Annotated in this window: 59 protein-coding genes, 1 other RNA gene and 1 other annotated feature (2 of these 61 running past the window's edge); of the genes, 11 read left to right on the forward strand and 49 right to left on the reverse strand. The window is 44.6% G+C overall.

What is annotated here, in order from left to right:
- On the reverse strand, nucleotides 1–230 hold the 5' portion of the coding sequence (locus tag ACZ07B_RS04825) for a Na-translocating system protein MpsC family protein (protein ID WP_004398508.1). It extends 139 nt beyond the left edge of the window; only the first 230 of its 369 coding nucleotides appear in the window; the start codon lies at nucleotides 228–230; its stop codon lies off the left edge, out of view.
- 315 nt (nucleotides 231–545) lie between these two features.
- On the opposite strand from ACZ07B_RS04825, the gene fdhF reads away from it, so the two are divergent.
- Together fdhF and ACZ07B_RS04835 are read left to right on the forward strand one after the other, a co-directional pair.
- A complete protein-coding gene (gene fdhF, locus ACZ07B_RS04830; protein WP_464877040.1) occupies nucleotides 546–3488 on the forward strand; it encodes a formate dehydrogenase subunit alpha in 2943 nt (980 codons plus the stop codon).
- A gap of 18 nt (nucleotides 3489–3506) precedes the next feature.
- Nucleotides 3507–3989 carry a helical membrane plugin domain-containing protein gene (locus ACZ07B_RS04835; RefSeq protein WP_014477490.1) on the forward strand — a complete coding sequence of 161 codons (483 nt, stop codon included), beginning with the start codon at nucleotides 3507–3509 and terminating at the stop codon, nucleotides 3987–3989.
- A gap of 35 nt (nucleotides 3990–4024) precedes the next feature.
- Here ACZ07B_RS04835 and ACZ07B_RS04840 read toward each other — a convergent pair whose 3' ends face one another.
- From ACZ07B_RS04840 to ACZ07B_RS04860, 5 genes are all read right to left on the reverse strand, one after another.
- Nucleotides 4025–4255, reverse strand: coding sequence for a YrhC family protein (locus ACZ07B_RS04840; RefSeq protein ID WP_003237358.1), 231 nt, complete (start codon nucleotides 4253–4255; stop codon nucleotides 4025–4027).
- Between the two features lie 82 nt (nucleotides 4256–4337).
- The gene (locus ACZ07B_RS04845; RefSeq protein ID WP_042976677.1) at nucleotides 4338–5477 is read right to left on the reverse strand and encodes a bifunctional cystathionine gamma-lyase/homocysteine desulfhydrase; all 1140 of its coding nucleotides are present in this window, start codon (nucleotides 5475–5477) and stop codon (nucleotides 4338–4340) included.
- A 1-nt stretch (nucleotide 5478) separates the two neighbouring features.
- Entirely contained in the window at nucleotides 5479–6402 is a 924-nt protein-coding gene (locus ACZ07B_RS04850; RefSeq protein WP_042976679.1) for an O-acetylserine dependent cystathionine beta-synthase, read from the reverse strand.
- Nucleotides 6403–6465: 63 nt separating this feature from the next.
- Nucleotides 6466–7161, reverse strand: a complete 696-nt coding sequence (gene mtnN / locus ACZ07B_RS04855; protein ID WP_009967881.1) for a 5'-methylthioadenosine/S-adenosylhomocysteine nucleosidase — start codon at nucleotides 7159–7161, stop codon at nucleotides 6466–6468.
- A gap of 20 nt (nucleotides 7162–7181) precedes the next feature.
- Nucleotides 7182–7823 carry a class I SAM-dependent DNA methyltransferase gene (locus tag ACZ07B_RS04860; protein ID WP_213385713.1) on the reverse strand — a complete coding sequence of 214 codons (642 nt, stop codon included), beginning with the start codon at nucleotides 7821–7823 and terminating at the stop codon, nucleotides 7182–7184.
- A gap of 192 nt (nucleotides 7824–8015) precedes the next feature.
- Between ACZ07B_RS04860 and ACZ07B_RS04865 the strand changes: the two genes are divergently transcribed.
- Complete coding sequence (locus ACZ07B_RS04865; protein WP_014477495.1) at nucleotides 8016–8219, forward strand: YrzA family protein; 204 nt, start codon at nucleotides 8016–8018, stop codon at nucleotides 8217–8219.
- 36 nt (nucleotides 8220–8255) lie between these two features.
- Here the strand turns inward: ACZ07B_RS04865 and ACZ07B_RS04870 are convergent, their stop codons facing one another.
- The 13 genes from ACZ07B_RS04870 to ACZ07B_RS04930 form a co-directional block, all read right to left on the reverse strand.
- Nucleotides 8256–8957 carry a YrrS family protein gene (locus tag ACZ07B_RS04870; RefSeq protein WP_003246156.1) on the reverse strand — a complete coding sequence of 234 codons (702 nt, stop codon included), beginning with the start codon at nucleotides 8955–8957 and terminating at the stop codon, nucleotides 8256–8258.
- A 64-nt stretch (nucleotides 8958–9021) separates the two neighbouring features.
- Nucleotides 9022–10776 carry a peptidoglycan D,D-transpeptidase FtsI family protein gene (locus ACZ07B_RS04875; RefSeq protein ID WP_464876970.1) on the reverse strand — a complete coding sequence of 585 codons (1755 nt, stop codon included), beginning with the start codon at nucleotides 10774–10776 and terminating at the stop codon, nucleotides 9022–9024.
- A 53-nt stretch (nucleotides 10777–10829) separates the two neighbouring features.
- Complete coding sequence (greA, locus tag ACZ07B_RS04880) at nucleotides 10830–11303, reverse strand: transcription elongation factor GreA (RefSeq protein WP_004399078.1); 474 nt, start codon at nucleotides 11301–11303, stop codon at nucleotides 10830–10832.
- A 250-nt stretch (nucleotides 11304–11553) separates the two neighbouring features.
- Nucleotides 11554–12189 carry a uridine kinase gene (udk, locus tag ACZ07B_RS04885; RefSeq protein WP_003225916.1) on the reverse strand — a complete coding sequence of 212 codons (636 nt, stop codon included), beginning with the start codon at nucleotides 12187–12189 and terminating at the stop codon, nucleotides 11554–11556.
- 6 nt (nucleotides 12190–12195) lie between these two features.
- On the reverse strand, nucleotides 12196–13464 hold the full coding sequence (locus ACZ07B_RS04890) for a peptidase U32 family protein (protein WP_003229802.1): 1269 nt from the start codon (nucleotides 13462–13464) through the stop codon (nucleotides 12196–12198).
- Between the two features lie 18 nt (nucleotides 13465–13482).
- On the reverse strand, nucleotides 13483–14412 hold the full coding sequence (locus tag ACZ07B_RS04895; RefSeq protein WP_014480415.1) for a peptidase U32 family protein: 930 nt from the start codon (nucleotides 14410–14412) through the stop codon (nucleotides 13483–13485).
- Nucleotides 14413–14417: 5 nt separating this feature from the next.
- A complete protein-coding gene (locus ACZ07B_RS04900; protein ID WP_128738075.1) occupies nucleotides 14418–15071 on the reverse strand; it encodes an O-methyltransferase in 654 nt (217 codons plus the stop codon).
- A 151-nt stretch (nucleotides 15072–15222) separates the two neighbouring features.
- Entirely contained in the window at nucleotides 15223–16305 is a 1083-nt protein-coding gene (gene mltG, locus ACZ07B_RS04905; RefSeq protein WP_014477501.1) for an endolytic transglycosylase MltG, read from the reverse strand.
- Between the two features lie 129 nt (nucleotides 16306–16434).
- Nucleotides 16435–16716, reverse strand: a complete 282-nt coding sequence (locus ACZ07B_RS04910) for a DUF1292 domain-containing protein (protein WP_003246199.1) — start codon at nucleotides 16714–16716, stop codon at nucleotides 16435–16437.
- Nucleotides 16717–16733: 17 nt separating this feature from the next.
- Nucleotides 16734–17150, reverse strand: coding sequence for a Holliday junction resolvase RuvX (gene ruvX / locus ACZ07B_RS04915; RefSeq protein WP_464876971.1), 417 nt, complete (start codon nucleotides 17148–17150; stop codon nucleotides 16734–16736).
- 7 nt (nucleotides 17151–17157) lie between these two features.
- A complete protein-coding gene (locus ACZ07B_RS04920) occupies nucleotides 17158–17424 on the reverse strand; it encodes an IreB family regulatory phosphoprotein (protein WP_003225903.1) in 267 nt (88 codons plus the stop codon).
- An 84-nt stretch (nucleotides 17425–17508) separates the two neighbouring features.
- Nucleotides 17509–20145 carry an alanine--tRNA ligase gene (gene alaS / locus ACZ07B_RS04925; protein ID WP_464876972.1) on the reverse strand — a complete coding sequence of 879 codons (2637 nt, stop codon included), beginning with the start codon at nucleotides 20143–20145 and terminating at the stop codon, nucleotides 17509–17511.
- 330 nt (nucleotides 20146–20475) lie between these two features.
- Nucleotides 20476–21537: an AI-2E family transporter gene (locus ACZ07B_RS04930; RefSeq protein WP_270580925.1), complete on the reverse strand. Its 1062-nt coding sequence runs from the start codon at nucleotides 21535–21537 to the stop codon at nucleotides 20476–20478.
- Between the two features lie 154 nt (nucleotides 21538–21691).
- On the opposite strand from ACZ07B_RS04930, the gene ACZ07B_RS04935 reads away from it, so the two are divergent.
- From ACZ07B_RS04935 to ACZ07B_RS04950, 4 genes are read left to right on the forward strand one after another with little or no spacing between them, the layout of a single operon-like run.
- Complete coding sequence (locus ACZ07B_RS04935; protein WP_464876973.1) at nucleotides 21692–22420, forward strand: amino acid ABC transporter ATP-binding protein; 729 nt, start codon at nucleotides 21692–21694, stop codon at nucleotides 22418–22420.
- Between the two features lie 21 nt (nucleotides 22421–22441).
- Nucleotides 22442–23263 carry a glutamine ABC transporter substrate-binding protein GlnH gene (gene glnH, locus ACZ07B_RS04940; protein ID WP_024572806.1) on the forward strand — a complete coding sequence of 274 codons (822 nt, stop codon included), beginning with the start codon at nucleotides 22442–22444 and terminating at the stop codon, nucleotides 23261–23263.
- Between the two features lie 60 nt (nucleotides 23264–23323).
- Entirely contained in the window at nucleotides 23324–23974 is a 651-nt protein-coding gene (locus ACZ07B_RS04945) for an amino acid ABC transporter permease (RefSeq protein ID WP_086344138.1), read from the forward strand.
- 16 nt (nucleotides 23975–23990) lie between these two features.
- The gene (locus ACZ07B_RS04950; RefSeq protein WP_003229784.1) at nucleotides 23991–24647 is read left to right on the forward strand and encodes an amino acid ABC transporter permease; all 657 of its coding nucleotides are present in this window, start codon (nucleotides 23991–23993) and stop codon (nucleotides 24645–24647) included.
- Nucleotides 24648–24681: 34 nt separating this feature from the next.
- On the opposite strand, the gene ACZ07B_RS04955 is transcribed toward ACZ07B_RS04950, so the two are convergent.
- The 8 genes from ACZ07B_RS04955 to cymR form a co-directional block, all read right to left on the reverse strand.
- On the reverse strand, nucleotides 24682–24813 hold the full coding sequence (locus tag ACZ07B_RS04955; RefSeq protein WP_003229780.1) for a YrzQ family protein: 132 nt from the start codon (nucleotides 24811–24813) through the stop codon (nucleotides 24682–24684).
- A gap of 21 nt (nucleotides 24814–24834) precedes the next feature.
- A complete protein-coding gene (locus ACZ07B_RS04960) occupies nucleotides 24835–25026 on the reverse strand; it encodes a hypothetical protein (RefSeq protein ID WP_003225893.1) in 192 nt (63 codons plus the stop codon).
- A gap of 11 nt (nucleotides 25027–25037) precedes the next feature.
- Entirely contained in the window at nucleotides 25038–25562 is a 525-nt protein-coding gene (locus tag ACZ07B_RS04965; protein ID WP_080262650.1) for a PRC-barrel domain-containing protein, read from the reverse strand.
- Between the two features lie 56 nt (nucleotides 25563–25618).
- On the reverse strand, nucleotides 25619–28015 hold the full coding sequence (recD2, locus tag ACZ07B_RS04970) for an SF1B family DNA helicase RecD2 (RefSeq protein WP_464876974.1): 2397 nt from the start codon (nucleotides 28013–28015) through the stop codon (nucleotides 25619–25621).
- A gap of 24 nt (nucleotides 28016–28039) precedes the next feature.
- Nucleotides 28040–28660 carry a tetratricopeptide repeat protein gene (locus tag ACZ07B_RS04975; protein WP_202926392.1) on the reverse strand — a complete coding sequence of 207 codons (621 nt, stop codon included), beginning with the start codon at nucleotides 28658–28660 and terminating at the stop codon, nucleotides 28040–28042.
- 85 nt (nucleotides 28661–28745) lie between these two features.
- The gene (gene mnmA, locus ACZ07B_RS04980; protein ID WP_464876975.1) at nucleotides 28746–29861 is read right to left on the reverse strand and encodes a tRNA 2-thiouridine(34) synthase MnmA; all 1116 of its coding nucleotides are present in this window, start codon (nucleotides 29859–29861) and stop codon (nucleotides 28746–28748) included.
- A gap of 27 nt (nucleotides 29862–29888) precedes the next feature.
- Nucleotides 29889–31031, reverse strand: a complete 1143-nt coding sequence (locus ACZ07B_RS04985; protein WP_014477512.1) for a cysteine desulfurase family protein — start codon at nucleotides 31029–31031, stop codon at nucleotides 29889–29891.
- An 18-nt stretch (nucleotides 31032–31049) separates the two neighbouring features.
- The gene (gene cymR / locus ACZ07B_RS04990) at nucleotides 31050–31466 is read right to left on the reverse strand and encodes a cysteine metabolism transcriptional regulator CymR (protein ID WP_003225879.1); all 417 of its coding nucleotides are present in this window, start codon (nucleotides 31464–31466) and stop codon (nucleotides 31050–31052) included.
- Between the two features lie 202 nt (nucleotides 31467–31668).
- Between cymR and ACZ07B_RS04995 the strand changes: the two genes are divergently transcribed.
- Nucleotides 31669–32934 (forward strand): replication-associated recombination protein A, encoded by a 1266-nt coding sequence (locus ACZ07B_RS04995; RefSeq protein ID WP_063335522.1) that lies wholly within the window; start codon nucleotides 31669–31671, stop codon nucleotides 32932–32934.
- A gap of 39 nt (nucleotides 32935–32973) precedes the next feature.
- Here ACZ07B_RS04995 and ACZ07B_RS05000 read toward each other — a convergent pair whose 3' ends face one another.
- The 5 genes from ACZ07B_RS05000 to ACZ07B_RS05020 form a co-directional block, all read right to left on the reverse strand.
- The gene (locus ACZ07B_RS05000; protein ID WP_014477514.1) at nucleotides 32974–33738 is read right to left on the reverse strand and encodes a tRNA threonylcarbamoyladenosine dehydratase; all 765 of its coding nucleotides are present in this window, start codon (nucleotides 33736–33738) and stop codon (nucleotides 32974–32976) included.
- 81 nt (nucleotides 33739–33819) lie between these two features.
- A non-coding RNA gene (ssrS, locus tag ACZ07B_RS05005) (6S RNA) lies at nucleotides 33820–34012 on the reverse strand.
- 60 nt (nucleotides 34013–34072) lie between these two features.
- A complete protein-coding gene (gene aspS, locus ACZ07B_RS05010) occupies nucleotides 34073–35851 on the reverse strand; it encodes an aspartate--tRNA ligase (protein WP_015384241.1) in 1779 nt (592 codons plus the stop codon).
- 13 nt (nucleotides 35852–35864) lie between these two features.
- Nucleotides 35865–37139 carry a histidine--tRNA ligase gene (gene hisS, locus ACZ07B_RS05015; protein ID WP_047182959.1) on the reverse strand — a complete coding sequence of 425 codons (1275 nt, stop codon included), beginning with the start codon at nucleotides 37137–37139 and terminating at the stop codon, nucleotides 35865–35867.
- Nucleotides 37140–37228: 89 nt separating this feature from the next.
- Nucleotides 37229–37461, reverse strand: a binding site (T-box leader).
- A gap of 59 nt (nucleotides 37462–37520) precedes the next feature.
- Nucleotides 37521–37691 (reverse strand): YrzK family protein, encoded by a 171-nt coding sequence (locus ACZ07B_RS05020; protein ID WP_004399157.1) that lies wholly within the window; start codon nucleotides 37689–37691, stop codon nucleotides 37521–37523.
- A gap of 132 nt (nucleotides 37692–37823) precedes the next feature.
- On the opposite strand from ACZ07B_RS05020, the gene ACZ07B_RS05025 reads away from it, so the two are divergent.
- Nucleotides 37824–39380 (forward strand): SH3 domain-containing protein, encoded by a 1557-nt coding sequence (locus ACZ07B_RS05025; protein ID WP_464876976.1) that lies wholly within the window; start codon nucleotides 37824–37826, stop codon nucleotides 39378–39380.
- A gap of 26 nt (nucleotides 39381–39406) precedes the next feature.
- Here ACZ07B_RS05025 and dtd read toward each other — a convergent pair whose 3' ends face one another.
- The 8 genes from dtd to comN form a co-directional block, all read right to left on the reverse strand.
- Nucleotides 39407–39847, reverse strand: coding sequence for a D-aminoacyl-tRNA deacylase (dtd, locus tag ACZ07B_RS05030; protein ID WP_004398689.1), 441 nt, complete (start codon nucleotides 39845–39847; stop codon nucleotides 39407–39409).
- Between the two features lie 12 nt (nucleotides 39848–39859).
- Nucleotides 39860–42064 (reverse strand): GTP diphosphokinase, encoded by a 2205-nt coding sequence (gene relA, locus ACZ07B_RS05035; RefSeq protein ID WP_015483507.1) that lies wholly within the window; start codon nucleotides 42062–42064, stop codon nucleotides 39860–39862.
- 167 nt (nucleotides 42065–42231) lie between these two features.
- Entirely contained in the window at nucleotides 42232–42744 is a 513-nt protein-coding gene (locus ACZ07B_RS05040; RefSeq protein ID WP_015384246.1) for an adenine phosphoribosyltransferase, read from the reverse strand.
- 5 nt (nucleotides 42745–42749) lie between these two features.
- Nucleotides 42750–45110 carry a single-stranded-DNA-specific exonuclease RecJ gene (gene recJ / locus ACZ07B_RS05045; protein WP_464876977.1) on the reverse strand — a complete coding sequence of 787 codons (2361 nt, stop codon included), beginning with the start codon at nucleotides 45108–45110 and terminating at the stop codon, nucleotides 42750–42752.
- Nucleotides 45111–45176: 66 nt separating this feature from the next.
- Nucleotides 45177–45500: a LapA family protein gene (locus ACZ07B_RS05050; protein WP_003229740.1), complete on the reverse strand. Its 324-nt coding sequence runs from the start codon at nucleotides 45498–45500 to the stop codon at nucleotides 45177–45179.
- 76 nt (nucleotides 45501–45576) lie between these two features.
- Nucleotides 45577–46074, reverse strand: coding sequence for a cation:proton antiporter regulatory subunit (locus ACZ07B_RS05055; RefSeq protein ID WP_217019438.1), 498 nt, complete (start codon nucleotides 46072–46074; stop codon nucleotides 45577–45579).
- Nucleotides 46075–46231: 157 nt separating this feature from the next.
- A complete protein-coding gene (secDF, locus tag ACZ07B_RS05060; RefSeq protein WP_015714442.1) occupies nucleotides 46232–48445 on the reverse strand; it encodes a protein translocase subunit SecDF in 2214 nt (737 codons plus the stop codon).
- Nucleotides 48446–48483: 38 nt separating this feature from the next.
- Nucleotides 48484–48780, reverse strand: a complete 297-nt coding sequence (comN, locus tag ACZ07B_RS05065; RefSeq protein ID WP_003229735.1) for a post-transcriptional regulator ComN — start codon at nucleotides 48778–48780, stop codon at nucleotides 48484–48486.
- A 115-nt stretch (nucleotides 48781–48895) separates the two neighbouring features.
- Between comN and spoVB the strand changes: the two genes are divergently transcribed.
- Nucleotides 48896–50452, forward strand: coding sequence for a stage V sporulation protein B (gene spoVB / locus ACZ07B_RS05070; RefSeq protein WP_217019437.1), 1557 nt, complete (start codon nucleotides 48896–48898; stop codon nucleotides 50450–50452).
- A gap of 3 nt (nucleotides 50453–50455) precedes the next feature.
- Here the strand turns inward: spoVB and ACZ07B_RS05075 are convergent, their stop codons facing one another.
- Nucleotides 50456–51112, reverse strand: a complete 657-nt coding sequence (locus ACZ07B_RS05075) for a DUF421 domain-containing protein (RefSeq protein WP_464876978.1) — start codon at nucleotides 51110–51112, stop codon at nucleotides 50456–50458.
- Between the two features lie 197 nt (nucleotides 51113–51309).
- On the opposite strand from ACZ07B_RS05075, the gene ACZ07B_RS05080 reads away from it, so the two are divergent.
- Nucleotides 51310–51699 (forward strand): TIGR04086 family membrane protein, encoded by a 390-nt coding sequence (locus tag ACZ07B_RS05080; RefSeq protein ID WP_031315243.1) that lies wholly within the window; start codon nucleotides 51310–51312, stop codon nucleotides 51697–51699.
- A 215-nt stretch (nucleotides 51700–51914) separates the two neighbouring features.
- On the opposite strand, the gene yajC is transcribed toward ACZ07B_RS05080, so the two are convergent.
- The 8 genes from yajC to ACZ07B_RS05120 all read right to left on the reverse strand — a co-directional run.
- Complete coding sequence (gene yajC, locus ACZ07B_RS05085; RefSeq protein ID WP_004398708.1) at nucleotides 51915–52181, reverse strand: preprotein translocase subunit YajC; 267 nt, start codon at nucleotides 52179–52181, stop codon at nucleotides 51915–51917.
- 36 nt (nucleotides 52182–52217) lie between these two features.
- Nucleotides 52218–53363 (reverse strand): tRNA guanosine(34) transglycosylase Tgt, encoded by a 1146-nt coding sequence (tgt, locus tag ACZ07B_RS05090; protein ID WP_003229725.1) that lies wholly within the window; start codon nucleotides 53361–53363, stop codon nucleotides 52218–52220.
- A 26-nt stretch (nucleotides 53364–53389) separates the two neighbouring features.
- Entirely contained in the window at nucleotides 53390–54418 is a 1029-nt protein-coding gene (gene queA / locus ACZ07B_RS05095) for a tRNA preQ1(34) S-adenosylmethionine ribosyltransferase-isomerase QueA (protein ID WP_003229723.1), read from the reverse strand.
- Between the two features lie 29 nt (nucleotides 54419–54447).
- Entirely contained in the window at nucleotides 54448–54648 is a 201-nt protein-coding gene (locus ACZ07B_RS05100; RefSeq protein ID WP_130572643.1) for a DUF2905 domain-containing protein, read from the reverse strand.
- Nucleotides 54641–55645, reverse strand: a complete 1005-nt coding sequence (gene ruvB / locus ACZ07B_RS05105) for a Holliday junction branch migration DNA helicase RuvB (RefSeq protein ID WP_003229718.1) — start codon at nucleotides 55643–55645, stop codon at nucleotides 54641–54643. Before ruvB ends, ACZ07B_RS05100 begins: the two co-directional genes overlap by 8 nt.
- 10 nt (nucleotides 55646–55655) lie before the next feature.
- Nucleotides 55656–56261 (reverse strand): Holliday junction branch migration protein RuvA, encoded by a 606-nt coding sequence (gene ruvA / locus ACZ07B_RS05110; protein WP_003229717.1) that lies wholly within the window; start codon nucleotides 56259–56261, stop codon nucleotides 55656–55658.
- Nucleotides 56262–56399: 138 nt separating this feature from the next.
- The gene (bofC, locus tag ACZ07B_RS05115; RefSeq protein WP_003229715.1) at nucleotides 56400–56912 is read right to left on the reverse strand and encodes a sporulation cell-cell signaling protein BofC; all 513 of its coding nucleotides are present in this window, start codon (nucleotides 56910–56912) and stop codon (nucleotides 56400–56402) included.
- A 47-nt stretch (nucleotides 56913–56959) separates the two neighbouring features.
- Nucleotides 56960–57090 carry the final stretch of an MFS transporter gene (locus tag ACZ07B_RS05120; RefSeq protein ID WP_017696346.1) on the reverse strand. 1177 nt of this gene lie beyond the right edge of the window, so the window shows 131 of its 1308 coding nt (coding positions 1178–1308); the start codon falls outside the window, past its right edge — the gene reads right to left on this strand; the stop codon is at nucleotides 56960–56962.

Consider the following 57090-nt stretch of genomic DNA (forward strand, 5'->3'; position numbering starts at 1 on the left):
GTTTGTTTGGAATAAAGGTCTTGAATTAGGCTTGTCCGGGCCGCATGTACCATCTCTCTTCCTTCAGGCGTGCGGGCGATAAACTGCTCGCTTGCACTCAGATTTCCGTATAGTGTTGAAACTGCCATGTTTTCTACAAATACAGTATGAATTCTCTCAGGCCCTTTTCCGAACAATTCTTTGCGAAGTTTTCGAATGATATCATTGAATTCATGAATTTTTTTAGACATGCTGATTACCCCTTCCGATATTGCCTTATAAAGGCTTTTCCCGGTTCCCCTCAGGACATTTCACTTGGTTAAAATTTTCCTGCCATATTGTATTATAATAAATATCACATTATAATAAAAGCAGTGTTGATGGATTTGTAATAGGATCTTGTTATGAGTCTATCGTTTTATAAAAATCAAGGATTGGTCTGTTAGTAAGACTTGCTAGTGAACTATTCCGCCATGTGTGTTTACACCTTCTTAGAATTAAGGGCAGGTGTATCTATACATGGCTTTTTTTGACTTCTTGAAAGAAAGATGGAGGGGAATATGAATATGATGGACGTTAAGTCGATCAGTGTCCGTGTAGACGGAACAGAAATTCAAGCACGAGCAGGGGCCACAATTTTAGATATTTTAAATGAAAACGGAATTGAGTACCCGCAGATTTGCCACGTACCAGAGGTTGACCCGATTCAAACTTGTGATACTTGCATAGTAGAGGCAAACGGCAAGCTGGTTCGTTCATGCGCGACGGTTGCAGAAAACGGGATGTCTATTGATCTATCAGGAAATCGAGTGAAAGAAGCGCAAACCGAAGCGATGGACCGCCTTCTTGAAAATCATTTGCTGTATTGTACAGTTTGCGATAACAACAATGGAAACTGTACGCTGCATAATACAGCGGAAATGATGGGGATCGAGCATCAAAAATACCCATACACGCCAAAAGAAGATCCTTCTTGCGCGGTTGATATGTCTCATCCTTTTTACCGCTATGATCCAAACCAATGTATTGCCTGCGGCCAGTGTGTTGAGGTCTGTCAAAACCTTCAGGTAAATGAAACACTCTCAATCGACTGGGAACGCGAACGCCCTCGCGTCATTTGGGATGAGGGAGTTCCGATCAATGAATCTTCCTGTGTCAGCTGCGGTCAGTGTGTAACAGTATGTCCATGTAATGCACTGATGGAAAAATCAATGCTCGGGCAGGCTGGCTTTATGACAGGCATTAAAGAGGACGTCATGGAACCGATGATTGATCTCGTGAAAAATGTTGAACCGGGGTATAGCAGCATTTTTGCCATTTCTGAAGTCGAAGCGGCAATGCGTGAAACGAGAACGAAAAAAACGAAAACTGTATGTACGTTCTGCGGTGTCGGGTGTTCATTTGAAGTATGGACAAAAGGACGGGATATTTTAAAGATCCAGCCTGTTTCTGATGCTCCGGTTAACGCGATTTCCACATGTGTCAAAGGGAAATTCGGCTGGGATTTTGTCAATTCAAAAGAGCGGATCACAAAGCCTTTAATCCGTAAAAACGGAGCCTTTGTGGAATCTTCTTGGGAAGAGGCCCTCGATCTTGTCGCAAGCAGATTAGGATCAATTAAAGAGCAGTACGGTAAAGGCTCTGTCGGGTTTATTTCTTCTTCTAAAATTACGAATGAAGAAAACTACGTCATTCAAAAGCTAGCGCGTCAGGTATTTGAAACAAATAACGTCGATAACTGCTCACGCTATTGCCAGTCTCCTGCTACAGACGGATTGTTCCGCACTGTCGGCATGGGCGGTGACGCCGGCACGATTAAAGATATTGCCAAAGCCGGTCTCGTCATCATTGTCGGTGCCAATCCGGCGGAAGGACACCCAGTGCTCGCAACACGCGTCAAACGGGCACACAAGCTCCACGGTCAAAAACTGATTGTTGCCGACCTGCGTAAAAATGAGATGGCTGAGCGATCTGATCTGTTCATCAGCCCTAAACAAGGCACAGACCAAGTTTGGCTGATGGCTGTTACGAAATATATGATCGACCAAGGCTGGCACGATCAGGCGTTTATTGATGAGAACGTCAATTACTTTGAAGATTATAAAGAAACCCTTAAAACGTATACGCTTGATTATGCAGAACGCATCACTGGCCTTTCAAAAGAAAACATCATTCAAATTGCAGAAATGATTCGTGATGCTGACGGCACTTGTGTCCTTTGGGGAATGGGTGTCACACAAAATACAGGCGGTTCTGATACATCAGCAGCCATTTCAAACCTGCTTCTCGCTACGGGCAACTATCGCCGTCCAGGTGCCGGCGCTTATCCTCTGCGCGGACACAATAACGTGCAAGGCGCATGTGATATGGGAACATTGCCAGGCTGGCTGCCGGGATATCAGCATATTACAGATGACAAAGCCCGCGCTAAATTTGAAGAGGCATATGGTGTCGAGATTGATGGAAAGCCTGGTTTAGATAATATTCAAATGCTTCATGCCATTGAAGAAGGAAAAATGAAAGCTATGTATCTTGTCGGTGAGGATATGGCACTGGTCGATTCAAACGCGAACCATGTGCATGATATTTTATCAAGCCTTGATTTCTTCGTGGTACAGGACATCTTCCTGTCAAGAACAGCTCAATATGCTGATGTCGTCTTGCCGGCCACTCCTTCACTTGAAAAAGACGGAACATTTACCAACACAGAACGCCGTGTCCAGCGATTGTATCAGGCGCTTCCGACGCTTGGTGACGCAAAACCGGACTGGTGGATTATTCAAGAGGTGGCAAACCGTTTAGGAGCGAATTGGAATTACAGCCATCCAAGTGACATTTTCTCTGAAATGGCGAGCCTTTCTCCTCTGTTTGCCAAAGCAAGCTATGAGGTGCTTGAAGGCTGGAACAGCTTCCTATGGGGCAGCTTCACAGGTGAAAGCACACCGCTTCTGTATGAAGACGGATTTAATTTCCCTGACAAAAAAGCCCGCTTTGCCCTTTCTGATTGGACCGAGCCAGCGGCATTTCCGGAGGAATATGACCTTCATATCAATAACGGCCGTATGCTGGAGCATTTCCACGAAGGAAACATGACAAATAAATCGAAAGGCATCCAAGCGAAAGTGCCGAATGTATTCGTTGAGATCTCACCTGAGCTTGCACAAGAGCGAGGTGTTTGTGACGGTTCGCTTGTACGGCTCGTTTCTCCGTTCGGAGCAGTCAAATTGAACGCGCTGATCACAGACCGGGTACGGAAAAATGAACTCTATCTGCCAATGAACTCGACAGACAAGGAGTCAGCGATTAACTTCTTGACGGGCCCTGCAGCTGATAAACGGACGAACACGCCTGCTTATAAACAGACAAAAGTCCGCATGGAAGTGCTTGGCGGCTGTGAAACAGCGCCGCTTCCAAAAACAAATCCGCGCAACAAAAAACGGCATCCGCAAAACGGAGTCGAAGCAGAAAGAAAATGGAACCGTCCTGGCTATGTCCATCTGACTGATTAAACGATAGGAGGAAAACGAATGGCCACTCCGATTACGACGATCAAAAAAGAAACAAAAACAGCTGAGCAAATTAAGCTTGAAAAAATAGAAGAACTGAAAGAGCTGCTGGCGGAAAATGAGGACGCCGTCTCTAAAACGATGACATTAATGAATGAACTCAATGATCTTGGAATTTTTGACGCGGCAACAAGCATGCTCAGAGCGAAGGAAGACATTGCCAAGATTGCGCTTGGCCAAGTTTCCCGCGAGCCTGTCACCAACCTCATCAACACGATGATGGCCGCCGGAGGCGCATTGACAAAAGCCGATCCTGAGTTTACAGCAAAGCTTTTAGAAAGCGTAATGGCTGGGACTGAACAGGCACAAAGCTTTTTAAAAGAAGACAAGAAAGTCGGGATTCTCGACCTGTTAAAAGCAATGAACGATCCTGACATCAACAGAGCCGTCGGCTTCGGTCTTCAGTTTTTAAAAGGCATGGGAAAAGAACTTCGAGAAAAATAACAAAAAACAGCCATCTCTTGATGATGGCTGTTTTTTTATTCGTCGGCTTCTTCCAAACGCTTCTTGTAAATAAGTGAACGGTCAGCGCAAAAGAAGGCACCGGCTAAAAATACGCAATCCGCTAAAAACATAGTCGATTTCTGGCCTAATGTTAAGCCTTGATCAGGGAGAACTGCGCCTATATATAAAAAAGTGCTGACTGCAAGCAATGTAAAAGCAAAATGCTTGTAATCTTCTTTTAAAGATTTCATTCTATTTTTGTTCAAAAGAATCACCTGCCAGATTCATAGTATACGACTATTATAATATAATCCGGCGGCTTACAGAGAAAGTAATTCTATCCATTTGTTATATATTTTCAAGCGCTTGGCCGATATCTTCCAACAAGTCTTCCGCATCTTCAATTCCTACAGAAATTCTGATCAAGCCGTCCGTAATGCCGAGCTCAAGCCGGCGTTCTCTCGGAATAGAGGCATGTGTCATTCTTGCAGGAACAGAAATTAAGCTTTCAACCGCCCCCAGGCTTTCAGCAATGGTAAACAGTTTCAGTTTTCCTAAAAACGCATCAACCCGTTCTTCACTGCCAATATCAAAGGAGATCATGCCGCCGAAGCCAGATCCTTGCGTTTTTGCAAGCTCATGTCCGGGATGATTTGAAGAACCAGGGTAATATAACGTTTGGACAGCAGGGTGATTCTCAAGAAAGCTTGCGATTTTCCGCGCATTTTGATCGATCGCTTCCATTCTGAGTCCCAACGTTTTGATTCCTCTCATTAACAGCCAGGAATCTTGAGGGCCAAGCACGCCGCCTGTGGAGTTTTGCACAAAATGCAGCTCTTCTCCAAGCTCTTTCGAAGCTGTCACAACTAAACCTCCGACGACATCACTGTGTCCGCCAAGATATTTTGTCGCACTGTGAAGTACGATATCAGCGCCTAAAGTAAGCGGCTGTTGAAAATAAGGAGTGTTGAAGGTGTTGTCTACGATAAGCAGAACACCCGCTTCTTTTGCGATATCAGCCATGAGCGTCAAGTCGGTGATTTTGAGCAACGGGTTTGTCGGTGTCTCAATATAAATGGCTTTTGTATTAGGGCGAATCGCTTTTTCAACTTCTTCCCTGCTGCTCGTATCAACAAATGTTGATTCAATGCCAAGACGGTTAAGCACCTTTGTCATCACGCGGTATGTTCCGCCGTACACATCATCAGTCAACACGACATGATCTCCGCTGTTAAACAGCATCATAACCGCTGTAATGGCAGCCATTCCTGAACTGAACGCATAACCTGCTTCCCCGCCTTCCAGTTCTGTCACAAGTGCTTCGAGAGCGGTTCGAGTCGGATTGGCCGTTCTTGAATACTCGTAGCCTGTATGCTGTCCTGCTTTCGGCTGCTTGTACGTGCTTACTTGATAAATGGGCACGGAAACTGCGCCTGTTTTCTCATCACCTGTGATTCCGCCATGTATCATCAATGTTTTTTTCTTCATATCAGATGCCTCCTTCGTATATTTGTTTGCTGATATATCGATCGCTGCTGTCAGGAAATACTGTGACAATGTTAGTTCCAGCGGATGCTTTTTTCGCTTCCTCCAATGCCGCATAAAGCGCTGCACCTGAAGAGCTTCCGATCAGCAGGCCTTCTTTTTCTGCCGCTTCTTTCACAAGTCTAAACGCATTCTCATCTGTTACGGTGTAGATCTCGTCAAAATGGCTCTTATCCATATAATCGGGGATAAACTCCATGCCGATGCCCTCTGTTTTATGAGCGTGAGGCTCCCCTCCGTTTAAAATCGAGCCCTCCGGTTCAACAATCACCGTTTTGACTGCTGGATTTTTTTCTTTTAAGAAGGAAGCTGTTCCTGCGAACGTGCCCCCTGATCCTGCCCCTGCGACAAATGTATGAATATTCCCATCAAGCGCTTCCCACATTTCAGGCCCAAGCGTCTTATAGTAAGTCGATGGATTTACTCGGTTTTTAAATTGCAAAACGCAATAAGAATTTTCAATTTCAGACTCCAGCTGAATGGCTTTTTGAATGGCGCCCTGCATTCCGTCTTGACGCGGTGTATGAATGATTGATGCGCCAAGCGCTTGCATAATTTGCTGTTTCTCTCTGCTGAAATGTTCAGGGACACAGAAAATCGCTTTCAGCCCATATTTTCTGGCACTCAGCGCAAGGCCGATCCCTGTATTGCCTGCCGTAGCTTCTATAATCACTCCGCCGGGTTTCACCTTGCCTGAATCGAGCGCGTCACGAATCAGCATATCTCCCAGTCTGTCTTTGATGCTTCCCCCTGGATTCATCATTTCAAGCTTGGCATACACCGCGACTCCTTCGGGAACATCAAAGTTCTTCAAGCGGAGAAGCGGTGTATTCCCAATCAGCTCGGTAATGTCCGTAATCACTGTCATATATGTCCTCCTCCTTATTAGAGGGTGTTTTTAGAAAAAACGGAGGAGAACATTCTCCCCGTTTTAATGAATTCGTTTGATCACCTTTAACACAAGCTCTGTTGAATGGACAGCCGCCTGCTCTAAAAATTGGTCAAATGAAACATGTGATTCTTTTCCTGCGATATCAGATAACGCTCTGATGACGACAAACGGCGTTTTAAATTGATGGCACACTTGAGCCACTGCCGCAGCCTCCATTTCAACCGCGTACAGATCAGAAAATCTCGCACGCACCTCTTCAACCCGCTTCGGATCGTTCATGAAAGAATCGCCTGTTGCAATCGTTCCTTTTGCAACCTGAATGCCGTCGAGTTCAGATACCGCTTCTTCAGTGATGCTGATCAGCTTTTCATCCGCCGCATAAGCAGCCGGAAGACCCGGCACTTGGCCGTATTCATAGTCAAAAGCCGTTACGTCTACATCATGGTGGCGAACGTCAGTGGAAATGACGACATCTCCTACATTCAATGTATGATGAAATCCGCCGGCTGAGCCTGTGTTAATAACATAATCAGGCTTGTAACGGTCAAGCAGAAGCGTCGTGCTGATAGCAGCATTTACTTTTCCAATTCCTGATTTTAAAAGAATCACTTCAGTTCCTTCATATTCGCCTGTTGTAAATTCACAGTGTGCGATCGTTTCTGTTTTTGCATTTTCAAGTTTGTTTCTTAAGATGGTAACTTCCTCTTCCATTGCTCCGATGACTGCTAGTCTCATCTATTCACATTCCCTTCACTTTACCGTTTGATCGCCTCCATTATCCACACGAAGTCGTTTTGCTGAGTGAATCGGACTGCAAAACCTTCAGCTGTAAACATTTCTTTCAACGCATCCAATGTAGGATAATGCTCTGTCTCTAAATCATTTGCAAGCTGATAAAAGCCTTGAGAACGGGCTTTATCGATAGCCTTTTGATACGCTTGCGCATCTTCAAAGACGGTATCGGCAAACACTATTTTATCATGCAAGTGAAGGTATTTGCCATATTGCTTTATGGCAGCCCGCTTTTCTTCGTCAGTCAAATGATGAAAAGCATATGAACTGACAATTGTATCAGCCTGAAATGGCGGCTCAGGGAATGTCAGGAAGTCTCCATCAACGATTTCCGACCTGCCTGAAAGCTTGTCAGAAGCCAGTTTACGCATTGCTGGAGAAGGTTCGATTCCAAATACAGTTTTGCCTGCATCGAGGAGCTTAGCCGTCAAATTCCCGGTCCCAGGGCCAAATTCTAACACATGCGTTCCAGATTTTCTGACGATGGCATCAAGGATATGATCGTAGCCTCTGAACGCTTCTTTATACTGAATATCTAAACCTTGTACTGTTTGGTCATAAGTTGCTGCCCAATCTTCAAAGAGAGGGATAAATTCACGTCCCATATTTGTCACACTCCATATTTAATAATTCCTATAAGCATACTATGAATTAATGATGGAACAGTTCCTATAATACCACATCTTCTGAAAAGCAGGTACTAAAACACTTTGTGTATTTTATGCCATCTCATATTGCGCATTGACCGCAAAAAAGCTTATACTTCATATGACTTGTGAAAGCTGGAGGGTCAAGATATGAATTTTCAATTAGATCTGATTAAAGACAAAGTGGAATTTTTTGAAGCGGCTTCATTGCAGGAGCTTGAAAAGAAAATCAATACACAAATTGAAAACAATAAAGCCATCATGCTCCGGGTGAAATCTGTTTCACACCAAACTGCTGTGGCAGAAGGAAGAATATTGTACAGCGCGGTGGTTCATTTCGCAGCTGAAGCCTAAAACAAAAGCAGCCGGTTGTAACCCGGCTGCTTTTGTTTATTTTAGCTTTTCTACTTTTGTCGGCTTCCAGCCTTTTTCATCGACCCATGTAATCGTCACTTGATATTTATTCCCAGTCGCCTTGTCCAAAATCTTGCCTTTAGCATCCTGAGGGCTGCCGTTATTTCCAAGCCAGAGCACCGTCATGTTATCTGTTGAGACACCAGTTGCGTATGAAATGGCTTTCAGCATCTCAGCCCAGTCTTGTGAGCTTGAATCATAAGTAGCGGCATGCTCGCCAGTCTGCTCAGTTCCGACTGCTTTCCAGTCAGGATTTTCATACGTTTTTTCCACATCGCTCGATGAGCCGCCTTCTGTTACTTTTGCATCTTTAAGCCCGTCACCGGCTGAATCTGAGCTTGAATCTGAATCAGAGTCATCTTTTTTAGAAGAAGAATCATCTTTTTTGGAATCAGAGTCAGAAGACTTCTCAGAATCCTTTTCGCTGTCAGATGTATCTTTCTTGCTGTCTTTTATATCTTCATCCGATTTCTTTTCCGTCTTTCCTGAAGCCGGAGATTCCTGTTTTTGCGCCGTTTCAGAATCCTTGCTGACATCTTTGCTAGAAGGACTGTTAATGAAGAGATTCGCTGCTACTACGACAATTAGTATGGATACGATTGCGATTAAAATGTTAAGCACTAAATTGGCTTTTCTGCGTTTATCACGATTTTCATAACGAGATTGATTATTGCTCAATAATTCTGCACTCCTTTATCCCTCTTGGCTCAGCATATATTTTAACATGTGCTGAGAAGTTGTTCTATTTCTGATTGATTTCAATTTCGTGTACTTTTTTAACAATATCATAAAACACCGAATTTGTCAGAGCCTTATCTCCCGGTGTATCCATGTGTAAAACAACCAGAGCGTATTTCGGCTTATCCGCGGGAAAATATCCGGCAAACCATTTTTCATAGAGCGTTTCCTTCTCTTTTGAAAGCTTGCCTGTTTGGGCTGTGCCCGACTTCCCTGCTACAGTATACGGAAGATCTTGAAACCTTCTGCCCGTTCCGGAAGGAGATTCTACCACCCGCCGCAGTATTTTTTGAAGCTGCTGTGATGTATATTTGTCTATCGTTTCCCCTTTGAGCTTCTGATCTTTAAACGTAACGAGCGTTGTGCCGTTCTTATACTCAATTTGTTCGGCAATTTTCACCTGCCGTTTTTCTCCGCCGCGGGCGATTGTCGCCATCATATTGGCTACCTCCAGCGGCGTTACCTTTACGTTTTTCTGCCCGATTGCTGTTTGCGCAATGGCTTTTTTGACTGATTTGTCTTTTTCATCCCCCCAAATCACGCCGCTTTTTTCGTTATACAGCTGGCGGAAATCGGTTTCGTGGTACAGTTTTCCCTCCCAGCCTGCCCGATCAGTGAGAGCCAGCTTCTCGGACATATCTTCAATAACCGAGCTGTCTTTCTTCATTAATTGTTCTGCAAGACTCGTAAATGTGTAATTACAGCTTTGGGCAAAACTTTCATCAAAAGACAAGGTGCCTTTGTCGTCCCCCGGTTCCCCGTACAGGTTTAAATTGCAATTAAAGGTTTGACTAGGCTTCACCATATTATTTTCGATTGCAGCTGCGGCAATGACTGTTTTAAAAACTGATCCGGGATAGATTGGCGTCAGCATATAATTTTGAAGTGTGTTTTGCCGGGACACATCTGCATCTGGTTTGCTTACAATCCCCAGAACACTGCTATTTTCGATGTCCAGCAGCACAGCTCCTCCCTTTTTCAGCCCCTGTTCATCCAATACCTCCTCCATCGCTTTTTGAATGCTTTGATCGATCGTTGTTTTGACCTGGAGCGGATAAAATGTATTGGCTTCAGCTGTATATTTGACGTCCATGCCAAACAAAGGGTTTCCTTTTCCGTCCACATGATATAAAAGCTTTGTGTCTTGTTCCGGAAGCAAAAACTCGTCAAATGTCCGTTCTAAACCGGTTGTTCCGATTTCTGTTGTAATCGGAAGGCTCTCCTTGTCAGGATATTTCTTGCGAAGCAGCGCCGGATCTTGGTTCGTGCTCCCTATCGTATGTGAAGCAAGGCTGGGCTTGTCTTCATTCTCCATATATACGCCGTAAATGCCGGGATATTTCAAAGAATTGATTTTTGTGATAGATTGTTTTGAAAGTGTTTTGATTTTCTTTTGCTGCAAAATGACCGGTTTTTTTGCCTTACCTAGTGTCTCGCGCAAATCATCTTCTGACATGCCGAGGATGTCCGCAACTTTTTTGATCGGCCAATCCTGCGTCAGCAGAAAAGGGAACAAAACAACCGCAGGCTCGCTTTGTCCTGTCAGCGCCCGCCCGTTTCGATCTAAAAAAGAGCCTCTTCCATCTGAAATAAGCACTTCCTCCGTCCGCTGTTTCACACTTTCTTGAATCAAATTAATTTTCTTTTTAGAAAATGATTCTGTGAAAAACAGCTGGATTTCTGCAAGCCTCAGCAGAAGCAGAAAAAATACAATCAAAAAAGCGATGACTGCCAGCTTCATTCGTTTCGATATCTTCATAAAAAAACACCTCACCCACATTGTGGACGAGGTGTTTCGCTGCTAAACAGATATTATGAAATTTTCACAATTTTCACGAGCATTTCTCCGCCCGGTGTTTGTACTGTGACTTCTTCATCTACTTTTTTGCCCAAGAGGCTTTTTGCGATCGGTGAATCGTTTGAGATTTTCCCTTCAAACGGGTCAGCTTCCGCGCTTCCGACGATCGTATATGATTCTTCATCACCGTCAGGCAGTTCGACGAAAGTGACGGTTTTACCCAAACCGACAACGTTAGAGCCGCCGTCATCTTCAATGATTTTCGCATTGCGAATCATATTTTCAAGAGTCGTCACGCGGCCCTCTACAAATGCCTGCTCTTCTTTCGCTGAATCGTATTCAGAGTTCTCGGAAAGGTCTCCGAAGCTTCTCGCAATTTTGATTCGCTCTACTACTTCTTTTCGTTTAACCGTTTTCAAATATTCTAATTCTTGTTCAAGTTTTTGTTTTCCTTCTGCAGTCATAGGAAAAACTTTCTCTTGTGCCATGTCCCTTCACTCCTTCTGGTTGTCCCTCAACATCTTCGATTATGTATGAGAGCATAAACTAAAAAATACAAGAATGAGAACACAGGGCAGTCCTCGTTCTTCTCTCCCATATAGGTACTGTTTATCTTAAACTGAATCGTGTCGTTCTGCAAATATTTCGCGTTTATAAACAGGGAAAGAAGGGAATTCGCACATTCCCTTCCTGCCTATACATAATATGGTCAGAGTTATTTATGTCTATGCTATGGTATTACAAAATCGCGTTTTGTTCAAGAATGGTTTGAATTTTTGTGACCATCAGATCAATTGCGACGTGATTCTGACCGCCTTCCGGGATAATAATATCAGCGTATCGTTTCGTCGGCTCGACGAATTGGTTATGCATCGGACGGACCACTGACACATATTGTTCAATGACAGAATCAATAGAGCGTCCGCGCTCATTAATATCTCTCATAATCCGTCTGATGATACGCAAGTCAGCGTCCGTATCAACATAAAGCTTGATATCCATCAGATCACGAAGCCTTTTGTCTTCAAGAACAAGAATGCCTTCAAGGATAATAACATCCTTTGGCTCTACGTGAACCGTTTCTTCTGAACGTGTGTGAAGCTTATAGTCATAAATCGGCTTTTCAATCGGGCGGTAATTCAATAGATCCTGAATATGCTCGATTAAATAGTCATTATCAAACGCAAGCGGATGATCATAGTTTGTGTTCAGCCTTTCTTCAAACGGAAGATGGCTTTGGTCTTTATAATAAAGGTCCTGCTGGATCATTAAAATCGAGTGTCCTTTAAATTGTTCATAAATGGACCGTGTGACACTCGTTTTTCCTGAACCGGAACCTCCTGCGATTCCAATGACTACTGGATTCTTACCCATGGGCTGTTACTTCCCCTTTCTCATCATGTTGCTCGGATAAATCTTTTTGTCTAGTTTGAATTTGACAATTTGCAGGGGATGGCGGGCAGCATCTAGCTCATTTCCGTCTTCGTCCCAAATGGTTTCAATCGTATGTGTAAAGTTTTCGATTTCTGGACCGAAAAATTCCACTTCGTCGCCTTTTTTGAAGAAATTGCGCTGCTGAAGCGTGACCATTTGTGTATCTTCATCATAATTCAGCACTAAGCCGACAAAATCATATGTCGTTTTCTTGGCGTGTTCGCCGAACATTTGCTCTTCATAGCCTGGCGTTCCTTCAAAGAAAGCTGTCGCAGTGTCCCTGTTGGCGCACTTATCAAGCTCTTCAAGCCATTCTTTTTGAATCACAAAGTTTTCTGGATCAGCGCAATAAGCATCGATTACTTTGCGGTATACGCTGACAACAGTTGCTACATAGTGAATGGATTTCATGCGGCCTTCAATCTTTAAGCTGTCGATCCCCATTTCAATCATTTTCGGAATGGATTCAATCAGCTTCAAATCTTTCGGGCTCATCGCAAATGGTGCATCTTCTTCACCATACAAAGCAACGGCGTTGGCACCGTCTGTTTGGTAGAGATCATAATCCCAGCGGCATGACTGGCAGCAGCCTCCGCGATTGGAATCCCGCGCTGTCATGTGATTGCTCAGCACGCAGCGGCCGGAATATGCAATACACATTGCGCCGTGAATGAAGGATTCGATTTCGATATCTACCTTTTCTTTCATTTCTCTGATTTCAAGAGCGCTAGTTTCACGTGCCAGCACGACGCGGTCGAGACCTTCTTCCTTCCAGAACTGGACAGCCTTCCAGTTTGAAAGAGACTGCTGTGTGCTCAAGTGAACCTCAACATTCGGCGCCACTCTGCGGCATGTTTCAATAATAAGCGGATCTGCCACAATAATACCGGCAACGTTGGCGTCTCCAAGCGCTTTTAAATAGTCTTCAAGCCCGTCCATGTTTTCATTATGAGCGAAAATATTCGTTGTTACGTAGATCTTCGCGCCATATTTCTTTGCGAATTCAACGCCTTCTGCAATTTCTTCGATCGTAAAGTTATCGGCATTCGAGCGAAGCCCGTATTCCTGTCCCCCGATAAAGACCGCGTCCGCTCCGTAATGAACAGCGATTTTCAGCTTTTCAAGATTACCCGCAGGTGCGAGAAGCTCCGGCTTTTTCGTAATCACACGCTTTCCATTAACGATTGTGGATATTTTATCATTTACGGCAGTCATAGCTTAACCTCCTTTTGATTAATAAACCGTTTCCTTGAAGAAGAATCCGGTATCAATTTTTCTGTTTACTGGCTGGATGCTTTCAATGCGTTCGATCCAGTCTTCTTTTTTCGCTTCGTATTCGTCACGGTTTTCCACGCACAAATCAATTGCTTCTCTGTACATTTTGGTGACTTCTATTAGGTATTCAGGCGTTTTCAAAACACCATCGATTTTGAAAGAATCAATTCCGGCATCTATCAATTCCTCGAGCTCATCAATGATGCACACATCGTTCGGGCTCATGATGTGAGTGCCGTTTTCATCTTCGAAAATCGGATATTTATTATCACGTTCTTTATCGTGTAAAAACATGCCTGATTCTTTTTTCTTTCTTTCAATGTCCATGACTTTGCCCTGATATTCAAAATAGTTTCCAATCAAAGAACGCTTCGATTGGAACATGCACGTCATTCCATGCACCTGGATTTCAATTTCGACTTCCGCATTTTCTTTAATCTCAACAATGCTGTCCATGTTTAATTCTCTGGCAAGCACAGAACGCGCCGCACCCTTGCGTCCCCAGTAGTTGCATGTATAATAGTTGGTGCCTGTCGTTTCTGTGCTCCAATGAAGCTTCAGAGCAGGCGCAGATTCACGGGCAGCCATCAGCACGGCAGGATCGCCGAATACCGCTGCATCGACACCGGCTTCTGCTAAGAAAGCCAGATATTCGCCAAGCTCACCCACTTTATCGTTATGGAAAATTGCATTTACAGCAACGTATACTTTTGCTCCTTCTTTGTGAGCAATCTCTACGGCTTTTGTTACATCTTCACGAGAAAATTCTCCGGCTAATCTCAAGCCGTATCTCTGTTCCCCAACTAAAAACGCAGTTGCCCCCGCCTGTATGAGCGGCAAAATGTCCGCTGTGCTCGTCGGCGTCACTAAGAGCTCTGGTTTTTTCATGACGTTCACCTCTTCTTTTTACTAATCGCAAGTCCGTCCCCGACAGGAATAATCGCAGTTTGATAATCCGGATGATTCATCAGCCAATGATTATATTCATCAATTTTTGTTACAAGCCTGCGCCTTCTCTTCGGTTCTATTTTGCTGTAATCCTCTGCCACCAGACCCTTAAACAGCACGTTGTCCGTTAAAATCACCCCGTCCGGTGAAAGCATCGGTTCATATAAATGAAAAAAGTTTTGATACTGACCTTTTGCAGCGTCAATAAAAATAACATCGTAAGGCGCGGTTACATGAACGGCGTCGGCTAATTCAAGCGCATCTCCGTAAAAAACATGAATCCGGTCACCAAGCTGAAATTCCTTGATATTGTTTACCGCTTCTTCATGCCGTTTCTCATTGCGTTCAATTGTATATATTTCAGCAGACGGCAGCTCCAGCGCCATTCGAATGGCTGAATAACCAATGGCCGTTCCGATTTCTAGTATTTTTTTCGGCTGTTTCACAGACAAAATTTGAAGCAGCACCTCCATGCCCGCTTTTTCCATGATCGGGACATGATGTTCTTCTGCATATGCTTCAAGCTTCTTCACGTTATCCGGCCGAGGCTTTAATAATGCTTCTATATAGTCATTTATTTGTTCATACCGGTCAGTCACTACAAACAGCCTCCCGTTCTAAAAAGGAGTGCCCCAGTCTTATGCACAGGACACTCTCTGAATACATCATGATACATCGGTAAACAACCCGATATATTTTATCATAAAACCTTGCGGAAAGCGAACAAAAGGAGAGCTTTTTGCTCTCCTTTTATTTCTCATTTTTTGAGGAAATGTATTTTTCTTTTGCTTTATTATGCTCTTTTAGCGTTTTTGTAAATACGACCTCACCATTTGATTTGGCCAAGAAATACAGATAGTCCGTTTTATCCGGATGCAGCGCCGCTTCCCATGACGACATGCCGGCATTGGCAATCGGCCCTGGCGTCAGCCCTGTGTTTTTATACGTATTGTATGGTGAATCGATTTCCAGATCCTTATAAAGAACCCGATCTTTATGCTTGCCTGCCGCGTACAGCACGGTCGGATCTGTTTGGAGAGGCATTTTCTTTTTCAGGCGGTTATAAAAGACGCTCGCAATTTTATGGCGGTCGGCTTTTTCAGTCGCTTCTTCTTCTATCAAAGAAGCCATCGTCAGCAGCTTATGCACAGAAAGTTTGTTTTTCTTCATTTCTGATTTATATGTTTCCACATAAGAATTTGTCTGCTTAATCATTGCCTTGATAATGTCTTCAAGTGATGTGTCCGGATCGTTAAAAGGGTATGTAGCCGGGAATAGGTACCCTTCAAGCGGGTGCTTAATGTTTTTATTGAAAACATCATTTGTCACAGTGTCCGGGAATTCTTTCTTCAGCTGATTGATAAATGTTTCATCGTCCAGCTTCGCTATGACTTGTTTTTTAGAGTATTTTGTTTCATCAGCAATAGCAGCCGCGATTTGGGTCAGCTGTGCTCCCTCAGTCACTGTGATTTGAAAAGCGTAGCCTGTAGCCCCGCTTGTCAGCTTCTGAATAATGGCATCTAAATCCATACCTTTATTCAGATGGTAGAATCCGGCCTGAAACCCGGAAGCACCTTTATATTTCACATAGTACTGAAACGCCTTCTCGCTTTTTATGACATCATTTTTCTTTAATATCGATGCGATGGCTGAAACAGACGATCCGCTCGGAATGTTAATATTAACTGTCGTTTTACTGTCTTTTTCAACAGGTTCAAGCAATGATTTCCCATATAAAAATGCCCCGCCAATGATGAGAAACAGCACAACAATGGAAGACAGTATGATTCTTTTTTTATTAAAAAACGATTTTTTTTGCTGATTGATATACATTAGGTCTCCTCCCATCAGCTCTTATACTACATGATTCATTGTATTTCGGCAATTTATTACAAAAAGAGGCCTGCATAAAGCAGAAAAAGCCGGAGCAGTATAGCTCCGGCTTTGGTTTGGCGCGATGTTTTACTCTTCGTCTTCGTCCGCTAAGAATGTGTTTAGTGTCTCTTCGATCATATCCCATTCTTCGTCAGTTTCAATCGGGAATAGCTCACCGTTTTCACCGTCTTCGTTTGGCGTGAAGCTGGAAGCAAGAATTTCTACTTCTTCGTCATCTTTTGATTCGATTGGATAGTACAAGACATAAGACTTGCCAAACTCTTCGTTTTCAAATGTAAACAGCACTTCACAAAGCTGTTCATTTCCTTGATCGTCAACAATTGTAATATTTTTTTCGCCGTGTTCCATTTTCTTCACCTCTGGCTTTAATTTAAGCTGTCAAGATATCCTTGTAAAATCATAACAGCCGCCATTTTATCAATGACTTTTTTTCGTTTTTGCCTGCTGACGTCAGCTGCAATCAGCATTTTTTCAGCCGCCATTGTGGTAAGACGCTCGTCCCACAGCACAACAGGAACATTGTACGTTGTTTCAAGCACTTTCGCAAATGTTTGGCTGGCTTCGCCTCTCGGGCCGACTGTTCCGTTCATGTTCTTAGGAAAGCCGAGCACGATTTTATCTATAGTATAGTCCTTTACCAGTTCAGATAAACGGGATAAACCATAATCGCCTTCTGCTTCATTTATCTTTATGGTCTCAATGCCTTGAGCAGTCCAGCCCATTTCATCGCTCAGAGCTACACCGAGTGTTTTGGTTCCTAAATCGAGTCCTAATATTCTCATTCTTTATTTACGCCTCTTTATGCTGTTCTAAATAAGACTTTACCAATTCCTCGATTAATTCGTCTCTTTCAAGTTTGCGAATTAAATTGCGAGCGTCACGATGCCTAGGAATATAAGCGGGATCACCTGACAGCAAGTATCCGACAATCTGGTTGATTGGATTGTAGCCCTTTTCCTGAAGCGCGTCATACACTGTAATCAGCACCTCATTTACGTTAGTCTCAGCAGAATCATCGGAGAAATTAAATTTCATCGTTTTATCAAACGAGCTCACCGTTTTGCACCTCTTTCCCAAATTCGCAGGCAAAGTTCAGCCTGGGGTCCTAATCTTACCATCATTCTACACTACATGGGCGAATTATAAAACGGATTTCACCCAATCTTCTACAGAAGCCAAAGCTTCTTCTAATTTTTCCGGCTGTTTACCGCCTGCCTGCGCCATGTCCGGACGGCCTCCGCCGCCTCCGCCGCAAACTTCCGCAGCTTGTTTAACCAGCTTGCCGGCGTGAAGGCCTTTCTCAATGAGGTCCTTTGTGACTCCGGCAGAGATATTAACTTTATCGTTTTGTACCGCACCAAGCACGATCACCGCAGAGCCAAGCTTTGCTTTGAGTTCATCGACCATAGTGCGGAGATGATTCATGTCCTTTGCATTTACTTTTTCCGCAAGCACGTTTACGCCGTCAACTTCTTTTACTTTCGACAGGATTGCTCCTGCTTCCACGTTGCCTAGTTTTGCAAGAAGAGATTCATTTTCTCTTTGTGCTTCCTTCAGTTCAGCCTGCAGAGCCGCGACCCGTTTCGGCACTTCTTTGATATTTGTTTTCAGCTCGTCAGCAGTCTGCTTCAATACAGAAATCTGGCTGTTCATTTCGACGTAAGCGCCTTGTCCCGTTACAGCTTCAATCCGTCTTGTGCCCGCTCCGATTCCAGATTCAGAAACGATTTTAAACAAGCCGATTTCTGCTGTATTTCTGACATGGCAGCCGCCGCACAGCTCTAAGCTGTAATCTCCAACTTGAACGACACGGACAATATCGCCATATTTTTCGCCGAACAGTGCCATCGCACCCATTTCTTTTGCTTCAGCGATCGGTTTCAAATCAATGCTGACCGGGATGCTCGCCCAGATCTTTTCGTTTACGATTCTTTCAATTTGTTCGAGCTCTTCTTTTGTCACTTGGCCAAAGTGCGAGAAGTCAAAACGAAGACGGTTTTCCGTTACAAGAGAGCCTGCCTGATTGACATGAGTTCCAAGAACGTCTTTTAGAGCCTGATGCAATAAATGCGTTGCCGTGTGGTTTTTAATGACGCCGCTTCTCATATGGTCTTCAACTTCAGCCGTAACATGCAGGCCTTTTTGAACAGTACCGCTCTCCACAACACCTTCATGCACATGCTGGCCGTTCGGCGCTTTTTGAACATCTTTAATTCTTACAACTGCCTGCTCGCTTCGGAGATAGCCTTTGTCGCCGATTTGGCCGCCGCTTTCTGCATAGAACGGTGTTTCATCAAGAATGATTTGAACGCTTTCTCCTTCATGAGCCTCTTCGATTAATTGGCCGTCCTGAAGAAGCACAATGATATTGGCATCAGCTTTGGTTTGAGAGTAGCCGACAAATGTGCTTTCAACTGTCACGTCGCGCAGTGCGCCGCCCTGCACCTGCATGCTGCCGACATCCTGGCGGGCGTTTCTTGCCCGTTCACGCTGCTGGTTCATTTCCTCCTCAAAGCCCTCATGGTCAACCGTCATGTTCTCGTCTTCTGCGTATTCTTCAGTCAATTCAACCGGGAATCCATACGTATCATACAGTTTAAACACATCAGCACCTGAGATAACGCTGCTGCCCTTGTCTTTTTCTTTTTTGATCATTTCTGACAGGATCGCAAGCCCTTCATTAAGGGTCTCATGGAAGCGTTCTTCCTCGGTTTTAATGACTTTTGCGATGAAATCCGCTTTCTCTTTCACTTCAGGATAGAAATCAGCCATGATTTCTGCGACAACCGGCACTAAATCAAACATGAACGGACGATGGATGTTGATCGTTTTGGCATAACGCACGGCACGGCGTAATAAGCGTCTTAATACATAGCCGCGGCCTTCATTTGACGGCAGCGCACCGTCACTGACAGCAAAGGCAACCGTTCTGATATGGTCAGCAATCACTTTAAACGCAGTGTCTTTCACATTGTCTTTGCCATATGTTTCACCAGAAATCGATTCTGTTGCTTTAATGATCGGAATAAACAAATCGGTGTCAAAGTTTGTCGGAACATTCTGGATGACAGATACCATTCTTTCAAGACCCATGCCAGTATCAATGTTTTTCTTTGGAAGCGGTGTGTACGTGCCGTCAGGGTTATGGTTGAACTCTGAGAACACAAGGTTCCATACTTCCAGGTAACGGTCGTTTTCCCCGCCTGGGTAAAGCTCCGGATCTTCCGGATCATTACCGTATGCTTCACCGCGGTCGTAAAAGATCTCCGTATTCGGTCCGCTCGGCCCTTCACCGATATCCCAGAAGTTCCCTTCCAGACGGATAATTCTTTCTTCAGGAATACCGATTTTTTTCGCCCAAAACTCATATGCCTCTTCATCTTCAGGATGAACCGTAACAGAGAGAAGCTCTTTGTCAAAGCCAATCCACTTGTCGCTCGTTAAAAACTCCCAAGCCCATGTAATGGCTTCTTCTTTGAAATAATCGCCGATGGAAAAGTTTCCGAGCATTTCAAAGAAAGTGTGATGGCGCGCAGTTTTACCTACATTTTCTATATCGTTTGTTCTGATCGCTTTTTGAGCGTTTACGATTCTTGGATTTTCCGGCACGACACGGCCGTCAAAATATTTTTTCAGCGTCGCAACACCGCTGTTTATCCAAAGCAGTGAAGGATCCTCATGAGGCACTAATGACGCGCTTGGCTCTACCGCATGTCCTTTTTCTTTAAAGAAATCCAAAAACATTTGACGCACTTCCGCAGAAGTTAAGTGTTTCATTGTATTTCCTCCTCTATAAAAATCGAAATTCTCTTCAGTGACAGCAAAAAAGCCCTCCCCCTATGCAAACCAACGTTTACACAGGGACGAGAGCTGTCTCGCGGTACCACCCTGATTACGGGCATTCATGCGCCCGTCACCTTTAACCCTGTAACGCAGGATAAGCGGCAGTGATTAACTGCACTCAGGATTAGCTTCCTCCGATCTTCTGATAAAGCTCCTTTCAGCTTATGGAGCTTCTCTCTTTAACAGGGCTTCGGCGTACTCAGATCCGTCACTCGAGATTCGTATGTATTCTACGAGAAATTATAGACAAGCGGCACGCCGATGTCAATGCTCCGTCCTCATCCGCAAAAAATGGATCATCATTACTTTTAAAACAGCCGTCGCAGGAACAGCCAGAATCATCCCGACGATTCCCGCAAGCTCCCCTCCGGCAAGGAGTGCAAGCATGATAACGACCGGATGCATTTTAAGGCTTCTGCCGACAATGAACGGACTGAGGATATTTCCTTCCATAAACTGCAGAATAAACACCGTAATCACCACAACAAGAACCGCCTTGACTGAGATCGTCATCGCAATTAACAACGCAGGAACAGCTCCGATGAAAGGGCCAAAATACGGGATGACATTCGTTACTCCAGAGATAAGGCCAAGTATCAGCGGATATGGAAGCCCAAATACCCAGAACGAAATGCCTGCAATCACGCCAAGAATCAAGCAGACCAAAAGCTGGCCGCGGATATAATCGCCAAGCGAATCATCCACATCCCGCAAAAAGGCGCTGCCCCGCTTTCTCCACGACTTCGGAGTCAAGTACCATACTGTCTTTTTCATTAATTCAATGTCCTTCACCATATAAAACACGAGAAAAGGGATTGTTGCAGCAATTAAGAAGTAATCAAGCACATTGCGGATCCCGCTGATCGCACTCTCGATCGTTCCCGCAAAAAACGCCTCCGTCTGGCGGATCATTTTATCTATACGGTGATGCATACCATCAGGCCAGTCATCCGTATGGTTATGAACATGAAGAAGAAGCCCGTTATACGTTTCGGCAAACATGGGTATATTTTCTGACAAATCCGTCAGCTGCACGATTAAAACAGGCACCCCTTTATACAACGCCCAGCCAATCCCGCCAAAAAAAAGAACATAAATGACCAAGATGCTCAAAGTCCTAGGCAATCCTTTGCCATGCAGCCATTCCGTGACCGGAAGCAATAAATAAGATATAAAAATAGAAATGATCAAGGGAATAAAGATCGTTTTTATGACGAGCCAAAAGGGTGACCATAACATATCAAGCATAAAAAAGACATAGACTGTTAACAGAACCAGCAAACAAATAGCCACCCACAACAAAAGCTGCACCGGTTTTTGGAGCATCTGCTTTCACCTCACCTATATCTTTTGAGGTTTACACGGAATTATTCTTTATGTTTCTTTAGTCAGCCAGAAGTCATGGACATTTTTCCACATTTAATTTTCAGAAAAGTTTGATCATTTACTTTTTGGTCAAATTTCTGATAGGAGGATTGCGATGATCACATTTCAAAATGTAAACAAGCATTACGGAGATTTTCACGTGTTAAAACAAATTAATCTTCAAATCGAAAAAGGCGAAGTCGTTGTTATCATCGGCCCATCCGGTTCCGGTAAAAGCACATTGCTCAGATGCATCAACAGACTTGAGACGATCAATGAGGGAGTGCTCACAGTAAACGGCACCGTCATTAACGACAGAAAAACTGATATCAATCAAGTGCGGCGGAATATCGGGATGGTGTTTCAGCACTTTCATTTATATCCGCATAAAACAGTGCTGCAGAACATCATGCTGGCTCCGGTAAAAGTGCTTAAACAATCACCTGAACAAGCAAAGGAAACGGCGCGGTACTATCTTGAAAAAGTCGGCATCCCAGACAAGGGTGACGCCTATCCTTCCCAGCTTTCCGGCGGGCAGCAGCAGCGTGTTGCCATCGCAAGAGGACTGGCGATGAAGCCGGAGGTCATGCTGTTTGACGAGCCGACATCAGCACTTGATCCTGGAATGATCGGCGAGGTGTTAGATGTCATGAAAACACTCGCCAAAGAAGGCATGACAATGGTTGTCGTGACACACGAAATGGGGTTTGCCAAAGAAGTTGCCGACCGGATTGTCTTCATTGACGGAGGAAAAATTTTAGAAGAAGCAATGCCGGCTGAGTTTTACGCGAACCCAAAGGAAGAACGGGCCCGCTTATTCTTAAGCCGTATTTTAAATCATTAAAACAGAAATGGGGGAGCTTGTATGAAAAAGATTTTTTCTTTAGCATTGATTTCTTTATTCGCTGTCATCTTGCTTGCCGCTTGCGGCAGCAAGGGATCAAACGGAGAAGCCTCAAAGGAGAGCAAAAAAGATACGCTAGCCGCCATTAAAGACAATGACAAAATTGTCTTCGGCGTAAAAACGGACACTCGACTGTTCGGTCTTAAAAATCCAAGCTCAGGTGAGATTGAGGGTTTTGATATTGATATTGCCAAACAAATCGCTAAAGACATTTTAGGCGATGAGAAAAAAGCTGAATTTAAAGAGGTCACCTCAAAAACAAGGATTCCTATGCTGCAAAACGGGGATATCGACGCCATTGTCGCCACAATGACGATCACTGAAGAACGAAAAAAGGAAGTTGACTTTTCTGATGTCTATTTCGAGGCCGGGCAATCGCTGCTCGTGAAAAAAGGCAGCAAAATCAAGAGTGTCGAGGATCTTGGCAAAGGCTCAAAAGTTCTTGCAGTAAAAGGCTCCACCTCCTCTCAAAACATTCGTGAAAAGGCGCCTGAAGCATCTGTTTTAGAATTTGAAAACTACGCAGAAGCCTTTACAGCCCTTAAATCGGGGCAAGGCGATGCCCTCACCACAGATAATGCGATTTTATATGGAATGGCTGATGAAAATAAAAATTATCAATTAACAGGAAAGCCTTTTACAGATGAGCCTTACGGGATCGCCGTGAAAAAAGGGCAATCGGCTCTCGCGAAAGAAATCAACGCTTCACTTAAAAAGATGAAGTCGGATGGCAGATACGATGAAATTTATAAAAAATGGATTAAAGAAGACCCAGCTGAATAACAACCATCCCGGGATGAGCAGGTGATGCTCATCCCGATTTGATAAGGAGTGAATAGGCAGATGAATGTGTCAATTCTTTTCGATAACTTCGGCATGTATATGGACGGTTTTTACCATACCTTGCTCGCAAGTGTTATCGCGCTGGCCGGCAGTTTTGTCCTCGGCGTTGCTGTAGCGGTTATGAGAATAACAGTCTTTAAGCCGCTGCAATGGCTCGGGACCGCATATGTAGAGTTCATCCGCAACATCCCTCTTCTTTTAATTACCTTTGTTTTCTATTTCGGACTTCCAAACGCAGGCCTGAGGCTTGACGGTTTTCAAGCGGGAACGGTTGCTCTCACCATTTATACCTCTGCGTTTATCGCTGAAGCCATCAGAGCAGGCATCCAGTCTGTTTCAAAAGGGCAGATGGAAGCGGCACGCTCGTCAGGCTTTACCTACAGCCAAGCCATGCTCCATATCATTTTGCCGCAGGCAATCAAAATCGTCATGCCGCCTTTAGGCAATCAATTTTTAAACTTAGTCAAAAACTCTTCGATTCTTGGGGTTGTGGCCGGATTGGATCTTATGTACCAAGCCGATTTAGTTTCGTCGAGCACACTCGTTGTATTTGATGTTTATATTTTTGTGGCGCTTTTTTACTTAGTGCTGACGATTCCGCTTAGCATCGGTGTTAACTATCTGGAAAAACGGCTGGAAAAAAGCTATTGATAAGGAGTGAGTTACATTGGATTTCATCGGTGCTTATTCACAGGAGCATTTAGCATTTTTATGGGATGGCTTTCTCGTCACCTTGTACGTTGCTTTCATCTCCATCATTCTGAGCTTTTTCTTCGGTTTAATCGCAGGAACCCTGCGTTATGCGAAAGTTCCCGTTCTTTCTCAATTGATTGCGGTTCTCGTTGAAACGATCAGAAACCTCCCCTTGCTGTTAATTATTTTCTTTACGTTTTTTGCCCTTCCGGAAATTGGGATTAAGCTTGAAATTACAGCTGCTGCAATTACAGCACTAACGATTTTTGAATCCGCTATGCTATCTGAAATTATCCGAAGCGGACTGAAATCAATTGACAAAGGACAAATTGAAGCGGCGCGCTCCTCCGGGCTGAGCTATACACAGACCCTGTTCTTTATCGTCATGCCGCAAGCGCTTCGCCGCATGGTTCCGCCCATCGTAAGCCAGTTTATTTCTTTATTAAAAGATACATCGCTCGCTGTTGTGATCGCCTTGCCTGAACTGATTCACAACGCGCAAATTATAAACGGCCAAAGCGCAGACGGCAGTTATTTTTTCCCGATCTTTTTACTTGCGGCCCTTATGTATTTCGCAGTCAACTACAGCCTTTCACTCGCAGCAAGACGCCTCGAGGTCCGGCAAACATAGAAAAGGATACTCTTTGGAGAGTATCCTTTTTGCATTAAAACATTTTCGTAATTCTTCTTCTCATCCGCTTCATGCTTCGATTATTCAGCATGTCAGATTGAGTCGCCATTCGGTACACGAGAGCTCCGGCTCCCATTGCCAAAAGAGAAGTCATCGTCCGATTCATCCTGCGCATCTCCTTTCATGATTAAAAATTGATGCTGCGTTCATCCTCAGAAAACAAATCATCCAAGCTGCTTAACGTTCCGTCTTCTTCCACCTGATGAGTTGCAATCTTCCCTTTCGCCACTGTCAGTTCAATAAAACAGCCCCAGCAATAATATTGGTTCACGCCGATTTTGCCGATATCCTTACTTTTGCAATTCGGGCATATAAGCATACCTCACACCTCTATCCGTTCAGAACGATCTCGTCTTTCCGCACCTCGACAAGCGAATCCGCTCTTTGGATCTGGCGCTTGCTTCCCGCCAGGTCAGAAAAGAAACCGTCCGAGAGTTCATATGCTACGATTATGCCCCTGTCCAAACAAAAGTATACATCTTCCAGCATCCCCAATATATCCCCCTCTTGCGATTTCACAAGCTTCATCTTCATCTGCTCGTATGTGAAGCATGTTTTCGGAAGAGGCAGAAGCTGTTCTGAACTGACCGAAGCCAATATGCGGTCATCAAGAATGGAAGAGATATCACACGCCCGTAATAGCGCATGATGATGATGCAAAAAGCGTTTTTGTGCAAGAATAAACCCAAGACAATCTCCTTTCAGAGAAAAACAAATATCGGAAATTGCCCCGAGATAACAAGAAGTTCGTTCTGAGTATACTGGGAATCCTTCTACTTCATGGCATGTTCTCAAAGTGTGATCAACCACCTTTTGTTGAACAGGCTTAGGTTTTGCTTTGCGACTTAGACTCATACGATGAAATCAATTCCACTGCAAATGAAAAAAACTCCCGCTTACACGGGAGCATTTTATTGCTGTTCTTCTTTCATAAAATCGAATGGTGTAATGCCTTCCATGCCAATGTTGGCGTCGTGTACGCTGAACGGGAGCTCTTTTTGGAGAGCCTCAAGCTCGGCATCCATTTCCTCAACCTGTACGGACAGCCTGTTTTTTAAGGAGGTTTGTCTGACAGTTGCATCATTATTTTTTACGCCCCACTCCAGCGCCTCCTCCTCACCGCATAAAATGAGAAATTTCTTCGCTCTTGTAATCGCGGTATAAAGAAGGTTTCTTCTGAGCATTCTATAATAGCCTTTCACAACAGGCAGAACCACAATCGGAAATTCACTTCCCTGCGATTTATGAATAGAACAGCAATACGCATGGGTAAATTGATTAAAATCTTTTTTCGTAAATGTCATTTCATTGCCGTCAAAAGAAACGACGGCCATGTCTTCTTTTTCTGTATTTTCCTTTGCATAAAATATCGACGTGATTTCGCCAATATCTCCGTTGAACACATTGTTTTCCGGCTGATTAACAAGCTGCAAAATTTTATCTCCGGTTCTGTAGACAACATCCCCGAACTTCAATTCTCTCCGTTTTTCTTTAGGAGGATTTAAAATGTCCTGCAGCATCACATTCAATTCATTGATGCCGGCTTTTCCTCTGTACATCGGAGCGAGGACCTGAATGTCCTTTGCCGTATAGCCTTTTTTCAATGCATTGGCGACAACCTTCTCAACAACTTCTTTAATTTGCGAGCCTCCGCAACGAATAAAGGAACGGTCCTTTGTCGGGGCAGTCAAATTATTCGGCAGCAATCCATTTTTCATCTGGTGGGCAAGCTCGACGATTGATGACCCCTCCGCCTGGCGATAGATGTCTGTCAGTCTCACAGTCGGAATTACCTGGGATGCCAGCAGGTCTCTGAGCACTTGTCCCGGACCGACGGAAGGCAGCTGGTCTTCGTCTCCGACAATGATGATTTGTATATGATCAGGGATCGCCTTGAACAAATGATTCGCCAGCCATATATCAAGCATACTGGCTTCATCGATAATTAACAGTTTCCCTTCGATCGGCTGATCCTCTGTATGAGTAAAGCCTTCAGCGCCGTTCCAGCCAAGCAGCCTGTGTATCGTGACTGCAGGAAGTCCCGTTGATTCACTCATCCGTTTTGCTGCTCTCCCTGTCGGAGCGGCCAAAACAATCGGAAAAGCTTCATCCTTTTTATAAGCTGACGGGTCTAGTGACACACCGTGAAGCTCTCCGTAGAGCTCGACAATCCCTCTGATTACCGTCGTTTTCCCTGTTCCCGGACCGCCTGTTAAAAGAAGCATCGGCGAGGAAAGGGCTTTTTGAATCGCTTTCTTCTGGCTGGGGGCATACTGAACGTTCATCCGTTCTTCCAGTTCTCCCAACGCGAGCAAAAACTCTGATTCGGGAAACTGGTTCTCATATTCGGTTTGGCTAGCGATATGTTTCACACGCTTTGCAACGTTTTGTTCTGCGTAAAACAGCGATGGAAAATAACAGCGGCCATCTTCTATGACAATGTCTTTATTTTCTCCAAGGGCAATAATCGCGTTAGCGGCATCCATTTCTGTGATGCGCTGCCCTTCCCTTGCTGACTGGTTTAACAGAGATTGGGTGTCAATGATCAGCTGTTCTGTTTCTATGTACGTGTGCCCCTCTGACAAACAAGTCGTTTCAAGCGTGTACAAAATAGCAGCTTTTACCCGCTCAGGATGGTTACCCGAAAGACCCATTCTGCTGCCCAGCTCATCTGCTTTCCCAAACCCGATGCCTTCTACATCCTTCACAAGCTGATAAGGATTTTCCTGAATCTTTTCAAGCGTCTCGGATTCATAGGCTTGATAGATTTTCATAGACAGCTGCGGGCCAAAACCAAACTGATTCAAGGAAATCATGATTTGCTCCAGTCCCTGATGCCGCTGCAATGCACCGGCCAGCGTGTCGGCTTTCTTTTTTGAGAGTCTGGGAACATCATAAAGCACTGAAGCGTCAGCCAATATTTTATTAATGGCGCTGTCGCCCAGCTTTTTCACAATTTCTTCAGCAGTTTTTTTGCCGATTCCCTCGAATAAATCACTCGATAAATATTGAATGATGCCTTCCTTAGTCGTTGGAATCTCCTTTTTGAAATGCTCCGCCTGAAATTGGAGCCCGAATTTTGGATGGGTTACGATCTTTCCGTAAAACGTATAGGTCTCTTCTTCTTGAAGCGCAGGGAAGTAGCCCGTCACGGATACGGCTTTATCTTCAATGGCTTCGGAGGTCTCTGTGACTTTCACTTTCAGAACCGTATATAAATTGGTGTCATTATGATAGATGACTGTGTTGACTGTCCCTTTTAAATAGGGCTCTTCCTCCAGTTTAAGCTGATCCGGATGCTGCTGCACGAGCTGTCCCTCCTCCTGTGCCTGTTATGATGGATCAATCAGTTTTTTAGCATGAAGCGCAAGCATATGATCTGGCTGGATATCGATTGCCTTGTCCAGCATTTCCAGCGCTTTTTCTCGGTTTTCTTTATAAGCATAAGCGACACCGGCATTATAAAATGCATCTGCATGCCCCGGGTCTTGCTCTGTTACAGCTGCGAATTGGCTGAGCGCTTCGTCCAGCATGCCCTCGTTGGCTAAGCACATCCCGAATTGAAAACGCGCTTCCGTATCGTTTTCATTCAGTTCGACCGCTCTTTGTAAATATGGCAGTGCAAGCTTAGGCTGTTCGAGCTTGACAAGCACCGTTCCGAGCATGTAAAACAGGTCGCCGTTTTCCATCCCCGCACGAAGCGCTTTTTCAAACATGTCTTTCGCTTCTTTGTACATTTCTTTTACAACATAGACATTTCCTGCTCCATAATAAGCAGTGGCTGCGCTATTGTCTAATTCAAGCGCTTTATCATAAAACGCAAGCGCACGTTCCAGCTCGTTTACGGATGAAAGCAGGTTGGCAAAATTGATATACGGAATCGCGTCTTCTTTATTTTCTTCAATCGCTTTTGTAAATGCCTCTGCCGCTTTCTCGTAATCGCCTTCCTGCATCGCCTCTATACCGAGTTGATTATAATCCACCGATCATCTTCCTTTCATTAAAAAACCCCAACTCAGTGTTGAGGTTTTTCATCTTTTATACGTACCACAATTTTGTTCCGTCTTTGTACACATCATCAATTGTCCCGCCGCCAAGACATTCTTCGCCGTCATAGAAGACAACGGCTTGTCCCGGCGTTACAGCGCGGACTTGTTCATCAAAGATGACTTCCGCTTCACCCTCGCCAGTCATGCGCACCGTTACTTTATGATCTTCTTGGCGGTAACGGAATTTAGCCGTGCAGGAAATCTCTTCGCCCTTCATGATATCCGAACGTACCCAGCTGATATTTGTTGCTGTGATTTTGTCAGAATATAAAAGCGGGTTATGGAACCCTTGATCCACGTAGAGGATGTTCTTTTCAAGATCTTTGCCTACCGCAAACCACGGCTCGCCGCTTCCGCCGATGCCAAGGCCGTGACGCTGTCCGATCGTGTAATACATCAACCCGTCGTGACGGCCTTTTACTTCACCGTCCATCGTCATCATATCGCCCGGCTGTGCAGGGAGATATTGGCTGAGAAACGTTTTGAAGTTGCGTTCGCCGATAAAGCAGATGCCTGTACTGTCTTTTTTCGTCGCCGTTGCAAGTTCTGCTTCTTTGGCGATTTCACGCACACGGCTTTTTTGAAGTTCGCCGATCGGGAACATGACTTTGCTCAGCGTATCTTCTGTCAGCTGATTCAAGAAGTACGTTTGATCCTTGTTTTCATCAATGCCGCGCAGCATTCTGACTTTTCCGCCGCTTCTGTCTAATCTTGCATAGTGGCCAGTCGCTAAATAGTCGGCGCCAAGTGACAATGCATGCTCCAAAAAGGCCTTGAATTTAATTTCTTTGTTGCACAGTACATCCGGGTTTGGTGTTCTGCCTGCTTTATATTCATCAAGGAAGTATTGAAATACCTTCTCATAATATTGCTTTTCAAAGTTTACGGCATAATACGGAATTCCGATTTGGTTGCAGACGCGGATCACATCTTCATAATCCTCTGTCGCCGTGCAAAAACCGTTTTCGTCCGTATCGTCCCAATTTTTCATAAAGATTCCGATTACATCATAGCCCTGTTCTTTTAACAGCAGGGCCGCCACAGATGAGTCTACTCCGCCGGACATGCCGACGACGACTCTTGTATCCTCCGGCCGTTTTTCCATTTCATTCACTCCAATTACTAAGCCGCCTTATTGTGTCAGCCGTTTGACAACGTCGGCCACATGTTTGGCAGCAGTTTTCACTTGCTCAGCCGTATTGCCGAGGCCGAAGCTGATTCGAATAGAGGACGTCAGCCGGTCACTCTCTTCTCCGAACATAGCAGTCAGAACATGTGACGGCAGGACTGAACCGGCCGTGCACGCTGAACCGCTGGAGACAGCGACACCCGCCATATCAAGATTAACCAGCAGCGCTTCCACTGACACACCGGGGAAATAAAGATTCAGAACATGCGGCAGACTATGCTCTTTGTCCCCGTTGATCTCGAATGCCACACCTGCATCTCTAAGCGTGTCGGCAAAGATTGCTTTAAACGATTGATACTTCTCGTTTTTTTCGTCCCGTTCTTCACTTGACAGCTTGATCGCTTCTTTCAGCCCGACAATGCCTGGAACATTTTCGGTTCCGGCACGGCGTTTTCTTTCTTGCTCTCCTCCGAATAAAAGCGGTGAAAGCTTCACATCTTTACTAGCATATAAAAAGCCTGTCCCTTTTGGCCCGTTGAGCTTGTGCCCGGAAACAGACAGAAGGTCAATATGGCTGTTTTTCACATCAATTGGCAGCAACCCGAATGCCTGAACAGCATCGGTATGAAAATAAGCTTTGTGTTCCTTTAACAGCTCACCGATTTCTTCGATCGGCTGCACTGTTCCAACTTCATTATTTCCATACATCACTGTCACAAGGATTGTATCATCACGCAGTGCTTCTTTCACCTGTTTTGCACTGACTCTTCCATTTTGGTCAACGTCCAGATACGTTATGTCAAATCCGTCTTCCTCAAGTTTTTCACATGTGTGAAGCACGGCGTGATGCTCAATTTTTGTTGTGATGATATGTCTGCCAAGATCTTTTCTTGCAAGTGCGGTTCCCATGATCGCCAAGTTATCAGCTTCCGTTCCCCCACTTGTAAAAATGATCTCCTGCTCTGCCGCTCCGATTTCTGCTGCGATTTGCGCTCTTGCTTCATCCACCCATTTTCGAGATTCTCTGCCAAATGAATGAATACTGGAGGGATTACCGAAACTGCCGGAGAAGTGCGGTATCATTTTTTCCAGCACGCGCTCATCCATCGGAGACGTTGCGGCATGATCTAAATAAATCCGTTCCATTATGTTTACACCTCTGATCTAAATATAGAACATATAAGCTTCTTGCTCTCCGTCTGTATAGCTGGCAAGATCCTCTAATGTTGTACTGTCTAAAACCTCTTTTACAGCATCCCGGATGCGAATCCAGAGCTCACGCTTGGCAGGCTCCTCATCTTCCAGCACTTCAACAGGGCTGATCGGCCCCTCAAGCACACGGATAATATCTCCCGCGGTAATGGCATCCGGCTCACTGCCTAATACATATCCGCCATATGCGCCTCTGATGCTTTTCACTAAACCGGCATTTCTGAGCGGCGATACCAGCTGCTCCAAATAATGCTCGGACAAATTATTCGTCTGTGCGATGCTTTTTAATGAAGTCGGGCCTTCACCGTGCTTTTTTGCAAGCTCGATCATAATGGTGAGCCCGTATCTTCCCTTAGTTGATATTTTCAACATGAACACCTCTGTTATTTCATGATTTTCCACATTTATAATGGTAATTTCTATATGTTTCGTCCGTTTATTATCTTATAGACCAACTGTTATTATAACATACCTTCAGCGAATTTTCATTGAGGCAGAAGGAAAGGGGCCTTTACCCTTTTCTAATGTACGGTTTTCCGTTACCCTGTAATTAAGTAAGGAGAGATGATAGATGAAGCCATTGGCATATCGGATGCGTCCGACAAAAATAGAGGATATTATCGGCCAGCAGCATCTGGTGGCTGAAGATAAAATTATTGGCAGAATGGTCCAGGCAAAACATTTGTCATCCATGATTTTGTACGGGCCGCCCGGAATTGGAAAAACATCAATCGCAACAGCAATCGCCGGTTCAACAAGTATTGCTTTTCGAAAGCTGAATGCTGTCATTAACAATAAAAAAGATATGGAAATCGTAGCTCAGGAAGCCAAGATGTCCGGCCAAGTGATTTTGATTCTGGATGAAGTCCACAGGCTGGATAAAGGTAAACAGGATTTTCTATTACCCTATTTAGAAAACGGGATGATCATTTTGATCGGAGCAACGACGGCTAACCCGTATCATGCCATTAATCCGGCGATCAGAAGCCGGACCCAGATTTTTGAGCTTGAACCGTTAACACCTGATCTGATTAAACAGGCACTGGAACGTGCGCTCCATGATGAACATCGGGGCCTTGGCACCTATTCTGTATCCATTGATGATCAGGCAATGGAGCATTTTGCCAACGGATGCGGAGGAGATGTCCGCTCCGCTTTAAATGCGCTTGAGCTTGCCGTGTTGTCAACGAAGGAGTCAGCAGACGGTGAAATTCACATTACATTAGAAACCGCGGAAGAATGCTTGCAGAAAAAAAGCTTTTCTCACGATAAAGATGGTGACGCGCATTATGATGTACTGTCCGCTTTTCAAAAATCGATCCGCGGCTCTGATGCCAACGCTGCTCTTCACTATTTGGCTAGATTAATTGAAGCCGGTGATCTGGAGAGCATCGCAAGACGATTGCTTGTCATCGCCTATGAAGATATCGGTTTAGCAAGCCCGCAAGCCGGCCCTAGAGTGCTGAACGCTATTCAGACCGCTGAGCGAGTCGGGTTTCCTGAAGCGCGAATCCCTCTGGCCAACGCAGTTATTGAGCTTTGCCTCTCACCGAAATCAAACTCTGCCATTCTGGCAATCGATGAGGCCCTGGCAGATATCAGAGCCGGAAAAATCGGGGATGTCCCGAAGCATTTAAAAGACGCGCATTATAAAGGGGCTCAGGAATTAGGAAGAGGAATCGACTATAAATACCCGCACAATTACGACAACGGTTGGGTCGAACAACAATACCTCCCTGATCCTCTGAAAAATAAGCAATACTATAAGCCGAAACAGACAGGAAAATTCGAATCCGCCTTAAAGCAGGTGTACGATAAATTAATGAAAAGAAAATAAAACAAAAACAGCCTTGATCATCAAGGCTGTTTTTATGCATTATTTATCCTTCACACGTTTGATTTCAATGTCTTTCAAAAGATCCATGACAACATGTCCGCCCATAATCAAACCTGCAACTGACGGCACAAAAGCATTAGAGGAAGGCGGCATTTTTGCTTTACGGATTTTCGCTTCGTCATTTCCCACTTCTTTTCTGACATCTTCCCGAATGACAATCGGACTTTCATCAGAGAAAATCACTTGAACACCTTTTTTGATACCCTCTTTGCGCAATCTCGTACGGACGACCTTCGCAATTGGATCAGTGTGCGTTTTTGAGATATCAGCGATTTGGAAGCGTGTCGGATCCGTTTTATTTGCTGCACCCATGCTGGAGATGAGCGGAATATCCCGTTTCAGACATTCTTTCATTAAATGAATTTTATAATGAATCGTGTCTGACGCATCAATGACATAGTCAAGATCATAGTCAAAAAACTGCTCATACGTTTCCTCCGTATAGAACATTTTTAACGCGATCACTTCACACTCCGGGTTAATGTCTGCGATCCGCGCCTTCATTAAATCAACTTTCGGCTGTCCGACAGTTGAAAGCAGCGCGTGAAGCTGACGGTTTACATTTGTAATGTCGACATCATCTTTGTCGACAAGCAGAATGCGGCCGACGCCTGACCGCGCGAGAGCTTCCGCCGCGAACGACCCAACTCCCCCGACTCCAAGCACAGCAACTGTGCTGTTTTTCAGCGTTTCAAGCCCTTCTTTTCCGATAGCTAATTCATTGCGTGAAAACTGGTGTAACAAGAACCTCACTCCACATTCGTATTCTGGTTTCATCTATAAAATGGCTGATCCATGAGCAGCCGTTTTTCTGCGCACAAAAAATAAAGTCCCAATAGTGCCGTTGCAGCTTTCCTTTGTTTTGAACCCGCTCTCAGCAGGTGGGTGCCCTCTTTTAAATCTTGTAAGTCCTCTTTACCGAATGAAAAGAGGCATGTACGCCATTTAAAAATGCGGGCTCCCAAATCAAAAAAATGTTCGGTCAAAACTAGGTGTACAACTAACACATCAGGACTTTATTTAACTTGTCAAAATCATATCACAGACGATTTTGATTTTCAAGAATCGAACTGCACATTCAGTTCTTAACTTTTTTCTTGATAGAAAGATGAAGCTCGTCAAGCTGGGCGTCGCTTACTTCGCCTGGCGCTTCTGTCATCAGGCAGCTTGCACTTGCCGTTTTCGGGAATGCAATCGTATCTCTCAGGTTCGTACGTCCAGCTAGAAGCATAACGAGACGGTCTAAGCCGAGTGCGATTCCGCCGTGCGGAGGAGCGCCGTATTCAAATGCTTCCAGCAGGAATCCAAACTGTTCAGCCGCTTCTTCTGGTGAGAAGCCGAGAAGCGCAAACATTTTTTCCTGAATATCCTTTTCAAAAATACGGATTGAACCGCCGCCAAGCTCATAGCCGTTTAAAACGAGGTCATAAGCTTGTGCTTTCATGTCTTCAGGCGCTGTTTCAATCAGCTCAAGGTCTTCTCGGACAGGCATTGTGAACGGATGGTGCGCTGCGTAAAAACGGCCTTCTTCCGGATCATGCTCTAATAGCGGCCAGTCGATGACCCATAAGAAATTGAACAATTTTTCGTCAATCAGCCCGCGCTCTTTCCCAAGCTTTAAGCGCAGGGCGCCGAGTGATGCGGCCACAACTTCGAATTGATCCGCTCCGAACAGCAGCAAATCGCCTTCAGCTGCATCAAGTGCTTCAATCAGCTTAGACTGCTTTTCTTCATCAAAGAATTTAGCGATCGGGCCTTTCACTCCGTCTGCCTCAACCTTCACCCAGGCAAGCCCTTTTGCCCCGTAGTTTGCAGCAAAAGCGCCAAGAGCGTCGATGTCTTTTCTGGAGTAATCGCCGGCACCGCCTTTTACGTTGATAGCTTTAACCACGCCGCCGTTTGCTACAGCTGATGAGAACACTTTAAATTCCGTATCCTTTACAATGTCAGACACATCCGTCAAAAGCATGTCAAAACGCGTATCCGGTTTATCAGAACCGTACTTGTTCATTGCTTCGTCATACGTCATTCGAGGAAGAGGAAGCTTAAGTTCCTCACCTTTTGTTTCACGCATAACCTTTGCCATCATCTCCTCAGCCAATGACATAATGTCTTCCTGGCTCATAAAGGACATTTCAATATCAATTTGCGTAAACTCAGGCTGACGGTCCGCACGCAAGTCTTCATCGCGGAAACAGCGGGCAATTTGATAATATCGTTCAATGCCTGATACCATCAGAAGCTGTTTAAATAGCTGCGGGGACTGCGGCAGTGCGTAGAACTCACCTTCGTGCACACGGCTCGGCACCAAGTAGTCACGTGCGCCTTCAGGCGTGCTTCCTGTTAAAATCGGCGTTTCAATATCAAGAAACCCATTTTCATCTAAAAAGCTGCGAACAGCTTTCGTCACGTTATGGCGCAGCTGCATCGTCTGGAACATAGCCGGTCTGCGCAAATCTAAGTAACGGTGTTTTAAACGAACGTCCTCTGACACTTCTTCTGCTTGATCAGAAATCGCAAATGGAGGTGTCTTTGCAGCATTTAATACGTTCACTCCATCAGCATGTATTTCGATCGCGCCTGTTTTCAAATTCGGATTAACTGTTCCCTCTTCACGCGCCACCACTTTTCCTTGAATATCAAGCACGTATTCATTTCTGATGCCTTCCGCAATAGCAAGCGCTTCTTTTGACACATCAGGGTTAAAAACGACTTGAACAATGCCCGTACGGTCACGCAAGTCAATAAAAATCAATCCGCCGAGGTCTCGTCTTTTTTGGACCCAGCCTTTCAGCGTTACAGATTCGCCAATTGCTTTTTCAGTTATATCACCGCAATAATATGTTCTTCCAAACAATGCGTTTCACTCCTTATCCCTTTTGGTTTGCCTTCATCACATGTATAAATTCATCAAGTGCCACTTCAATCTGTTCGCCCGTCTGTGCATCCTTTACATTGATTTTGTTTTGGGCAAGCTCATCTTCACCCAAAATCGCAATAAATCTGGCATTTAAGCGATCAGCTGTTTTAAACTGGCCTTTCATTTTCTTATTTTCATAATCGATTTCACTGGAAATGCCTGCTTCTCTCAGTTTGTACACCAATGAAACAGAATAATCCTTTGCTTTTTCGCCGAGTGTGACGATATAGCAGTCGATTCCCTTATCAACAGGCAGCTCTCGTTTTTCAGCATCAATTGCGGCAAGCAAGCGTTCGATGCTCATCGCAAATCCGATGCCCGGTGCTTCAGGTCCGCCGATCTGTTCGACAAGTCCGTCGTAGCGTCCGCCGCCGGCAAGTGTCGTAATCGCGCCGAAGCCCTCCGCATTGCTCATAATTTCAAATGCGGTGTGGTTGTAATAATCCAGCCCTCTCACAAGGTTCGGATCGATTTCATACGAAATGCCCAGATCATTTAAGTATTGTTTCACTTTTTCAAAATAAGCGGCCGATTCATCGTTTAAATACGTCAAAATTGAAGGCGCTGATTTCATCAGCTCATGATCTCGGTCTTTTTTGCAGTCCAAGATTCTAAGCGGGTTCGTGTGCAGCCGTGACTGGCAGTCTGAACAAAATTCTTCGATGCGAGGCTCGAAGTGTTTCACGAGCGCTTCTCTGTAGCTTTTGCGGCTATCTTGATCGCCAAGACTGTTTATGACAAGCTTAACGTTTTGCAGACCCGCTTTTTGATAAATACTCATCGCAAGCGCCATTACTTCAGCGTCGATTGCAGGGTCTTTCGAACCAATCGCTTCAATTCCAAACTGATAAAACTGGCGGTAACGGCCCGTCTGAGGACGTTCATAACGGAACATCGGCCCGACATAATAAAGCTTTGTCGGCTGTACAGGATTTGCGAACAGCTTGTTTTCATTAAAAGCGCGAACCGCAGCAGCTGTTCCCTCCGGACGAAGCGTCAGGCTTCTGCCTTTGCGGTCCTCAAAGGTATACATTTCTTTTTGTACGATATCCGTTGATTCTCCGACGCCTCTGGCAAACAGTTCTGTATGCTCAAAAATCGGTGTGCGGATTTCTTTATATTGATAAGTGCGGCAAGTGTCTCTCATAATTTGTTCAACATACTGCCAGCGATCTGATTCTCCAGGCAGAATATCCTGTGTTCCTCTCGGAATGTTATATCCCATAGGTAGACCTCCTTATGTATTCCTTATAAAATATCCAATGATCGTTTATGATGAAAATGAAAAAAACTCCCGCCCCTACTATACATGATAGTAGGGACGAGAGTTATACCCGTGGTGCCACCCTAGTTGGAATACGTTCATATTCCCGCTCGATCCTTTAACGCAGGTTCACGTTCACTGCCTAATGGCGTTATTCACGCGTTCAGCAGGAAACCTCCGGAGTGTTGTTTCGAGAAAGACGCAATGGGATCCGCTTTCAGCCTGGGGCGGGTTCCTCTCTAATCATGCAATCTGACCTACTCTTCTCCATTATTGGTTCAAATCTTTCATCATTTGCTATGTACTCAATTTCTATTATAATAATGGGATTGGGGTTCTCTGTCAAGCTTTATTCCGGTTGTTTTTCCTCAGCGCTGCTTCTTTGGACATAAGACCAAATTCAGATGCTGTTTCCGTAAGATAACCAGTCGTATCGGGATCTGCGTGATCGCTGTAATGCAGATTCGCTTCACCGTCGTGAAATGCACGTCCCATTTTTGGATGATATTTCATGATTTGCACACCTTTTTGATTGTATTTACGCTTAGTATAAACAAATCATTTTATTTTTATTTAAAAATCAGAAAGGACTTTACGATATTAAACAAGAATGCTTTTTTAATGATCATCAGAAAGGAGGACACAATGAACAAGAAATACTTTGTCCTTATTGTATGTATTATTTTCACCGCAGCGCTATTCCCGACCTTTTCATCCGTTACAGCTGCTCAAGGAGAAGCGGTCATCGCAACAGATGAAATGAACGTCAGAAGCGGCCCTGGGCTTAGCTACGGCATTACAGCGGAAGTAAAAAAGGGAGAACGCTATCCGATTTTAAAGGAAGATGGAGACTGGGTGCAGATACAGCTTGGTTCCGGAGAAAAGGGCTGGGTAGTCTCCTGGCTTATTACAAAGGAAGACCAGGCCAACACAAGCTCCTCAGGAAGCAGTGGCACTGTGACATCAACAGACCCCGATCTGCGGATGAGAAGCGGTCCGGGCACTTCCTACGAAGTCATCGGCAAATTCCCGCAAGGCAGCCAAGCATCTGTCATTGATAAAGATTCGGGCTGGATCAAGATATCCTATCACAGTGCCACCGGATGGGTATCATCTGAATATGTCACGTCAGGAGGCAGCAGTTCAGCGTCTGATGAGAGTGACCAAACCGAGGATTCCGGTGCGTCAACGACGGGCACAGTCGGTGTTTCTTCGCTAAATGTAAGGGCCTCCGCCTCACATGACGCGGCAATTATAACAAAACTTGATCGCGGAACGAAACTGACGGTTCTCAACGAGAAAAATGGCTGGGCTCACATTGAGGTGAACGGGCTAAAAGGCTGGGTTGCGAGCCATTACCTTTTGACTAGTTCTGTTCCAGCTGATGATTCAGCAAATGCCGGCAGTTCATCCTCCGCTAAAAAAGCCTATATCATGTACGGAGGAACGAATCTAAGAAGTGATGCGTCAACATCAGCTTCGATCGTTGAGCGTGCTGCCAAAGGAGATTCATACACCATTACCGGTTCAAAGGGAAGCTGGTATGAAATAAAGCTTGATAACGGGCAGACTGCTTATGTAGCCAATTGGGTGGTCCAAACGTCTAAAAGCGCAGAAGAAGCAGGTGAACCGCCAGTCTCTGATTCCCCGTCTGGAAACGGCTCTCTAAACAATAAAACGATTATTGTTGACCCGGGACATGGAGGAAAAGACAGCGGAACGATCGGGTATTCGGGGAAATTCGAGAAAAACCTGACGATCAAAACGGCAAAACTGCTCGCCAGCAAACTTAGATCGGCTGGAGCGGATGTATATGTGACACGCCAGGATGATACCTTTGTCAGCCTGCAGTCACGGGTCTCTACGTCTCACTACCGCAACGCTGACGCCTTTATCAGCATTCATTATGACAGCTATGCGGATACCTCTACAAGAGGCAGTACTGCATATTACTACAGTCCTGCCAAAGATCAGGAACTCGCATCAGATGTCCACTCAGAAGTAGTGAAGCGTTCTTCCATTCCAGACCGCGGCGTATTATTCGGAGATTATTATGTGCTCCGGGAAAACAGACAGCCCGCTATGCTGTATGAGCTGGGATATGTAAGCCATCCGCAGGAAGAAGCCATTGTACATAGCAATTCATACCAGGAAAAAGTAACAGATGGGATCGAAAGCGGATTAGAGAAATACTTCCAATAAAAAAAGCTGCCTTTTGGCAGCTTTTTTTATTTTGAATCCATAATGAGCGTGACCGGTCCGGAGTTTGTAAGCTGTACATCCATCATTGCTCCAAACGTTCCGGTCTCCACTTTGATTCCTTTTTCACGAAGCAGGTCATTCCATTTTTCATAAAGACCTAAAGCTTTATCAGGTTTGGCCGCGTTCATGTAGTTCGGCCGGCGCCCTTTTTTCGTATCTCCATAAAGCGTAAACTGTGAGACGGATAAAATCTCTCCTCCTATATCTACAAGAGACAGATTCATTTTTCCTTCACTGTCATCGAAAATACGGAGATTGACAACTTTATCGGCTAAATAAGCTGCATCATCTTCTGTATCATCATGAGTGATGCCGACCAGCACCATGAGGCCTTGTCCAATTTGGCCGACGACCTCTTCGTCCACTGTAACGCTTGCTTCTGTTACTCGCTGAACAACTAATCTCATTTTCTAACCCCTTTAGTTCATGACGCGGCGCACAGAATAGATATCTCTAATCTGTTTAATACGCTCGACGACTTTGTGCAAGTGATTGATATTCTGGATAAAAATCGCCATATGGATGGTTGCCACTTTATTGCGATCCGATTTGCCAGAGACAGATGAAATATTGGTTTTCGTTTCATTCACTGCCTGGAGTACCTCGTTCAGCAATCCGCGGCGGTCATACCCAAGAATCTCTATCTCAACATTGTATTCCTTGCGCTTTTGAACCTGTGACTCATGCTCCCACTCTACCGGGATCAGCCGCTCTTGGGCTTCATTCGTTTTGACATTCGGACAGTCTTCGCGATGGACCGAAACCCCTCTGCCTTTTGTGATAAAGCCGACAATATCATCACCTGGCACAGGATTGCAGCATTTTGATAAACGGACAAGGAGGTTGTCGATGCCCTTGACACGAACGCCAGCTTCCCGTTTTCTTCCTTGCGGGTATGGCTTCGGTTCCCCAGTAACTTCCTGAACGATCTTTTCCTGTTCTTCCTGATCGCGCTGCTTTCTCTCTTTTTCTGTTAGGCGGTTCGCCACCTGCAGAGCTGTGATGCCGTTGTAACCGACCGCCGCGTACATATCCTCTTCATTTGAGAAATTAAATTTGTCAGCAACCTTTTGAATATTCTCCGGCGTTAAAACATCCTTCAATTCAAAATCCAGGTTTTTAATTTCTTTTTCGACCAGTTCACGGCCTTTTTCGACATTTTCTTCACGCCGCTGTTTCTTAAAGAATTGACGGATCTTATGCTTCGCTTGGGATGTTTGGGCAAGCTTCACCCAATCCTGGCTCGGGCCGTAGGAATGCTTAGAGGTGAGAATTTCAACGATATCACCTGTCCGAAGCTTATGGTCAAGCGTAACCATTTTTCCGTTTACTTTGGCACCGATTGTTTTATTGCCGATTTCAGAGTGAATCCGGTAAGAAAAATCAATCGGAACAGAACCGGACGGAAGCTCGATCACATCTCCTTTTGGCGTAAAGACATACACCATATCAGAGAACAAATCAATTTTGAGCGATTCCATAAATTCTTCTGCATCTGTCGATTCATTTTGAAATTCTAAAATTTCACGGAACCAAGAAAGCTTTTTCTCAAAGGTTGCACCTTCAGTGGCTGCTTTCCCTTCTTTATAAGCCCAGTGAGCCGCAACCCCGTATTCCGCTATTTCATGCATTTCAAAGGTGCGGATCTGCACTTCAAGCGGATCGCCTTTAGGCCCAATAACCGTTGTATGAAGCGATTGATACATATTCGGCTTCGGCATTGCGATATAATCTTTGAATCTGCCGGGCATCGGTTTCCAGCATGTGTGAATGATGCCAAGCACCGCGTAGCAGTCCTTTATGCTATTCACAAGAATACGGACAGCCAGCAAATCGTAAATTTCATTGAATTGCTTATTTTGCAGCACCATTTTTCGATAAATGCTATAAATATGTTTCGGGCGTCCCGAAAAGTCAGCCTTGATATTTACTTCTTCGACACGTTTCTTCACTTCATTGACAACCTCATCGACATAAAGCTCACGTTCCGCACGTTTCTTCTTCATGAGGTTAACAATTCTGTAATATTGCTGAGGGTTCAAATAACGGAGCGCCGTATCTTCCAATTCCCACTTAATTTTTGAAATCCCGAGACGATGCGCCAAAGGAGCAAAAATTTCCAGCGTTTCATTGGAGATTCTCCGCTGTTTTTCCTGAGGCAGATGTTTCAGTGTCCGCATATTGTGAAGACGATCCGCCAGCTTGATCAATATGACCCTGATATCTTGAGCCATAGCGACAAACATTTTGCGATGATTTTCCGCCTGCTGTTCCTCTTGAGATTTATATTTAATTTTGCCGAGTTTCGTTACGCCGTCTACAAGCATTGCCACTTCTTCGGAAAATGCTTCTTTCAGGTCATCGAGCGTCACATCTGTATCTTCCACGACATCGTGCAAAAATCCGCCCGCGATTGTGGAAGGGTCCATTTCAAGATCAACGAGAATCCCCGCAACCTGAATCGGATGAATAATATATGGCTCGCCCGATTTGCGGTATTGCTCGCGATGAGCATCTTCAGCGTACAGATATGCTTTTTCGACAAATGCGATATGCTCATCAGATAGATAGCTGCGCGCTTTATCTATAACTTGCTCGGCAGTCAATACTTGTTCGTTCGCCATGGAATCACCTTTTTTAAAATGTAAACTGTATTGTAGTTTATTATCAAGAAAAAAACGAAAGATGTAAAGAGCAGAAGTTCAAATAACCAAATATTATATAAAATAAATGCAAAACAATAGGAAAAAAGCACCCTGACATGGAGTGCTTTTTCGTTATGCGGTTATCCTTAGTATTTCATCAATGTTAAGATGTCGTAATTTTCCAGCTTATTTCTCCCGTCAAGGTAAGAAAGCTCGATTAAGAAAGCGATACCAGCAACAACGCCGCCAAGTTCTTCAACAAGTTTGATTGTCGCTTCAATTGTGCCGCCTGTCGCAAGCAGGTCATCTGTAATAAGCACACGCTGACCAGGCTTAATCGCATCTTTGTGGATCGTTAATACGTCTTTTCCATATTCCAAGCCATAATCCACTTTGATTACTTCACGAGGCAACTTGCCTTCTTTGCGGACCGGCGCAAAACCTACGCCAAGCGCGTAAGCAACGGGACAGCCGATAATAAAGCCGCGCGCTTCAGGGCCAACGACCAAATCAATTTGCTTTTCTTTCGCATATTCAACAATTTGATCTGTGGCATAGCGGTATACATCGCCTTTATCCATCAGTGTCGTAATATCTTTAAATTGCACGCCCTCTTTCGGGTAATCCGGTACAATTGTTACGTATTGTTTTAAATCCATCTGTTTTATGTCCTCCTCGTACTTTCATAAGCCTCTGAATCTTGTTTCATCAGCTTATTCAGCCATTCCTTCAGCTCTTCAGCAGAAGAATAATTCAGCTTTTGATCCAGTTCCATCAGCTGCTGTTTCGCCTGATATGTTTGTGAGTCTGTTAAGTCGCGTTTCTTTGCTCCGCTCACAACAGACAGCACACCATTCTCTATTTTAACAAAACCGAGATCAAAAAACACCTTTGTCATGAAATTGATTGTTTCAACGGACCATCCCTTATGTTTTGCAAGCTCTGAACCGTGTTTTTTCACGTCAAAAGCGCCTCTTTTCAGCAAGAACGCATAATACCATTTAAAGTGGTCTCTTGCGGGAAAAGTTGATAAAAAGTGGTCCTCATGATTGAGAAAAATAAAATATATCCGCTCAGGCGCCTTGCCTTCCAGCAAACGTGCGAGCATGTCCAGCGAAGGCGGCGGATCCAGTAATACAATATATGCACCATCGAGGTCAAACGCCTTTGCTTGATCTTTAGAACTGATGACGTGCACTTCTCGGCGAAGGCCTTCAGTTTGAAGTAATGTTGTTGAGTCTTCTTTGAAAGAGACAATTGCCCGTTTAGCAGATGGAAGGGCGGAAACTGTGTCTTCCCACGTCCGTTTTCCCCTTAAATCAAACAGCTGCCATTCAGAAACAACGACATCCTTTATCATAAGCTGCGGCTTTTTTCGATTGTTCCATTCGTTGATTGACATCTCACCGACAATGGAAATTCTTGAACCCGGTACGATGCCTTCTTCAAGCTCGCCTTTATTAAAACCGACGCAATCAAGCTGGGAAGACTCGTTTCTGATCGTCATTTTGACATGAGATTTATTTGCCCCTATCTTGCGGACATCTTCCAGTACTGCGTTTTCTACGAGAACGTGCGGTTTCGGGTTCAGCATGCCAAAAGGAGACAGCATGTTCATTTCTGCGATGCTTTCAACTGTAATGTCTTCGACGCCGCAGACAAGGTCGACTTCCTGTACGGGAATAAAATCCTCTTCCGTAAGCGTATTGTCTGCTATTTCATTCAGCCTGCTTCGCAAATCCGGCACATCTTCGGCTTTCAGCGTCATCCCCGCAGCCATTGGATGGCCGCCGAAATGAGGAAGAATATCTCTGCATTCAGAAAGGCTCTCAAATAAATTAAATCCTCTGATGCTTCGGGCCGAACCTTTAGCGATTCCCTTTTCTTCATCAATGCCAAGAACAATTGCCGGTCGGTAGAAACGGTCCACAAGCTTTGAAGCCACAATCCCGACGACTCCCGGGTTCCATCCGGCTTTGGCCACGACAATTGCAGTTTGATCGAGCCCTTGCTGTTCAACCATTTCAATCGCTTCATCCGTCATTTTGCTGACCATTTTTTGGCGCTCTTTGTTCAGCTGGTCAATTTCTGCGGCAAGCTCTTCCGCTTCAAACGAATCCTCTGACATAAGCAAATGAACAGCGGGATCAGCCTGTTCGATTCTTCCGACGGCATTCAGCCTTGGTGCGAGCTGAAATCCGATAGTTTCTTCGTTCGCTTCTCCGATGTCTCCGCCTGACAGCTTAATCAGCTCTTTTAAGCCGAGCCGATTTGTCCGTCGAAGCCTTTCAAGTCCTAGTGTTGCAATTAATCTGTTTTCGTCATGCAGCGGGACTAGATCGGCAATGGTGCCGATAGCCGCCAGGTCAAGCAGTTCATCAGGAAGTTCACCCAATAAAGCGTGGGCAAGCTTAAACGCGACTCCAACCCCGGCAAGCTCTTTAAACGGGTAAGTGCAGTCCGGCTGCTTCGGGTGGACGATCGCATGGACATCCGGAAGCTCCGGTCCCGGTTCATGATGATCGGTAATGATGACATCCAGTCCGAGTTCCTTTGCCACCTTCGCTTCATGCACAGCGGCAATTCCTGTATCAACCGTAATGATCAAAGAGAAGCCCCGTTCTTTAATCGAACGAAACGCCTGTTCATTAGGTCCATATCCTTCTTTAAAACGGTCAGGTATATAAAAATCAACTTGAGCCGACAGTTTTTGCAGCGTGTGAAGCATCACTGACGTACTTGTAACCCCATCGGCGTCATAATCGCCATATATCATAATCTTTTCTTGTTGTGAAATCGCCTGTTTTATTCGATCTGCCGCTTCTTTCATGCCTTTCATTTCAAAAGGATCATAAAAATCGGCATCCTTTGTATGTAAAAACAGCCTAGCGCTTTCTGCCGTATCAAAGCCTCTTTTTACAAGCAGGGACGCAACAAGAGGTGTTATATGCAATTGTTCTGTGAGTGATTTGACCTTATCCTGATCTGGTCGCTGGATTTCCCATCGCATTTTTGACGCTAACATAAATTCACCCCTCAACCACCCTATTATACTAGAGCAGGCTGAGGGGTTTCAAATAATATTCGAAAACTAGTCTTTTTTCTCAATCATGGCTGATGCATCCTGTGTGTCAGTCTGATCAGCAAGATGAGTATCCTCTTGTTTATGTATTGCTGTTCTATTTTCTTTCCGCAAGGTTTTTATTTCCCGCTTCAATTTCATTACCTGAAAAATGCCGACAGAAAATACGATCAGCGCTCCCATTAAAACTGAGCCCAAAATAACAAGAATGAGCGGCCATTCTGATCTTCCAAACAGGTAATCAACTTCTACGGATCGAACATTAATGACTGCGAAAATAGCGACAATTAAGGTGAAAATAAGTGCGAAAATAATGGTCCATTGTTTATTCATTCTCTTTTCCCCCCAAACTTCTTATTGAGGTAACTTTCCCCATCAAGACTGGTTTTAAACATGGCTTAACACTGGGTTAAGACCCCTTCGCTGTTAATTTTTCCCAGATCAGCCTCTTCAGTCCGGTTCCCTCACCGGAAATCACAAGTGTATCGCCTTCGTCAATGACTGTTTCAGAGCTCGGATTCAATTTTTTATCCTGATTCTTCTTAATAATTGCAATGACCGTCACATGATATTCCTGACCCACATCCAAATCACCAATCGTCTGATGAATGGCAGGCGCTCCCGCCTCTGCTTTACACCACTCTATAATCAAATCATCAAGGGCTGACTCGACCTGTTCTAATGCTTTCGGTTTATAGGCCATTCCGCCAAGAATTGCAGACATTTGCCTTGCTTCAGCGTCATCAAACTGCACGGAGGCAATACATTCCTCATGGTCGTTTTCGTCAAAATAGTAAAGCTCTCTCCGTCCGTCATGATGAATGATAATTGAAATTTTATCACGGTTTCTAGTAATCATTTCAACTTTTTGTCCTATGCCCGGCAGCTCTGATTCGCGAACCCTCATATATAAACCCTCCTACATATCTGAAAACCAGTCATAAACACTTTTAACACCATATATATGTTTAAATGTAAGCGTATGTCATTATAGCAAATGTCTATTTTAAGTTCAATGCAACTTCAAAAAACAGGCTGCCCTGCAGAGGACAGCCTGATATTTTTTATTGCGCCGAATCTTTTTTCAGTTCTCTTCCTTTCCATGCAAGCCAAATTTGTGCGGCAATGTATAGAGAAGAATAAACGCCTGTTAACAGCCCGACCAATAAAGCAATTGAGAAGTTAGTAATAGAAGATGCTCCAAAGATCAGCAATGTCACAACAACAATCACAACAGTTAATACAGTGTTAATTGAACGTGTAAAAGTTTGCTGCAGGCTCAGGTTTACAATATGGTTCAGATCGGCAAATGTTTTCGGCTTACGCTTTTTCATATGCTCGCGGACCCTGTCAAATGTAACGATTGTATCGTTAATGGAATACCCGATTATCGTCAAGATGGCCGCGATGAACGTAACATCTACCTCAAGCCTTGTAATACTGAAGAACGTGACGATAAAGAATGCGTCATATAGCAATGAGGCGATGGCAGCAATCGCCATTTTGTATTCGAATCGGATTGAAACGTAAATAATGATGCCAATAGAAGCTATAGCAACTGCGTACAGCGCATTTCTTGCCAGCTCCTTACCGACTGTCGGTGAAACTGTGCTGACATTTGGCTCAGACCCGTATTTGTCTTTAAAATACGTTTTTACTTTTGCTATGGTTTCTTTATCTGGCACCCCGACAAAACGGGCAACACCGATATTGCTCTTTTCGCCTGACAGAACGACAGTATCAGGGTCCATACCAAGAGATTCAAAATCCTTTTCAACTTGCTCTGTCGTCAGCTTATGGTCGCTTTGTACTTCAATCCGTGCACCGCTTGCAAAGTCAATGCCAAGATTCAGCCTGAACACAAGCAGGATAATAATCCCGGCAACCGTGACTGCACTGGAGAAAATAAAGAAGTATTTGCGTTTGCTCGTGAAATCCCATTTTTGGAATGGCGTATGCGGCTCTGTATTTTCATCCGTATCCTGAATATCCATGATATGTTTCTTATTGACACCAAACCAGCCTTTTTTCCGATCAAGCCATCTGCTTTCCACAAGGAGAGCGAGGAGAAATCTCGATAAGAAAACGGCAGTGATAAAGCTTGTCAAAATCGATAGGATCAGCATTGTCGCAAACCCTTTAACAGAGCTTGTCCCAAAGATAAAGAGCACAACCGCTGCAATAATGGTTGTAATATTCGCATCAAAAATCGTCGCAAATGACCGTCTGTTTCCTGAACGGAAGGCAGAGCGGACTGACTTTCCTAGCTTGAGCTCTTCTTTAATCCGCTCATAGGTAATAATGTTGGCGTCAACAGCCATCCCGACACCTAAAATGAGAGCGGCAATTCCCGGAAGCGTGAGTACGGCATTCATCCAGTCAAAGATCTGGAGTGTAATGTAGATATAAACAGATAGCGTAATCACCGCGATTAATCCCGGCAGACGGTAATAGAAAAGCATAAATAAGAAAATAATTGCGATACCGACAATACCGGCGAACACCGTATCATGGAGAGCCTGCTGGCCGAATTGTGCGCCTACTGATGTCGAATATTTTTCAGTCAGTTTCACAGGAAGTGCGCCTGCGTTTAAAATGCTGGCTAAATCTTTTGCTTCTTGAACCGTAAATTGCCCTTCAATTGTAACGTCAGTTGTGTTTAATTCCTGACTTACATTTGGGGCGGATACATATTTAGGGTGCTCTTTTTGAACCTCTTTTTTAAAGGAGTCCCCTTTTTCGTAATCCATCCAAATAACAAGCTGGTTGTTTGGCGCCATTTTCATGACCTTTTTGGTCACTTCGCCGAATTTATCAGCATCTTTCAGTTTAATGCTGACAATCGGTTCATTTGTTTTGGCGTCATACGTTTGTTTAGCTCCGTTTTCGACGAGGTCAGAGCCATTCAGCAATTCTTTGTCATTCGTATCTCTGAAAGAAAGCTGCGCTTCAGTCGCCAAAATTTCACGCGCTCTGTTTTGGTTTGTCACACCAGCGAGCTGAACGCGAATCCGGTTATTCCCTTCAATTTGGATGTTCGGTTCGCTGACACCGAGAACATTGGCCCGGCGGTTCAATGCCTCTACTGTGCTGACCAGAACATCTTTTGTGATTTTGTCACCTTTTTTTACAGGCTGTACATCATACAGCACCTCAAATCCGCCTTGCAAATCCAATCCTAACGTAATATTGTTAGCGGCAGGCTTCGTAAAGTAGCCCAAGCCCGTGCCGATCAATAGAACGAAAAGGAAAAACGCAATCAAGCGTCCTTTTTTCATTATGTATATCCTCCCTTAAACCTGTGCGAATCAACCTGCTATCTCAGCAGTTCTTCCAATGCTTCCTGGCCCTCTTCACTGCCCAGCCAATTAGACGTTTTAAATGACTCAACGGTTGCATAGTTCATAAATTCGCCAATTTTCACTGATAAAATATCACTCGCCAGTTCATAAATGTTCAGTTCCGTTTTCTTTTTCCACTTCTTATCTGTTAAGTATGACCACAAACTTTCGAGTTCAACATCATCATACCCGAGAATCTTAAACTCTTCCAGTTTGCTGTAAAGAAACGGCCTGACGTGGTCTTTATATAGATCGGCTGGATGCTTCTCCACGAATTCCACGCTCCTTTTTTATTGTTTTTCAAGAAGACTTGTCATGCTTGGACGATATATACGCATATCTTTATTGTATATGATTCCAGGTAGTTTGAGAAGGCAGGGGGTAAAAATGGCGAAACAGACGTTTTTAAAGGGCACTCTTATCCTTATCGCAGCAGGAATGGTTACAAGAATGCTCGGGTTTGTCAACCGGGTGGTTATCGCCCGTTTTATCGGTGAAGAAGGAGTCGGGCTTTACATGATGGCGGCGCCTACCTTCTTCTTGGCCACTACATTAACTCAATTCGGTCTGCCGGTCGCGATCAGCAAGCTAGTCGCTGAAGCCAGTGCGCGCGGAGATCATCAAAAAACGAAAAATATTTTAGTCATGTCTCTGACCATCACGGGAGTGCTCAGCCTCATCTTTACACCGCTGTTTCTGTTTTTCGCCCCGGTTATGGCTGAAACGATGCTGACAGATAAGCGAACATTGTATCCGCTCTTGGCCATTACGCCGGTTGTGCCGATTATTGCTATATCGAGTGTGCTGAGGGGATACTTTCAAGGAAAACAGAATATGAACCCGCTTGCTATGTCACAAGTCCTTGAACAGGTCGTCCGCATTTCACTCGTGGCTGTCTGCACAACGATTTTTCTCCCTTACGGAATTGAATATGCTGCAGCGGGGGCAATGCTATCCTCAGTGGCAGGGGAGCTGGCATCACTTCTTTATTTATTCGTTTGCTTTAAGTATAAAAAGACAATTAAAATCAGAAAGCATTTTTTCCAGTCAATTAAAAACGGAAAACAAACCTTTACCCAATTAATGAGCGTGTCCCTTCCAACAACCGGGAGCCGCTTTATCGGAAACCTCTCTTGGTTTTTCGAGCCAATCGTCGTCGCTCAAAGCCTTGCCATCGCCGGTGTGGCAACAGTTGCCGCAACAAAGCAATACGGGGAACTGACCGGCTTTGCCATGACGCTGCTGACTCTGCCCAGCTTTATTACATATTCTTTGTCGACCGCGCTTGTTCCTGCGATCAGTGAAGGAATGGAGCAGAAAAAATTGCAGGTGGTGGAATACCGCTTGGAACAGGCGATGCGTCTCTGTCTGCTCAGCGGAGGCATTTCAGTTGTTATTTTATTTGTATTTGCGGATGAGCTGATGAGAGTGATGTACGGTTCCTCAGGCGCCGCTGTATTTATAAAAGTGATGGCCCCGTTTTTTCTGCTTTATTATTTCCAAGGCCCGCTTCAAGCTGTGCTGCAGGCGCTTAATTTGGCAGGAGCTGCGATGATGAACAGCTTAATCGGAGCGCTTGTCAAAACAGGCCTTATTTTTGTCCTTGCCACAAGGCCTTCTCTTGGCATTATGGGTGCGGCATTAGCCATTGTGACAGGCATGGTGCTCGTTACGCTATTGCACGCAGCAACCGTAAGCAAAGTGCTGCCGATCAGCATCAAAATCAAGGAGTACGCGCTCAGCTTCGCTGTTATTGTAATTTGCGGATTCATCAGCTCCGCCATCAAACATTATATAAGCTTTGGAGCATCTGAGGCTGTCAATCTAGCCGGATGGATTGCGGCGAGCGCCGCCGTTTATATGATCCTCCTGCTCGTTTTCCGTTTAATTAAAAAAGATGAGCTTTGCCGCATTCCCATTATCGGACGGTTGATCATCCGATAATGATCACGTGCGGTGCCCATCTTTTTCATCAATATATATTTCTCCGTCTGTAAACGAGCAAAATGAAATATCTGAAGGGTTGGTGTATCCGTGTTTTTGCAAATTTTCAAGCAGCCATTTTTTATCTTTACTGATTCTGGACAGGTTTTCTGTTTGAATGAAGCCGTCTATAATGAGCGGCATTTCGAGCTGCCGATGCTCTCCGCTATTTTCTTTCTTTACAATAGTCAGTTTGCCCGACGGCTCTAAAATGGCAAATGATACGTCAGCTACTCTGTCGACGCTATTTTCTCTGAGCTGAACCATTAAATCATCAAAATTATAACGCTGTGATTTCATGGCTTCTTCGTCAATTTTTCCATATTTGATAATTATGGTCGGCTTACCGTCAAGAAGCTGGCGGACTTTTCGGTTTTTTAAAGAAAAGTATGCCAAAGTCACTTGAATGATCATTAATACAAGCATTGGCAAAATGGTATGAGATAGATGATCGTCTACGTTTTCTATGGCTAAAACGGCAATTTCAGCCATCATGATAAAGACAACGAGATCTAAAATACTAAGCTCTCCGATCTCCCGTTTGCCCATGAAACGAAAAATGACCAATATCACAAAATACAATACGACTGTGCGAAACGCAATAGTGAGAAGCTCTTCCATTATGCACCTCCAACTCATTATAGGTTGCAACAAAATGATCAATTTATGTAAGAAAAACCGATTGCATTTCACAAAGCTTTTACGTCTAATTCATGGGATAAGGGAATACATTTTTACAAAGACGAGCCATCAGCATGTCTGACGGTTTTGAACAAAAAGAACAGAAGCCTTTTAATACAGGCAGAGAGGAGACAATCATGGAGGAAACGAAACAAGTTGGAAAAGGCATTCTTTACGGCTTAATCGCCATATTTGCAGCCATGCTCCTGACAAGTTTGGCGGTTTCACTTTTATTGACCGCAACCTCGCTGGAAGAATCATCATTTAACTGGCTGATCACAGCTATCTCATTTCTCTCTTTATTTATCGGCGGATTCATTTCAGGCGGGAAAGGCAAGGAAAGAGGCTGGATGATTGGAGCATTGACTGCCTTAAGTTTTTCTCTGATTATCTTATTGTTTCAGTATTTAGGATTCGGAAAGACATTTACAGCAGAACAGCTGATCTTCCATCTGGGATTTTTAGGGGTGTGCATGCTGGGCGGGATTTTCGGCGTAAACATGAGGGGAAACAGGTCTTCCACATAAAAAAGAGCGGGCTCACCCGCTCTTTCAGCATGTCGACAAACCCTCGCATTCGTTGTCAGGCCTACGTTCCGGTACTCACGAATTTATACATTCGCTGCGCTCCGGTACTCGGCCTTCCTAGACTTCAAGGGTTTTCAATCTTGCTGAAAAGATGACAAAAAAAGAGCGGGCTCACTTGCCCGCTCTTTTTTGTTTGCTATGTATAGCTCCTGCTGTTATTCAGCAGCAGAAACTTCTCTGATCGCGCGGCGGTCGAACGTAAGACGTGTGTTATCACCAGTCTTAATTACGACTTTGCTTTCGTCGATAGAGTCAACAGTACCGTGCAATCCCCCGATTGTCACTACTGAATCGCCTTTTTTCAGTTCCTCTTGCATTTGGCGTACAGCCTTTTGCTGCTTTTGCTGAGGACGAATCAGCAAGAAGTAAAGGACCGCAAACATTAAAATAATAGGAACCAATGTACCTAAAGTGCCAGTCATCATTTTCACCCCTTTCTGTAAGCCTGTTATGTTTATTTAGAAGCTTTTCGCATTTGGCTTGTTATAGCCGTAACGCTCAAAGAACTCTTCTCTGAAATCACCCAGACGATCCTCGCGAATAGCCTGTCTTACCTGCTCCATTAAGTGTAACAGAAAATGAAGGTTATGGTAAGTTGTTAATCGAAGGCCGAATGTTTCATTGCAGCGAATTAAGTGCCTAATGTACGCGCGAGTGTAGTTTTTACATGTATAGCAATCACACTCTTCATCAATCGGACGGAAGTCTCTTTCAAATTTCGCATTTTTCATATTGAGTCGTCCTTCAGCAGTAAACACTGTGCCGTTTCTTGCAATCCGTGTAGGCAGCACACAGTCAAACATATCGACCCCGCGGATCGCACCGTCGATCAGTGCATCCGGAGAACCTACTCCCATCAGATATCTCGGTTTATCCTTCGGCAAGAGCGGTGTTGTAAATTCGAGTACACGGTTCATGACATCCTTCGGTTCACCTACAGACAATCCGCCTATAGCATATCCCGGAAAATCAAGGGAAATCAAGTCCTTCGCACTTTGTGTCCGCAGATCTTCATATTCTCCGCCTTGTACAATACCAAACAGCCCTTGTTCATCCTGACGATTGTGGGCATTCAGGCAACGTTCCGCCCAACGGCTTGTCCGTTCAACTGACCTCTTCATGTAGTCGTACTCCGCCGGGTATGGCGGGCATTCATCAAACGCCATCATAATATCAGAGCCGAGTGCGTTTTGGATCTCCATCGCTTTTTCTGGAGATAAAAACAGCTTGTCTCCATTGAGATGATTGCGGAAATGGACACCCTCTTCCTCTATATTACGAAACTTGCTTAAAGAAAAGACCTGAAAACCGCCTGAATCTGTTAAAATTGCGCGGTCCCAGTTCATAAATTTATGGAGCCCGCCCGCTTCTTTGACAATGTCTTGGCCCGGACGAAGCCATAGATGATAAGTGTTGCTCAAAATGATGCCTGCATCCATTGCTTTCAGCTCTTCAGGCGACATTGTTTTGACTGTCGCCAGTGTGCCGACCGGCATAAAAACCGGCGTTTCAAAGGAGCCGTGAGGCGTATGCACTTTGCCCAGCCGCGCTCCTGTTTGTTTGCATTCTTTTATAAATTCATAGCGTATTGGTTGTTCAGCCACTTTTGATGAGGCCTCCTGTTCTCAAATTATATAATCAGCATCGCGTCTCCGAAGCTGAAGAAACGGTATTCCTCTTCCACTGCATGGTTATAGGCACGCAGAATGTTTTCTCTTCCAGCAAGCGCGCTGACCAGCATAATCAATGACGATTTCGGCAAATGGAAGTTTGTAATCATTCCGTCAATGGCTTTAAATTCATAGCCCGGATAAATAAAAATAGATGTCCAGCCGCTTGATGCTTTAAATTGCCCGTCATGTTCCCCGGCAATCGTCTCAAGCGTGCGTGTCGAGGTCGTACCGACAGAAATGATCCGGCCGCCATTTTCTCTTACTTTGTTTAAGGCTGCAGCCGTTTCTTCTGACATTTGATAAAACTCTGCATGCATATTATGCTCTTCCACTTCATCGGCACTCACAGGGCGAAACGTTCCAAGGCCTACGTGCAGTGTGATGAACTCAATTTGCACGCCTTTGTCTTTCAGCTGCTGTAAGATTTCTTCCGTGAAGTGAAGGCCAGCTGTAGGCGCAGCAGCAGAGCCGATTTCTTTTGAATACACTGTCTGGTAGCGCTCTTTGTCATCAAGCTGTTCTTTGATATATGGAGGGAGCGGCATCTCTCCAAGGGATTCAAGCACCTCGTAGAAAATACCGTCATATTGAAATTCCATCTTTCTGCCGCCGTGCTCAAGCTCTTCCGTGCAGATTGCCTTCAATCTTCCGTCTCCAAATGTGACAACAGTTCCTTTTTTCACCCGTTTCGCCGGTTTGGCAAGTGTTTCCCATTTATCACCGGTTTCCTGTTTCAACAAAAGAAGTTCCACTTTCGCGCCGGTATCCTCTTTTGTGCCGAATAACCGCGCAGGCAGTACCCGGGTATTGTTCAGGACTAGACAATCGCCTTCGTTAAAGAAGCTGATAATGTGTTTAAACGAGCTGTCAGTAAGCTCTCCTGTATGTTTATCGAGCACCATCAGCCTTGAAGCATCACGCTGCTCCAACGGTACTTGTGCAATTAAACGTTCTGGTAGTTCAAAATCAAATAAATCGACTTTCATGATGATTTCACCTTTATTCTAGTCTTTTGTTATTTCATTCTGCCAAAAAGATTGAGCAAAATTGATAATACCACACTTATAATAATACAAGTGACAACCGGGAAGAAAAACGTGACATTTCCTTTTTTTACAAAAATATCTCCCGGCATCTTGCCGACAAAATGCAAAACTGCTCCGATAATAAGCATAACAGCACCAAGAATCATGATGATCTTAGGAAATTCAGTCATATCGGGGAGCCTCCATTTGGAAATGATGATAAACGGCCGGTGTCACGATCCTTCCACGCGGCGTTCTTTGTATAAATCCAATTTGCAGCAGATATGGTTCATATACGTCTTCAATCGTATGCGATTCCTCGCCGATGGTAGCTGAAATCGTATCAAGGCCTACTGGGCCGCCGTTGAATTTTTCGATCATGCCCATCAGCAGCTTATGATCAATATGATCCAAACCGAGGCGGTCAACCTGAAGCCGCTCCAGCGCATTCTGAGAAATGTCTTCCGTAATCCTGCTGTCACCCAGCACTTGGGCAAAATCGCGCACCCTTCTCAGCAGGCGGTTCGCCACGCGGGGCGTCCCTCTCGATCTTCTTGCAATTTCAAGAGCCGATGGTTTATCAATCTCAACCTCGAATACATCAGCGGTTCTTGTGACAATATCCGCCAGTTCTTCTTGTGTATAGTACTCAAGGCGAGACATTACGCCGAATCTGTCTCTTAAAGGAGCCGTCAAAAGCCCCACCCTCGTCGTGGCTCCCACCAGCGTAAAAGGCGGAAGGTCGAGCCGAACCGAGCGGGCAGATGGGCCTTTGCCAATCACAATGTCCAGGCAAAAGTCTTCCATTGCAGGATAAAGCACCTCTTCGATCGATCTGTGCAGCCTATGTATTTCATCAATAAATAATACATCTCCCGGTTCCAGCGCCGTTAATATAGCAGCCAAATCACCAGGCCTTTCAATCGCAGGCCCTGATGTCGTCCGCAATTCCACTCCCATTTCATTAGCAACAATCGAAGCAAGCGTTGTTTTTCCGAGTCCGGGCGGCCCGTACAGAAGAACATGATCCAGCGTCTCCTGTCTCATTTTCGCCGCATCTATAAACACGCGCAAATTTTCTTTTACCTTATGCTGCCCGATATACTGTGCCAGATTTTGCGGCCTCAGGCTTTGCTCTATCACTGATTCATGGTTGTCTGCTTCACTTGAGACGAGCCGTTCATCCATGAACATCACCTTACTTTAATAGTTTTTGTAATGCTTTTTTCACATATTGGTCTGTTGTCAGCCCAATTTCTTCTTTAAGGTGAGGAAGCACCTTTTTGATTTCTTTTTCAGCATATCCGAGAACCCTGAGGGCTTCAAGTGCTTCTTCAAGAGCCGTTTCCGCTGTTTGCTTTTCAAGCCTTTCTTCATGATTAAACAGATTTTCAATCATTTCAGGCACAACATCTGCCAGCTTTCCTTTTAAATCTAGAATAATCTGGCGTGCGGTTTTCTTTCCTACTCCAGGAAACTTGACCAAAAAAGCTTCATCCTCATTTTCAATTGCTTGGATGACCGCTCCGGGATCACCCGAGCCCAAGATGGCAAGTGCTCCTTTCGGGCCAATTCCGGTCACGTTTAACAGCTTTGTAAAGAGCGCCTTCTCCTCTCTTGTTGAAAAACCGTAAAGCGAAAAAGCATCCTCTCTGATATGATGGTATGTAAAAATCGTTTCTTGGCTTCTCTCCTTATATATAAACGGATTCGGCGTGAAAATCTGATAACCGATGCCGCCGTTCTCTATGACAATATATTGGGGAGATACATAATCAATCGTCCCTTTAACAAATTCAATCACGCAAATTCACCTCTTTGACTGTTCTTCATTGTACCATAAAAACAGCCAAAGTCTTATAGAAAAGTTAACATATGTTCGCTTCTCTCTCATTCTTTCACGAAAAAAAAGACATGAATTCATGTCTTCAATCAGCGGACGTTACCCGCTGTATGTCTTCATATGTTCGATGACATCCTCAAACTCCGCTTTTGTCCGAAATGGAATGCCTTTCAGCAGATTTTTTTGCATATGGCTTTCCAGCCTTTCTAAATCAATTTGAAAAAAAGACTGAATTGGTTCGGAAGCTGGCTCAGGCCGCCCATGAAAAGTGGAAATCACTCCATTATCCGATACACCGATATACCCGTTGACCTTGCTGAGCGGAGAAATATCGTCCATTTGCTTCCGAAAGAGCACATATCCCTTTTTTTGTTCCACAAGCGTCCATCCGGCATAAGCTGCCCAAAAATCATCCATAGAAAACACTTTTTCATGCTTATGCTCAATGCTGACATCGCCGTCCAAATACACCTTTTCAAGCTGCACATGCACCTGCAGCGGCTCATAGTGCTCCACTTCCGCGCCAAGTGCGCGGGAAGGAGCTCCTATTAAAAATACTGCCGCTGAGCAAAGAATGCCCAGCAAAAGATACGCCGTGCTGAATCGTTTCACCCTCTACACCTCTTTGCACACGTTTATGATTAGTTTGACCAAAGAGGCTACTGCTTAACCGTTTTATCAAAATTTGTCTGCACATTTTCCCTGACAAACCGTTCCTCCGTATACACATCTGTGCTTTGCTCAGAAATTGTCAAGAATCGCGTCAGAAAGGCACTGAAAAAATACAATG

The sequence above is a fragment of the Bacillus sp. 9.4 genome, assembly GCF_055486415.1.

What these genes read in the sequence shown, in the direction of transcription:
- fdhF (WP_464877040.1), top strand. Translation starts at nt 546, where the DNA reads ATGATGGACGTTAAGTCGATCAGTGTCCGTGTAGACGGAACAGAAATT.
- ACZ07B_RS04835 (WP_014477490.1), top strand. Translation starts at nt 3,507, where the DNA reads ATGGCCACTCCGATTACGACGATCAAAAAAGAAACAAAAACAGCTGAG.
- ACZ07B_RS04845 (WP_042976677.1), bottom strand. Translation starts at nt 5,477, where the DNA reads ATGAAGAAAAAAACATTGATGATACATGGCGGAATCACAGGTGATGAG.
- ACZ07B_RS04850 (WP_042976679.1), bottom strand. Translation starts at nt 6,402, where the DNA reads ATGACAGTGATTACGGACATTACCGAGCTGATTGGGAATACACCGCTT.
- mtnN (WP_009967881.1), bottom strand. Translation starts at nt 7,161, where the DNA reads ATGAGACTAGCAGTCATCGGAGCAATGGAAGAGGAAGTTACCATCTTA.
- ACZ07B_RS04860 (WP_213385713.1), bottom strand. Translation starts at nt 7,823, where the DNA reads ATGGGACGTGAATTTATCCCTCTCTTTGAAGATTGGGCAGCAACTTAT.
- ACZ07B_RS04865 (WP_014477495.1), top strand. Translation starts at nt 8,016, where the DNA reads ATGAATTTTCAATTAGATCTGATTAAAGACAAAGTGGAATTTTTTGAA.
- ACZ07B_RS04875 (WP_464876970.1), bottom strand. Translation starts at nt 10,776, where the DNA reads ATGAAGATATCGAAACGAATGAAGCTGGCAGTCATCGCTTTTTTGATT.
- greA (WP_004399078.1), bottom strand. Translation starts at nt 11,303, where the DNA reads ATGGCACAAGAGAAAGTTTTTCCTATGACTGCAGAAGGAAAACAAAAA.
- udk (WP_003225916.1), bottom strand. Translation starts at nt 12,189, where the DNA reads ATGGGTAAGAATCCAGTAGTCATTGGAATCGCAGGAGGTTCCGGTTCA.
- ACZ07B_RS04890 (WP_003229802.1), bottom strand. Translation starts at nt 13,464, where the DNA reads ATGACTGCCGTAAATGATAAAATATCCACAATCGTTAATGGAAAGCGT.
- ACZ07B_RS04895 (WP_014480415.1), bottom strand. Translation starts at nt 14,412, where the DNA reads ATGAAAAAACCAGAGCTCTTAGTGACGCCGACGAGCACAGCGGACATT.
- mltG (WP_014477501.1), bottom strand. Translation starts at nt 16,305, where the DNA reads ATGTATATCAATCAGCAAAAAAAATCGTTTTTTAATAAAAAAAGAATC.
- ACZ07B_RS04910 (WP_003246199.1), bottom strand. Translation starts at nt 16,716, where the DNA reads ATGGAACACGGCGAAAAAAATATTACAATTGTTGACGATCAAGGAAAT.
- ruvX (WP_464876971.1), bottom strand. Translation starts at nt 17,150, where the DNA reads ATGAGAATATTAGGACTCGATTTAGGAACCAAAACACTCGGTGTAGCT.
- alaS (WP_464876972.1), bottom strand. Translation starts at nt 20,145, where the DNA reads ATGAAACACTTAACTTCTGCGGAAGTGCGTCAAATGTTTTTGGATTTC.
- ACZ07B_RS04930 (WP_270580925.1), bottom strand. Translation starts at nt 21,537, where the DNA reads ATGCTCCAAAAACCGGTGCAGCTTTTGTTGTGGGTGGCTATTTGTTTG.
- ACZ07B_RS04935 (WP_464876973.1), top strand. Translation starts at nt 21,692, where the DNA reads ATGATCACATTTCAAAATGTAAACAAGCATTACGGAGATTTTCACGTG.
- glnH (WP_024572806.1), top strand. Translation starts at nt 22,442, where the DNA reads ATGAAAAAGATTTTTTCTTTAGCATTGATTTCTTTATTCGCTGTCATC.
- ACZ07B_RS04945 (WP_086344138.1), top strand. Translation starts at nt 23,324, where the DNA reads ATGAATGTGTCAATTCTTTTCGATAACTTCGGCATGTATATGGACGGT.
- ACZ07B_RS04955 (WP_003229780.1), bottom strand. Translation starts at nt 24,813, where the DNA reads ATGAATCGGACGATGACTTCTCTTTTGGCAATGGGAGCCGGAGCTCTC.
- ACZ07B_RS04960 (WP_003225893.1), bottom strand. Translation starts at nt 25,026, where the DNA reads ATGCTTATATGCCCGAATTGCAAAAGTAAGGATATCGGCAAAATCGGC.
- ACZ07B_RS04965 (WP_080262650.1), bottom strand. Translation starts at nt 25,562, where the DNA reads ATGAGTCTAAGTCGCAAAGCAAAACCTAAGCCTGTTCAACAAAAGGTG.
- ACZ07B_RS04975 (WP_202926392.1), bottom strand. Translation starts at nt 28,660, where the DNA reads ATGCAGGAAGGCGATTACGAGAAAGCGGCAGAGGCATTTACAAAAGCG.
- mnmA (WP_464876975.1), bottom strand. Translation starts at nt 29,861, where the DNA reads ATGGAAAAACGGCCGGAGGATACAAGAGTCGTCGTCGGCATGTCCGGC.
- ACZ07B_RS04985 (WP_014477512.1), bottom strand. Translation starts at nt 31,031, where the DNA reads ATGGAACGGATTTATTTAGATCATGCCGCAACGTCTCCGATGGATGAG.
- ACZ07B_RS04995 (WP_063335522.1), top strand. Translation starts at nt 31,669, where the DNA reads ATGAAGCCATTGGCATATCGGATGCGTCCGACAAAAATAGAGGATATT.
- hisS (WP_047182959.1), bottom strand. Translation starts at nt 37,139, where the DNA reads ATGGGATATAACATTCCGAGAGGAACACAGGATATTCTGCCTGGAGAA.
- ACZ07B_RS05020 (WP_004399157.1), bottom strand. Translation starts at nt 37,691, where the DNA reads ATGAAATATCATCCAAAAATGGGACGTGCATTTCACGACGGTGAAGCG.
- ACZ07B_RS05025 (WP_464876976.1), top strand. Translation starts at nt 37,824, where the DNA reads ATGAACAAGAAATACTTTGTCCTTATTGTATGTATTATTTTCACCGCA.
- dtd (WP_004398689.1), bottom strand. Translation starts at nt 39,847, where the DNA reads ATGAGATTAGTTGTTCAGCGAGTAACAGAAGCAAGCGTTACAGTGGAC.
- relA (WP_015483507.1), bottom strand. Translation starts at nt 42,064, where the DNA reads ATGGCGAACGAACAAGTATTGACTGCCGAGCAAGTTATAGATAAAGCG.
- ACZ07B_RS05040 (WP_015384246.1), bottom strand. Translation starts at nt 42,744, where the DNA reads ATGGATTTAAAACAATACGTAACAATTGTACCGGATTACCCGAAAGAG.
- recJ (WP_464876977.1), bottom strand. Translation starts at nt 45,110, where the DNA reads ATGTTAGCGTCAAAAATGCGATGGGAAATCCAGCGACCAGATCAGGAT.
- ACZ07B_RS05050 (WP_003229740.1), bottom strand. Translation starts at nt 45,500, where the DNA reads ATGAATAAACAATGGACCATTATTTTCGCACTTATTTTCACCTTAATT.
- ACZ07B_RS05055 (WP_217019438.1), bottom strand. Translation starts at nt 46,074, where the DNA reads ATGAGGGTTCGCGAATCAGAGCTGCCGGGCATAGGACAAAAAGTTGAA.
- secDF (WP_015714442.1), bottom strand. Translation starts at nt 48,445, where the DNA reads ATGAAAAAAGGACGCTTGATTGCGTTTTTCCTTTTCGTTCTATTGATC.
- spoVB (WP_217019437.1), top strand. Translation starts at nt 48,896, where the DNA reads ATGGCGAAACAGACGTTTTTAAAGGGCACTCTTATCCTTATCGCAGCA.
- ACZ07B_RS05075 (WP_464876978.1), bottom strand. Translation starts at nt 51,112, where the DNA reads ATGGAAGAGCTTCTCACTATTGCGTTTCGCACAGTCGTATTGTATTTT.
- ACZ07B_RS05080 (WP_031315243.1), top strand. Translation starts at nt 51,310, where the DNA reads ATGGAGGAAACGAAACAAGTTGGAAAAGGCATTCTTTACGGCTTAATC.
- yajC (WP_004398708.1), bottom strand. Translation starts at nt 52,181, where the DNA reads ATGACTGGCACTTTAGGTACATTGGTTCCTATTATTTTAATGTTTGCG.
- queA (WP_003229723.1), bottom strand. Translation starts at nt 54,418, where the DNA reads ATGAAAGTCGATTTATTTGATTTTGAACTACCAGAACGTTTAATTGCA.
- ACZ07B_RS05100 (WP_130572643.1), bottom strand. Translation starts at nt 54,648, where the DNA reads ATGACTGAATTTCCTAAGATCATCATGATTCTTGGTGCTGTTATGCTT.
- ruvB (WP_003229718.1), bottom strand. Translation starts at nt 55,645, where the DNA reads ATGGATGAACGGCTCGTCTCAAGTGAAGCAGACAACCATGAATCAGTG.